The 57,671-nt window shown below is 43.4% G+C and carries 61 protein-coding genes and 1 riboswitch (1 of these 62 running past the window's edge); of the genes, 3 read left to right on the forward strand and 58 right to left on the reverse strand.

Going from position 1 to position 57,671, the window contains the following annotated elements; translation table 11 throughout:
* The 47 genes from DWX57_RS03360 to DWX57_RS03590 all read right to left on the reverse strand — a co-directional run.
* A protein-coding gene (locus tag DWX57_RS03360) for a cell division protein SepF (RefSeq protein WP_015534935.1) crosses the window boundary here: on the reverse strand, positions 1-119 show its 5' portion. 535 nt of this gene lie to the left of the window's left edge; only the first 119 of its 654 coding nucleotides appear in the window; its start codon is at positions 117-119; its stop codon lies beyond the left edge, outside the window.
* Between the two features lie 12 nt (positions 120-131).
* Complete coding sequence (locus DWX57_RS03365; protein WP_015534934.1) at positions 132-827, reverse strand: YggS family pyridoxal phosphate-dependent enzyme; 696 nt, start codon at positions 825-827, stop codon at positions 132-134.
* A gap of 22 nt (positions 828-849) precedes the next feature.
* Positions 850-2,256 (reverse strand): HlyD family efflux transporter periplasmic adaptor subunit, encoded by a 1,407-nt coding sequence (locus tag DWX57_RS14045; RefSeq protein WP_165852753.1) that lies wholly within the window; start codon positions 2,254-2,256, stop codon positions 850-852.
* A gap of 94 nt (positions 2,257-2,350) precedes the next feature.
* A complete protein-coding gene (locus DWX57_RS03375; protein WP_015534931.1) occupies positions 2,351-2,770 on the reverse strand; it encodes a hypothetical protein in 420 nt (139 codons plus the stop codon).
* 73 nt (positions 2,771-2,843) lie between these two features.
* Positions 2,844-3,839, reverse strand: coding sequence for a D-alanyl-D-alanine carboxypeptidase family protein (locus DWX57_RS03380; RefSeq protein ID WP_243106160.1), 996 nt, complete (start codon positions 3,837-3,839; stop codon positions 2,844-2,846).
* A 52-nt stretch (positions 3,840-3,891) separates the two neighbouring features.
* Entirely contained in the window at positions 3,892-4,287 is a 396-nt protein-coding gene (locus DWX57_RS03385) for a methylglyoxal synthase (RefSeq protein ID WP_022216472.1), read from the reverse strand.
* A 10-nt stretch (positions 4,288-4,297) separates the two neighbouring features.
* Positions 4,298-5,461, reverse strand: a complete 1,164-nt coding sequence (locus DWX57_RS03390; protein ID WP_117548965.1) for an FtsW/RodA/SpoVE family cell cycle protein — start codon at positions 5,459-5,461, stop codon at positions 4,298-4,300.
* Positions 5,412-5,741, reverse strand: coding sequence for a cell division topological specificity factor MinE (locus tag DWX57_RS03395; protein WP_117548966.1), 330 nt, complete (start codon positions 5,739-5,741; stop codon positions 5,412-5,414). Before DWX57_RS03395 ends, DWX57_RS03390 begins: the two co-directional genes overlap by 50 nt.
* A 16-nt stretch (positions 5,742-5,757) precedes the next feature.
* Complete coding sequence (minD, locus tag DWX57_RS03400; protein ID WP_022216474.1) at positions 5,758-6,549, reverse strand: septum site-determining protein MinD; 792 nt, start codon at positions 6,547-6,549, stop codon at positions 5,758-5,760.
* A 25-nt stretch (positions 6,550-6,574) separates the two neighbouring features.
* The gene (locus DWX57_RS03405) at positions 6,575-7,279 is read right to left on the reverse strand and encodes a septum site-determining protein MinC (protein WP_055144455.1); all 705 of its coding nucleotides are present in this window, start codon (positions 7,277-7,279) and stop codon (positions 6,575-6,577) included.
* A 46-nt stretch (positions 7,280-7,325) separates the two neighbouring features.
* Complete coding sequence (locus DWX57_RS03410) at positions 7,326-10,163, reverse strand: penicillin-binding transpeptidase domain-containing protein (RefSeq protein ID WP_120123034.1); 2,838 nt, start codon at positions 10,161-10,163, stop codon at positions 7,326-7,328.
* A complete protein-coding gene (gene mreD, locus DWX57_RS03415) occupies positions 10,163-10,672 on the reverse strand; it encodes a rod shape-determining protein MreD (protein ID WP_022216476.1) in 510 nt (169 codons plus the stop codon). Before mreD ends, DWX57_RS03410 begins: the two co-directional genes overlap by 1 nt.
* 22 nt (positions 10,673-10,694) lie before the next feature.
* Complete coding sequence (mreC, locus tag DWX57_RS03420) at positions 10,695-11,561, reverse strand: rod shape-determining protein MreC (protein WP_243002895.1); 867 nt, start codon at positions 11,559-11,561, stop codon at positions 10,695-10,697.
* Complete coding sequence (gene radC, locus DWX57_RS03425) at positions 11,561-12,289, reverse strand: RadC family protein (RefSeq protein ID WP_120123035.1); 729 nt, start codon at positions 12,287-12,289, stop codon at positions 11,561-11,563. Before radC ends, mreC begins: the two co-directional genes overlap by 1 nt.
* Before the next feature lie 59 nt (positions 12,290-12,348).
* Positions 12,349-13,635: a methionine gamma-lyase family protein gene (locus tag DWX57_RS03430; protein WP_117548968.1), complete on the reverse strand. Its 1,287-nt coding sequence runs from the start codon at positions 13,633-13,635 to the stop codon at positions 12,349-12,351.
* The gene (miaA, locus tag DWX57_RS03435) at positions 13,632-14,588 is read right to left on the reverse strand and encodes a tRNA (adenosine(37)-N6)-dimethylallyltransferase MiaA (protein ID WP_243104959.1); all 957 of its coding nucleotides are present in this window, start codon (positions 14,586-14,588) and stop codon (positions 13,632-13,634) included. Before miaA ends, DWX57_RS03430 begins: the two co-directional genes overlap by 4 nt.
* Positions 14,589-14,600: 12 nt before the next feature.
* Positions 14,601-16,766, reverse strand: coding sequence for a DNA mismatch repair endonuclease MutL (mutL, locus tag DWX57_RS03440; RefSeq protein ID WP_120123036.1), 2,166 nt, complete (start codon positions 16,764-16,766; stop codon positions 14,601-14,603).
* Positions 16,767-16,782: 16 nt separating this feature from the next.
* Positions 16,783-19,380: a DNA mismatch repair protein MutS gene (gene mutS, locus DWX57_RS03445; protein ID WP_120123149.1), complete on the reverse strand. Its 2,598-nt coding sequence runs from the start codon at positions 19,378-19,380 to the stop codon at positions 16,783-16,785.
* A 29-nt stretch (positions 19,381-19,409) separates the two neighbouring features.
* Positions 19,410-20,861, reverse strand: coding sequence for a tRNA (N6-isopentenyl adenosine(37)-C2)-methylthiotransferase MiaB (gene miaB / locus DWX57_RS03450; RefSeq protein ID WP_055144470.1), 1,452 nt, complete (start codon positions 20,859-20,861; stop codon positions 19,410-19,412).
* A 53-nt stretch (positions 20,862-20,914) separates the two neighbouring features.
* Complete coding sequence (locus DWX57_RS03455; RefSeq protein ID WP_120123037.1) at positions 20,915-21,946, reverse strand: patatin-like phospholipase family protein; 1,032 nt, start codon at positions 21,944-21,946, stop codon at positions 20,915-20,917.
* A 10-nt stretch (positions 21,947-21,956) separates the two neighbouring features.
* Positions 21,957-22,529 (reverse strand): 5-formyltetrahydrofolate cyclo-ligase, encoded by a 573-nt coding sequence (locus tag DWX57_RS03460; RefSeq protein ID WP_119999622.1) that lies wholly within the window; start codon positions 22,527-22,529, stop codon positions 21,957-21,959.
* Positions 22,530-22,542: 13 nt separating this feature from the next.
* Positions 22,543-22,776 (reverse strand): DUF896 domain-containing protein, encoded by a 234-nt coding sequence (locus DWX57_RS03465; protein WP_015534916.1) that lies wholly within the window; start codon positions 22,774-22,776, stop codon positions 22,543-22,545.
* A gap of 2 nt (positions 22,777-22,778) precedes the next feature.
* A complete protein-coding gene (gene proB, locus DWX57_RS03470; RefSeq protein ID WP_120123038.1) occupies positions 22,779-23,639 on the reverse strand; it encodes a glutamate 5-kinase in 861 nt (286 codons plus the stop codon).
* Positions 23,632-25,275, reverse strand: coding sequence for an NAD(P)/FAD-dependent oxidoreductase (locus DWX57_RS03475; RefSeq protein ID WP_120123039.1), 1,644 nt, complete (start codon positions 25,273-25,275; stop codon positions 23,632-23,634). Before DWX57_RS03475 ends, proB begins: the two co-directional genes overlap by 8 nt.
* Positions 25,262-26,506 carry an aminoacetone oxidase family FAD-binding enzyme gene (locus DWX57_RS03480; protein ID WP_119999627.1) on the reverse strand — a complete coding sequence of 415 codons (1,245 nt, stop codon included), beginning with the start codon at positions 26,504-26,506 and terminating at the stop codon, positions 25,262-25,264. Before DWX57_RS03480 ends, DWX57_RS03475 begins: the two co-directional genes overlap by 14 nt.
* A 37-nt stretch (positions 26,507-26,543) precedes the next feature.
* Positions 26,544-26,951: a hypothetical protein gene (locus tag DWX57_RS03485; RefSeq protein ID WP_117548975.1), complete on the reverse strand. Its 408-nt coding sequence runs from the start codon at positions 26,949-26,951 to the stop codon at positions 26,544-26,546.
* A gap of 90 nt (positions 26,952-27,041) precedes the next feature.
* Positions 27,042-28,139 carry a DUF3048 domain-containing protein gene (locus tag DWX57_RS03490; RefSeq protein WP_015534912.1) on the reverse strand — a complete coding sequence of 366 codons (1,098 nt, stop codon included), beginning with the start codon at positions 28,137-28,139 and terminating at the stop codon, positions 27,042-27,044.
* Positions 28,126-28,638 (reverse strand): rRNA maturation RNase YbeY, encoded by a 513-nt coding sequence (gene ybeY, locus DWX57_RS03495; protein ID WP_015534911.1) that lies wholly within the window; start codon positions 28,636-28,638, stop codon positions 28,126-28,128. The genes DWX57_RS03490 and ybeY overlap by 14 nt, the downstream gene beginning before the upstream one ends.
* 1 nt (position 28,639) lies before the next feature.
* Positions 28,640-29,662: a PhoH family protein gene (locus DWX57_RS03500; RefSeq protein ID WP_022216489.1), complete on the reverse strand. Its 1,023-nt coding sequence runs from the start codon at positions 29,660-29,662 to the stop codon at positions 28,640-28,642.
* 28 nt (positions 29,663-29,690) lie between these two features.
* A complete protein-coding gene (locus DWX57_RS03505; protein ID WP_165852754.1) occupies positions 29,691-30,926 on the reverse strand; it encodes a sporulation protein YqfD in 1,236 nt (411 codons plus the stop codon).
* 40 nt (positions 30,927-30,966) lie between these two features.
* Complete coding sequence (locus DWX57_RS03510) at positions 30,967-31,242, reverse strand: YabP/YqfC family sporulation protein (RefSeq protein WP_015534910.1); 276 nt, start codon at positions 31,240-31,242, stop codon at positions 30,967-30,969.
* Positions 31,243-31,356: 114 nt separating this feature from the next.
* The gene (rpsU, locus tag DWX57_RS03515) at positions 31,357-31,533 is read right to left on the reverse strand and encodes a 30S ribosomal protein S21 (RefSeq protein WP_004851031.1); all 177 of its coding nucleotides are present in this window, start codon (positions 31,531-31,533) and stop codon (positions 31,357-31,359) included.
* Positions 31,534-31,681: 148 nt separating this feature from the next.
* On the reverse strand, positions 31,682-34,345 hold the full coding sequence (gene alaS / locus DWX57_RS03520) for an alanine--tRNA ligase (protein WP_117548978.1): 2,664 nt from the start codon (positions 34,343-34,345) through the stop codon (positions 31,682-31,684).
* A gap of 18 nt (positions 34,346-34,363) precedes the next feature.
* Positions 34,364-35,638 carry a bifunctional phosphoribosyl-AMP cyclohydrolase/phosphoribosyl-ATP diphosphatase HisIE gene (gene hisIE, locus DWX57_RS03525; RefSeq protein ID WP_117548979.1) on the reverse strand — a complete coding sequence of 425 codons (1,275 nt, stop codon included), beginning with the start codon at positions 35,636-35,638 and terminating at the stop codon, positions 34,364-34,366.
* 17 nt (positions 35,639-35,655) lie between these two features.
* Positions 35,656-36,258, reverse strand: a complete 603-nt coding sequence (gene hisB, locus DWX57_RS03530) for an imidazoleglycerol-phosphate dehydratase HisB (protein ID WP_118017597.1) — start codon at positions 36,256-36,258, stop codon at positions 35,656-35,658.
* 37 nt (positions 36,259-36,295) lie between these two features.
* Complete coding sequence (gene hisD / locus DWX57_RS03535) at positions 36,296-37,588, reverse strand: histidinol dehydrogenase (protein WP_117548980.1); 1,293 nt, start codon at positions 37,586-37,588, stop codon at positions 36,296-36,298.
* Between the two features lie 50 nt (positions 37,589-37,638).
* Positions 37,639-38,289: an ATP phosphoribosyltransferase gene (hisG, locus tag DWX57_RS03540; RefSeq protein ID WP_118017595.1), complete on the reverse strand. Its 651-nt coding sequence runs from the start codon at positions 38,287-38,289 to the stop codon at positions 37,639-37,641.
* A gap of 58 nt (positions 38,290-38,347) precedes the next feature.
* Positions 38,348-39,598 (reverse strand): ATP phosphoribosyltransferase regulatory subunit, encoded by a 1,251-nt coding sequence (gene hisZ / locus DWX57_RS03545; RefSeq protein WP_117548981.1) that lies wholly within the window; start codon positions 39,596-39,598, stop codon positions 38,348-38,350.
* A 131-nt stretch (positions 39,599-39,729) separates the two neighbouring features.
* Positions 39,730-40,263, reverse strand: coding sequence for a Holliday junction resolvase RecU (locus DWX57_RS03550; protein WP_118757765.1), 534 nt, complete (start codon positions 40,261-40,263; stop codon positions 39,730-39,732).
* Complete coding sequence (locus DWX57_RS03555) at positions 40,264-41,268, reverse strand: RluA family pseudouridine synthase (protein WP_055273008.1); 1,005 nt, start codon at positions 41,266-41,268, stop codon at positions 40,264-40,266.
* Positions 41,269-41,274: 6 nt separating this feature from the next.
* A complete protein-coding gene (locus tag DWX57_RS03560; RefSeq protein WP_117548984.1) occupies positions 41,275-41,844 on the reverse strand; it encodes a hypothetical protein in 570 nt (189 codons plus the stop codon).
* Between the two features lie 60 nt (positions 41,845-41,904).
* Complete coding sequence (locus DWX57_RS03565) at positions 41,905-42,672, reverse strand: SDR family NAD(P)-dependent oxidoreductase (RefSeq protein WP_243106162.1); 768 nt, start codon at positions 42,670-42,672, stop codon at positions 41,905-41,907.
* Positions 42,669-44,054, reverse strand: coding sequence for an RsmF rRNA methyltransferase first C-terminal domain-containing protein (locus tag DWX57_RS03570; protein ID WP_120123042.1), 1,386 nt, complete (start codon positions 44,052-44,054; stop codon positions 42,669-42,671). The genes DWX57_RS03565 and DWX57_RS03570 overlap by 4 nt, the downstream gene beginning before the upstream one ends.
* An 11-nt stretch (positions 44,055-44,065) precedes the next feature.
* On the reverse strand, positions 44,066-44,869 hold the full coding sequence (locus DWX57_RS03575; RefSeq protein WP_022216499.1) for a GTP pyrophosphokinase: 804 nt from the start codon (positions 44,867-44,869) through the stop codon (positions 44,066-44,068).
* Between the two features lie 27 nt (positions 44,870-44,896).
* On the reverse strand, positions 44,897-45,715 hold the full coding sequence (locus DWX57_RS03580; protein WP_015534900.1) for a tetratricopeptide repeat protein: 819 nt from the start codon (positions 45,713-45,715) through the stop codon (positions 44,897-44,899).
* Positions 45,716-45,901: 186 nt separating this feature from the next.
* On the reverse strand, positions 45,902-47,080 hold the full coding sequence (locus tag DWX57_RS03585; RefSeq protein WP_120123043.1) for a phosphoribosylaminoimidazolecarboxamide formyltransferase: 1,179 nt from the start codon (positions 47,078-47,080) through the stop codon (positions 45,902-45,904).
* Positions 47,081-47,106: 26 nt separating this feature from the next.
* Positions 47,107-47,820, reverse strand: a complete 714-nt coding sequence (locus tag DWX57_RS03590; protein ID WP_120123044.1) for an IMP cyclohydrolase — start codon at positions 47,818-47,820, stop codon at positions 47,107-47,109.
* A gap of 94 nt (positions 47,821-47,914) precedes the next feature.
* A riboswitch (ZMP/ZTP riboswitch) is annotated at positions 47,915-48,011 on the reverse strand.
* 206 nt (positions 48,012-48,217) lie between these two features.
* On the opposite strand from DWX57_RS03590, the gene DWX57_RS03595 reads away from it, so the two are divergent.
* Positions 48,218-48,886, forward strand: a complete 669-nt coding sequence (locus DWX57_RS03595; protein WP_120123045.1) for a PIN domain-containing protein — start codon at positions 48,218-48,220, stop codon at positions 48,884-48,886.
* Here DWX57_RS03595 and DWX57_RS03600 read toward each other — a convergent pair.
* The 3 genes from DWX57_RS03600 to DWX57_RS03610 all read right to left on the reverse strand — a co-directional run bounded on the left by DWX57_RS03600 (position 48,868) and on the right by DWX57_RS03610 (position 50,656).
* Positions 48,868-49,110, reverse strand: coding sequence for a hypothetical protein (locus DWX57_RS03600; protein ID WP_119998338.1), 243 nt, complete (start codon positions 49,108-49,110; stop codon positions 48,868-48,870). The two genes, DWX57_RS03595 and DWX57_RS03600, sit on opposite strands and share 19 nt — an antisense overlap.
* Before the next feature lie 81 nt (positions 49,111-49,191).
* Positions 49,192-50,184: a DNA cytosine methyltransferase gene (locus DWX57_RS03605; protein ID WP_119998336.1), complete on the reverse strand. Its 993-nt coding sequence runs from the start codon at positions 50,182-50,184 to the stop codon at positions 49,192-49,194.
* Positions 50,185-50,206: 22 nt separating this feature from the next.
* Positions 50,207-50,656 (reverse strand): hypothetical protein, encoded by a 450-nt coding sequence (locus DWX57_RS03610; RefSeq protein ID WP_120123046.1) that lies wholly within the window; start codon positions 50,654-50,656, stop codon positions 50,207-50,209.
* A gap of 303 nt (positions 50,657-50,959) precedes the next feature.
* Between DWX57_RS03610 and DWX57_RS03615 the strand changes: the two genes are divergently transcribed.
* Positions 50,960-51,451: a hypothetical protein gene (locus tag DWX57_RS03615; protein WP_133300868.1), complete on the forward strand. Its 492-nt coding sequence runs from the start codon at positions 50,960-50,962 to the stop codon at positions 51,449-51,451.
* Between the two features lie 335 nt (positions 51,452-51,786).
* On the opposite strand, the gene DWX57_RS03620 is transcribed toward DWX57_RS03615, so the two are convergent.
* From DWX57_RS03620 to DWX57_RS03655, 8 genes are all read right to left on the reverse strand, one after another.
* The gene (locus tag DWX57_RS03620) at positions 51,787-51,987 is read right to left on the reverse strand and encodes a hypothetical protein (RefSeq protein WP_120123048.1); all 201 of its coding nucleotides are present in this window, start codon (positions 51,985-51,987) and stop codon (positions 51,787-51,789) included.
* Positions 51,988-52,004: 17 nt separating this feature from the next.
* Positions 52,005-52,637, reverse strand: a complete 633-nt coding sequence (locus DWX57_RS03625) for a hypothetical protein (protein ID WP_120123049.1) — start codon at positions 52,635-52,637, stop codon at positions 52,005-52,007.
* Positions 52,638-52,651: 14 nt separating this feature from the next.
* Entirely contained in the window at positions 52,652-52,894 is a 243-nt protein-coding gene (locus tag DWX57_RS03630) for a hypothetical protein (RefSeq protein WP_119998328.1), read from the reverse strand.
* Positions 52,895-52,906: 12 nt separating this feature from the next.
* Entirely contained in the window at positions 52,907-53,149 is a 243-nt protein-coding gene (locus DWX57_RS03635; RefSeq protein ID WP_119998326.1) for an HPr family phosphocarrier protein, read from the reverse strand.
* A gap of 522 nt (positions 53,150-53,671) precedes the next feature.
* Positions 53,672-53,827, reverse strand: coding sequence for a FeoB-associated Cys-rich membrane protein (locus DWX57_RS03640; RefSeq protein WP_120123050.1), 156 nt, complete (start codon positions 53,825-53,827; stop codon positions 53,672-53,674).
* A 41-nt stretch (positions 53,828-53,868) separates the two neighbouring features.
* Positions 53,869-56,358, reverse strand: coding sequence for a ferrous iron transporter B (gene feoB / locus DWX57_RS03645; protein ID WP_120123051.1), 2,490 nt, complete (start codon positions 56,356-56,358; stop codon positions 53,869-53,871).
* A gap of 131 nt (positions 56,359-56,489) precedes the next feature.
* On the reverse strand, positions 56,490-56,711 hold the full coding sequence (locus DWX57_RS03650; RefSeq protein ID WP_022216503.1) for a FeoA family protein: 222 nt from the start codon (positions 56,709-56,711) through the stop codon (positions 56,490-56,492).
* A 53-nt stretch (positions 56,712-56,764) separates the two neighbouring features.
* Entirely contained in the window at positions 56,765-56,974 is a 210-nt protein-coding gene (locus tag DWX57_RS03655) for a FeoA family protein (RefSeq protein ID WP_004851067.1), read from the reverse strand.
* A 267-nt stretch (positions 56,975-57,241) separates the two neighbouring features.
* Here DWX57_RS03655 and DWX57_RS03660 point away from each other — a divergent pair, with 267 nt between their 5' ends.
* Positions 57,242-57,616: a metal-dependent transcriptional regulator gene (locus DWX57_RS03660; RefSeq protein WP_173794552.1), complete on the forward strand. Its 375-nt coding sequence runs from the start codon at positions 57,242-57,244 to the stop codon at positions 57,614-57,616.
* Positions 57,617-57,671 lie beyond the last annotated feature (55 nt).

Genomic DNA, 57,671 nt, shown 5'->3' on the forward strand with positions numbered 1-57,671 from the left:
TCTTCATCTTCATAGTCATCTTCATCTTCATCAAACAAATCATCATCAAAGTCATCGTCGCTTGAATCACTTAATTTGAAATAATCAAGAAAACTTTTCTTTGTATTTCCCTTTGCCATGATTGTTCTCCTTTAAATATTATAATTTCTGGCACCGAATATTCCCGTGCCAACTCTAACCAACGTTGCACCTTCTTCAACTGCAACTTCATAGTCGTTTGTCATACCCATCGACAAGACGCTCATATCGATATTATCAATGCTTTTAGATTGTATGTCAAGTGATAAATCTTTCAATTTGCGGAAATAGACCCTGTTGTCCTCGGGATCATCCACAAATGGAGCGATAGTCATAAGACCCTTAACCCTGATATGAGGGAAATCTTTTATCTCCTGGATAAGCGGAAGTACCTCGTCGCATGACAGTCCAAACTTTGTTTCTTCCTGTGCAACATTTACCTCAATGAGAATATTGACTGTGACATCATGCTTTGCAGCCTCCTTCTCAATGGTTTTGGCAAGATTTAACGAATCAACGGAGTGTATCATACACACCTTATCTACAATGTATTTTACCTTGTTCGTCTGCAGGTGACCTATCATATGCCAGTTTACAGGTCTTGAGACATTCTCGTATTTGTCCACAAGCTCCTGAACCTTATTCTCACCAAAATCAACGGCATCCGTATCACTGAGCAATTCCTCTATATCTGACAAAGGCTTTGTCTTGCTAACGGCGATCAGAGTGACATCCTCCGGTGATCTGCCGGCCTTTTCACATGCCCTGACTATGTTCTCTTTTACTTTTTCGTAATTTTCTTTAAGCATATTATCATCTCCTGTGTCTGTACTATTGATATATAAGCTCTCCCTCTTTCATGGAATGTCCATCCAGTAATATTCTGTCATATCTGGATATTCCATATGAAAGATCCGGCTTGATGATCGAGTAATCATCGCCCGATACGATAACCTCTATTCTTCTGAATTCCGCAGTTCCTCTTGATACACACAGAACACCATCCATCGTATACTTGGCGGCTGTGGCAACGGAAAATGTATCCTTGGAATTATTCTTCTGCAGTACCGCATCTGAATCTATACTTGACGGATCAACATAACAGAATCTCTTGTCGGTAAAATATATTATCGGTGATATCTGTTTTATTGAAGTGCTTCCCGAATTGCCATATGTTACCTGATTAAAATGAGTCAGATCTGAATCACCACTGCCTCCTGTCAGGTAATCCACAGGTATCATATATACATCCTTTGTTATTACGGATGAAGCCGGTATCTTCAGACCGCTGGATTCCTCAAACATGAAGTTGATGTCCAGAAATCTTTCATTTACATACTGCGCGATATATTTGTTGAATGATACCACTATATAATAATGACCATCTTTTTCGATCTTATCGTATGTCGATCTGATCTTTCTGCTCGAATTATTGATGGTAAATGAAGCGTATTCATTCTGTGTAACCTTGTCAAATTCATCCTTGCTGAGCGATATGGCAATATTCCATTCCTCATCGTTGATAAGCTTACATACAGCGCTGCCCGCAGAAACCTGGCCATCTGACTTGAGTGACTGTTTTGTATACACAGTTTTATCAAAAAGCTCAGGTGTCAGATTCTTCACATCGACGCTCTCATATCCATCCTGATAGTATGTGACAAGTCCACTGAATGGTGCCTTCTGGGCATCAAGTGAAAATGATGAAGAACCATTGCTGACCTGCTCAAGAGCAAGCTCCTCATAGAGCTCTAAAAGCTTGTTGTCGATGCTTGTCTTGAAATTATATACATTACCAAAATTGGATGCCGAAAATCCATTTTTGAACATCTTTATCTGATTGTTCAGACTTGTGTAATCTGCGCTCGTGAGAAGTGCTGAACCATTCTCCTGCATGTCGCTCATTGCTGCCTGCATGGAGCCCGAGCTATCAATGGCATATATATTTGCACCCTTGGATACCTTCTCGCCATCTCTTATATAGTAGCATGGTGTTCCCGTCGCCGAGGCGGTTATGACAGTCTCACTTCTTACCGCAAGCCCTGTAGCCGTGAAATCAGTATCGTACGTACTCTGCTCAACCGTGAATATTATCGGATCAGAATCATTAACATACGCAACGACCCTGATGAGTATATATATGAATACGAATGCAAAAAGGAATGTTCCAAAGCCCGGCATTTTGAGCTTTGGAAGTTCGATCTTTGTCTTTTGTTTTTTTCGTTTTATTGTCGCCATAATATGTCTCCCGTAATTTACTCTGGCACAGAAAATGGCTGGCAACATACATATGCCAACCACATTCTATCTGAAATATAAGGCGGCATCCAGCTTATAATGCCGCAATAACGCAGTCCTTGAAATCCTCTGGTACGTCATTGACATCTGTTGCCAGACAGATCACTATATCAACATTGAACATATCGGATATGTTCTTTATCTCGTCCAATGCCTCAACGATATGTGACTCTCCAACGTATGCAACCGTCTTAAAATTATCTATATAAATCTTCTCAATATCACTGTTCTGGGAGATTATTCCTCGCACGAATCCGGTGAACGAATCCAGCTTGCTAATTCCATAGCTTGTACAGTTGATCATCTTGACTCTGTTGCTGAGCTCATAGAGATGCTTGTTGTTATTATCAAGAAATACTACCGTACCGGAAACAACCTTTACTTCATTGTTGACCTTATCTATCAGTGCCTTTGTCTTTCCCTTACCCTTATCTCCTGCAATAATGTGAATCATTTTTCATGCCTCCTGAATCTTGGTGTAAAATTTATACAAATAATGTCCGTATCATATATGTCAGATACACACATCACTTTGCCTTATTTATAAGTTCAGTCATGGCGCTGTACAGTGCCTCTTTTCCATCTGCTCCGGCTACAAGAGCAATATACTCTTCACCGGTGGAATCGTTCTTAAGCTCCATGATAAGACAGTTGAGTGCCTCCTCTGTGGTTCCGGTCTTCCACGAACCTATCGAGTATCCATCTGGAAAATTTACCTCACCAGTTAAGAATTCATTTGTCGGCTCTATGGTTACCACCTGTTCATTGCCATCTGCATCCGTGTATGTGAAATCATATGTATCAAGTGAATCTATCACATACGCAAGGTCATGCTTTGAAAATTCCTTTATTATAAGATACAGATCATACGCTGTAGTGTAATGGTCATCGTCGTGAAGTCCGTGACAGTTGACAAAGTGGGTATTTGTCGCACCGATCTCCTTCGCCTTTTCATTCATCATGTCACAAAATGCTGATTCGCTGCCGGCTATCAGCTCTGCAAGTATAACACCACAGTCATTGTATGATGTTATCATGAGACCGTACAGCAGGTTCTTGACCGTCAGGCTGCAGCCTCCGACCAGGTCACTGGCCATGGCATCCCAATCGTCAAATGTGACCTTTCTGTTGAGAGTTACCACATCGTCAAGGGATATATCTCCCTTTTCTATGCTCTCCATAACGAGTATACCTGTCATGATCTTGGTCATACTTGCCGGATATATCTTTCCATGTACATTATGAGCCACTATGGTATCCTTGGTCGTCTCATCGACAAGCATAGCGGCATAACATCCGTTGTAGTTTGCGGCATCTATCTCCTCGCCCTGTGCTATCACAGCGTTATCGTATGCCATTCCGAGCTCCCCATACACCGGAAGATCAGGCAACACACCTATATCGAGCTGTTTTCCAGCTTTGTAGGTCTTGCTTCCGCAGCCGGTCAGAAGGACCATCGACAACACAAATATCAAAGAGATAATTCTTCGCATGTATTTTCCTATTCTGCTTTGATTAAACATAATATAACCTCCGAAATATATTCAACAGCCTGATAACGGTGCTGAAATATATTTACTTGTAGAATTCACGCCAGTCAAGATCTCCTCTGTCAAGTGCCAGTATAAGAAGCTCGGCAGTTGCCAGATTAGTCGCAAGCGGAATATTATGTGTATCACACAATGTAAATATGTTATTTATATCAGGTTCATGATTCTTTGGATGAAGCGGATCTCTCAGAAAGATGACCATATCGATGTCATTGTTCTCTATCTGTGATCCGAGCTGCTGCTCACCGCCAAGATGTCCTGCAATATATTTGTGAACTGTAAGATTGGTAACCTCCTCAATAAGTCTTCCGGTAGTTCCTGTTGCGTAAAGCTCATGCTTATTAAGAATTCCTCTATATGCTATACAGAAGTTCTGCATCAGTTTTTTCTTAGCATCATGTGCTATCAAACCAATATTCATGAAAATCCTCCTAATACTTTTTCTTTTGCAAATTTATATTGAGAACCATGCCCATTCCGGCACACAAACTGACGAGTGAACTCAGTCCGTAACTTATGAATGGCAAAGGTAATCCCGTGTTCGGAAGTATGGATGTGGCAACACCAATATTGATAAATGACTGGATGCTGACCAGTGCTGCCATACCTGTTGCTATATACATTCCCTTTTTATCACCGGAACGCCTAGCAACCCTAATACATTGTAACACTATGAGCAGTAAAATTGCAATAATAATAACACTTCCGATGAAACCTAATTCTTCTCCCACTGCCGAGAATATAAAGTCTGTCTGCTGCTCAGATATGAGATTTGTATCTTTTACGGTTGCCACATCAGAGCTGTTGATCCCCTTACCGGTCAACTGTCCCGATCCTATGGCCATGATCGAGTTGTTCTGCTGATCCTGGGTGGATCCGCCTCCATACATATGTCCAAGTATACGCTGTCTCTGATATCCGTTCAGAAACTGAGGCAGGTTGTCCTGCTGGATATACCAGAAGAAACCTCCAAAGAATGGTATGAGTATCAGTACCGCAATACCTATTATCTTGAGTGAGAGCCCCGCTATAAATATGACTATAAACAATGTTGCACATATACATATCGTGGTTGAAAGATCCGGCTCGGCAAATATAAGTCCGATCGGTATTGCAAGGAAAGCTGCAAGCTTCAGCAGCGTCTTTGCCGTGTTCAGATCATCCGCATGTTTTTCAAGAAAAACAGCCGTGCAGATTATCAGTATTATCTTGGCAAACTCCGATGGCTGTATGGTAAATGAATCGGATATCTGGAACCATCTGCTGGCTCCATGGGAATCCGCACCTGATCCTGCCACCAGTACAAGTCCCAACAGCACTATATTTGCAGCGTATAGTACCATGTAGTATTTGCATATGAAATTATAGTCTATGAGTGATACTATTATCATTCCCAGTATACACACCCCGGCACCGATCAACTGCTTTGTGAGTTTTGTCTCATCTACGCTCACTATGATCACAGTACCCATGGCCATGGCTGCTATTATCAGGAAAAACAATTTGAAATTGTAATCCAGTATACTGTATTTTTTTTGATCCTGATCAAGACTGAATTGTTTTAAGTTCAGTTGATCCTTCTTGAATAAGTTCATAATTCACTGATCCTCGTCCTATTGTTCTGTATGTATATTCGTTATCCTTCTTCTCTGTATCCACGCTTAACAATGGAATATATGCCACTAGCATACGCTCCTTGACCTGGATATCGATATCTGATTCCTTTACATTGATGTATCTGTCTATCTCCTGCTTTATGGTATGCTTCATATCGTCCAGGAAATCCGGATTACACCCTATCCTGTCTGAAGCCAGCATGCTTATAAGCCTTTCTTTGGCATAACTTCCTGTGTTATATAAATATATCTTATTCATCCCCATATTCCTCCCTTCAGGCTCTTTTACGTCTGAAAAGCGAACGCAGTGAGCGGTTCTTCCCTGAATAATAATCTTCAACTTCAAGGGAATCATCCACTATCTTTCTGCATATATTCATATATGCATGTCCCGATTTCGTGTTGCTGCACACGACCGGTTCTCCTTTGTTTGTCGATATGACTATGTCCTCATCATCGGCGATTACTCCAAGCAGATCCACTGCAAGTATATCAACCACATCATCGACGGACATCATATTGCCCTTTTTGACCATATCATATCTTATCCTGTTGATTATGAGGTGCTGTTTTTCAATTCCATACGCCTCGAGCAGACCGATTATCCTGTCTGCATCCCTTATGGCCGAGACCTCGGGAGTTGTCACTATGACAGCCCTGTCAGCAGCAGCTATGGCGTTCTTAAAGCCCTGTTCTATACCGGCCGGGCAGTCAATGATTATGTAGTCATACTCGTCTCTTATCTCGTCTATGAGCTTGATGATCTGTTCCGGGCTGACCGCTGTCTTATCCCTGGTCTGCGCGCAAGGCAGCAGGTACAGATTGTTGTAGTTCCTCGCCTTTATAAGAGCCTGCTTATATCTGCAGTTTCCCTCTATTACATCTATCAGATTATAGACTATGCGGTTTTCCAGGCCAAGCACAACATCCAGGTTTCTGAGACCTATATCTGTATCTATCATCACCACTCTGTTCCCGAGGGACGCAAGACCGGTTCCTATATTCGCCGATGTGGTCGTCTTGCCAACTCCGCCTTTTCCTGATGTAACAACAATAACTTCACACATAATAAAAATCCTCCTAAATTTACTATCATATGTAGGTTATATTTATGATTCCTTCATCATTCGTAGCTATCATTGGCATTCTTTTTGCACCCGGAAGTCTGATTCCTGTACTTTTCGCTTTTCCTATCTGCAAAAGCTGTGGGCACATTCTCATCGCTATTATGAAATTGTTTCCAGCCGCCAGCTTACCCGCTATGGCAGCTCCCGCCAGTTCCCCAACGACCACGATATTCTTACCGGATACAACCCTGGCATCCCTGGCAACATCTCCGAGGATAATGACATTTCCCCTGATCTCAAGGGTCTGCTTTCTCCCTATGTCACCGCGGAAGATATATGGTCTTTCATTGTCACTGTGCGTTTTAGTCATATCCGGCAAAGCCATACTGACTTTTGCCTGTTGTGGTTCACGATCCCCATCATCCCGGACACCGGAACCTGTATATTGATCTATGTCAGGTTTAGCTGCAAATCTGACATGAATCTTATCAATGCTGTTTAAAAAACTGATTATCTCCTCCGTGTCTCCACGCTCCAGGGTACATCCCCTGAAAGATATACATACAGTTCCTTTTTTCTGGAAGGCACTTATATTATCGAGGATCCTGCAATACAGATCGCAGCAGATATCATTTACAGACATAGCCGCCGGTACATAGACAACTATGCCTGATCTGTCTGCCTTGATTGATAATCTGTCCATACCATCCATATCATCTGCTCCTGTCATATTATTTCCTACACACAGGTTCTGTGATATATCTTTGGTATCTCAATTAATCTGACATCTGGTTGTTTCCTGTTATGTCAAGCGTATCAAGCTTGTCAGGGTCATACATATATGCGTACACCATTCCGGCAAGCTCCTCTGCGTTACCCGATGTATATCCATGTGGAATAACACATGTTACACTGACCTCAGGGTTCTCATAAGGCGCAAATGACACAAACAATGCGTGATCCGGCCTTGTGGTATCCTCCTCTGCTGTTCCCGTCTTGCCGGCAACATTGACATTTATCTGATTTATAAGAGCCGATGGACTTGTGTGGTCACTTACCATCTGACGCATTCCCCGTTTTATGACCGCCCACTGGCTGTCCGTCAGATCAACTGTATTCTTAGGAACGTTGTCACTCTTATACACTGTTCTTCCATCTATATTTTTTATCTCGTTCACCAGTGTCAGGTCATAACAGTTGCCCTCATTGGCGATGGTTGTCACATATCTGGCAAGCTGGACAGGCGCATAGTTATTTGTACCCTGTCCGATAGAAGAACGTACCGCATCAGTATCTGACACATGCGGATCCATCTCTTCTATCTCCACACCTGACTTCTGGTCAAGTCCAAATAACGAAGCGTACTTCTGTATCTTATCTATACCCTGTGCATCCTGATATACTCCCTTGCTGTCTGTGGCAAGGCGGTATCCAACCTCATAGAAGAAACCGTTACACGATACCTCTATGGCGTCAGCGAGACCAAGCGTTCCGTGTCCGCTTCTGAGCCAGCAGGCCGGTGAAGGAACAACCTTTGAGAATGTACCGTAATCAGTTATCACTGATCCAACGTCTATAACGCCCTCCTGCAGACCCGCTGCAGCAATGAGCATCTTGTATGTGGAACCCGGTGCAGTTCTCTGCATGGTTGCACGATTGTACATAGGGGTCGTCTTATCTTCTGTTATCTTGGCATAATAGTCAGGATCGATCACATTTGTGAGCTTGTTGTTGTCGTAGCTTGGGTAGCTTACCATAGCCCTTACAGCTCCTGTCGCCGGATCGACCACCACGATGGATCCCGAGCATGGGTCAAGAGCAAGCATGGCAGGTGTTATCTCAAGCTTTTTGATCTTTCTGTAAATAAATTCAAAATTGCTGAGGACTCCTGACGTAAATCCCTCGTAATCTTCGTCTGTTGTACTATTAAGGATTCCCTGGTCGTATAACAGGTATATTACCTGGGAACCTGTTATTTCACCTGATAATATCATATATTTGAAGACTCGTTTGTCGAAATCGGAGTCATCCTCAAATTCTTTGAGTACATAATCGACAATAACATTGTATATCTCATCCGTATCATAATAATCACTGCTTGTCTGAATGCCGGTTATGTCTATTACTCCCTGGCTTATGCAGTATTTCAGATACTCATATAATGATATCTTGTCATTTACATAGTTGTTATATGTGTCACTGTCCTTATCCACTGCACTGCTGTCATATATGCCGTTTGAGCTCAGCGTCTCACATATAAACTCCATATAATCCTTGTACTGATCCGAAAGATTATACAGTTCCGTGTGACTGCTCTTCAGAATGTCCGAAAGCGCATTGAGTGTGTACTGCTTGCTTGATACAAATGTGTTGTACACATTCTTTTCATTGTCAGTTGCATTCGCAGCATTAAGGGCCTTTATGTCTATAATGTTGTTGTCAAAGAATGCCGAGTACACATCCGTTATAGGTATATCCTCTTTCTCCTTGGATGTCGTCACGTTCTTGAGATTTGCAAGGAGAATATACGACAATTCCTTTTCAAGTGCGTTGTAGCAGTATTTCTGAAGATCAGAGTCAAGTGTGAGGTAAATATCGTTTCCTGCAACAGAATCAGTTTTTTCTATAATCTCAAGGACTTTTCCCATGTTGTCAACGTACATCTTCTGGGAACCGTCAACACCACGAAGCTGATCCTCGTACGACTGTTCCAAACCAAGCTTTCCAACCATATCATTGGAATCATACTGCTGATCCTCGTCAAGCTTCGCATTGTACTCCTCGAGCTCCTCATTTGAAATGTTGCCGATATATCCGATTATATGCGAAAAATATATGGCATCATTGTATACTCTGTTTGATTCAATACTCACATCCATTCCGAGCAGTGTATCCATATTCTCAGTTATCGCAGCATAGCTCTGCTGACTTATATTGTTGGCGATATCCACTGTCATGTACTGCTGGTATCTGTTGAGCCATACCTCATATCTCACGGCAAGGATCTTGAGCACATAGGCATCCGAATAATCACCCGAGATATTGAAAAGTTCATCACTTCTCATATAGTCAAATACTTCCCTTGCTGTAGCATTCTTCTGTGCATCGGTGAGGGCATCAACTGAGCTTGCACCATAAACATTCATATAAAATGTATTGAGTTGTGAGCCGCTTATCGTGAATTTCATGTTGCCATTTGCATCCAGCTTGATCGGAAGCTCCACGGACAGACTGTCTCCATTCTGCTCAAGTATAAGTATCGTCTTATAAACTATCTCATTTCTTAGCTCATTGACCGACATATTCTTCTTGTCTGCCGCCTCAGTGAGGTCTGCATTGCTGGTGAAACTCAGATTGTATGAAGATTCGTTAGATGCAAGCAGTTTTCCGTTGCAGTCGAAAATCTTTCCTCTGGTGGCCTTGACCGACACCGTCTTAAGTGATTTGTACTGGAAGCTGGACTGATATTTTTCTCCATTTATGATCTGAAGATTAAACAATCTGTACACAAGCACGCCTGACAGGCACAAAAAAAACAGAGTGACATAAAAAATACGGCTCTTTAACTTTTCTACTATAAAATCTTTGATTATCTCTAATATATCTCTGATCACTATGTCTCACTTCCTTTTTCAGCGCGTTTCAGCCTCTTGTTTATAAAGACAAACAGCTTGAATACTATCATCGTAAGTATGGCTGTGTATATCATATCCGGCAAAATAATATCCTTCATGTACAGCCCAAAACTGAGTCTGTTACGCATTACAAAGAATATTATAAATGTTATGAAATTAAATATGAAATCATCAAGTGTTATGATGATGATAGGCAGCAGTACATCCTCCACGAGATACAGTCTGTGGAAAAATCCGTTACAGTATCCAATGAGCATATATATGATCATAAAAGGGCCTATGGCAAAGCCAAAGTACAGATCATATAAAAAGCCACAGAAAAATCCCACCAGCATTCCCTCTTTTCGACCTCTCATAAGTCCAAAGGACACCGTGAGGATGAGCATCAGATTGGGAGTCGCACCCGCAACTGAAATATATGGAAAAAGTGCTGACTGAAGCACAAAACATATTATGATTAATAATCCAAGTGTGATAACTCTTCTCAATGTCTGTTTAACCTCTTTACTTCTACTCCGAAACAGTTTTCTTGGTCTGGAGGACTATGAGTACCTCCTGTATCTTTGAAAAATCACATGCCGGAGTGATATATGCAGTCTTTGTAAGATTGTTGGAATCTTCCTCTATTTTTGTTACATACCCTATGTTAATTCCCGACAGATATTTGCTTGACACATAGGATGTGACGACCTGATCGCCGACTCCAACCTCTGCGTCCTTGTCAATGTTTTCAGCGATAAGATAGCCATTCTCATAATTGCTGACACTTCCCTCAACATTACAAATAGCCTCTGACGGTAATATCATTCCGTTTACATTTGATGTATCGTCTATGATGGCTCTTACCTTGGCATAATCCTTTCCGGCCTCTGTGACTATTCCACACAGGCCGTTGCCATACATGACATTGCAGCCCTCGACAACACCATCATCTGTTCCCTTGTCGACATAGAACACCTGAAACCATCCGCCGGTATCCTTTGATATGACCCTGGCAGCAGTCTTCTTATAATCGGAATACTGGAGATCAAGCTCATAAAGTGCCTGAAGACGTTCGAGCTCATACGAATTCTGCTGGTACTGTGCCACCTGCTTCTGACTCTGTTCAAGCTGATCCTTGAGTGTTTCATTCTCCTTTAACAGTGCGTCATAATTCTGGAATGCCTCAGTTTTGCTCTGAACCCATCTGCCTATGGTATTTACCCCTTTCTGCATGGGTTGGACAAATATGTTGGTAAAATTCCTCACCGGTGCAAATATTCCTCCCGCAAAGAGAGATACAAGCATGAGCACAACGCAAAAGCCTGTGAGTCCAAGCAAAAAATATCTCGGTGTGATCTCTATTCTTTTTCTGTTCCTATTTCGTCTTCGTTTCATTATAAAATACCTCGCTCAGCTAAGCTGACATAGCAGTTATTTCCCAAAATAATATGATCTGAAAGCTCTATCCCTATCAGTTCCCCGGCTCTGTCCATCTCTCTGGTGATATCTATATCCTGACCGCTCGGAGTCGGATCTCCGGATGGGTGGTTATGCACAAGTATGATATAGACAGCATCGTATCTGAGCGCCTCCACAAACACCTCTCTCGGAGATAACATCGAACTGTTCACTGTTCCCTCTGAAATGCGGACATCCTTTATGAGCTTATGCTTCGCATCAAACATGAGGAGATACACGTATTCCTTTTCGAGATATCTTGTGTTCTCCATGAAATAATCCGCAATGCTCTGTGGGGACTGGAACGACAAAAACGGCTTAAATGAAGCCCTGGCCATTCTCCTGGATATCTCAGCCAGACATTTCATCTGTATTGCTTTTACCTTTCCAACTCCGCTTATCTCTTCAAGTTCACTCACAGTCAGGTAATTAAGCCCCACTATACCCTTGTGGACCGGATGGGCATCCAGTATCCTGTAGGCTGTGGACAGCGCATTTGCCTTCCTGCTTCCGGTTCTGAGGATGACTGCCAGAAGTTCAGCATCTGTGAGAACCTCAACTCCATACTTAAAGCTCTTCTCATACGGTCTCTCAGTCTCCGACATTTCTTTCATGGAGACCAAAAGTCCTCCTGCAAAATTCTCTTTGCAATAATTTTTATCCATATTTCCTCCTTCCGCCTCTCCAAGCTCCAGAGAAAATTTTATATGGCCGACTAATTAATCTACCATACTATAAGGTTTTTTTCTACCATTTTCTGTAATGACATTATTATGCCGTACTTGGCATGGGGATATGTAAGTCCCCCCTGAAAATATACCGCATAAGGTGGGCGCATAGGTGCATCCGCTGAGAGCTCAATGGATGAACCAGACACAAATGCTCCAGCGGCCATGATGACCGGTGAATCATAGCCCGGCATGTCCCAAGGCTCAGGTCTTACATAACTGTCAACCGGCGCTGCAGCCTGGATTCCTTCACAGAATGCCACGACCCTCTCAGGAGTCTGAAGCTCAACAGCCTGAATAATATCGTATCTGTCCTCTGTGCTGTCAGGAACAGCCTTAAAGCCCAGTCCCTCGTATACATTTGCTGCAAATATCGCACCCTTAAGCGCACTTGCAGTAACTGTAGGTGCCATGAAAAGTCCCTGAGTGAGAGCCTTTGTATTGCCAAGTGAGGCTCCAACCTCCTTGCCGAGTCCCGGAGTCGTGAGTCTGTATGAAGCATTCTCCACATACTCCTTCTTACCGCATATATAACCTCCTATCGGTGCAAGTCCGCCTCCCGGATTCTTGATAAGAGAGCCGACTACCAGATCAGCCCCAACATCCGACGGCTCTATATCCTGTACAAATTCTCCGTAACAGTTATCTACCATACATATGATATCAGGATTTACACTCTTGACCGCCTTTATGGCCTCACCGATCTGCTGTACAGACAGCGTCTTTCTGACTGCATATCCCTTAGATCTCTGTATCTCCACAAGTCTTGTGCGGCTATTGATCGCATTCTTTATTCCGTCAATGTCAAAGTTTCCATTCGGTAGCAGATCCACCTGGGCATATGTGACACCATACTCTGCAAGTGACCCCCTGGACTCACGGATGCCTATGATCTCATCCAGTGTGTCATACGGTTTTCCCGCTATGGCAAGGATTTCATCTCCCGGGCGCAGATTACCAAACATGGCCGTGCAGAGTGCATGGGTTCCGCACACTATCTGTGTCCTGACAAGAGCATCTTCCGTGTGGAATACATCTGCATATATCCTCTCAAGGGCATCTCTTCCGTCATCTGTATAGCCATAGCCTGAAGAGCCGGCAAAATGCGCCTCGGACAATCTGTTGTCCTGCATGGCCTTCAGGACCTTGAGCTGGTTGATCTCACTCACAGCATCGATGGCTGCGAATCTATCCTTAAGTTTCTCCTCCACACTGTTGCAGTATTCAAACACCTTTTCATCCACATTCAGTGATCTGTAGTAATCCTTTAACATATCTTTCATCTCTGTATAATCTCCTTTTCGCGAAGCCTGTCCAGCATAAATGACAATATTTCAGACTCGCTGTCGTACTCACTTTTATCAACCCAGGTCACATGTTTTTCCCTCTTGAACCATGTGATCTGTCTCTTGGCAAAATGCCTTGTATCTCTCTTTAGCGTATATACTGCCTCATCCAGAGTGCATCTGCCCTGAATATAATCGATTATCTCCTTGTAGCCAAGCCCCTGCATTGACACCAGCTCCCTGCTGTAACCCTCGCTCACAAGCAGTTTTACCTCGTCCAGAAGCCCTGCCTCAAGCATGATATCTATCCGTCTGTCTATTCTATCATATAATTTCTGTCTGTCATCATTTAACACAAAATATTCAAAATTATATGGTGACTTCTTCTGCGACTCAGTCTCGTTATGTTCAGATATCTTCATACCTGTTTTTTTATAAAATTCAAGAGCCCGTATCACTCTTTTTACATTGTTCTCATGTATCTTTTCAGCGGATTCAGGGTCGACCTCCGCTAGCATGTCATGAAGAAATGTCTTGCCGTGGGTATCTGCAAGGTTCTGCAGCTTTTCCCTGTATGACATATCATTGTCATTTTCCTCAAAATCTATATCATACAAAAGCGCCTGGATATAGAAGCCAGTACCACCTACTATGATTGGAATTTTTCCCCGGGAATATATATCCTCCATAGCACGAAGAGCATATTTCTTGAAAAGCACAACGTTGAACTCTTCTGCCGGATCAAGAATATCGATCAGGTGGTGTCTCACTCCCCGCATCTCCTCGGGCCCTATCTTCGCCGTTCCTATATTCATCTTTCTGTATACCTGCATGGAATCAGCGGATATGATCTCGCCGTCCACCGCCTTCGCCAGTCCTATGGACAGTGCCGTCTTGCCGACAGCCGTGGGGCCGGTGAGGATTATCAGTGGTTTCATATTCTTATCCATCATGTTAATCTCCTACACTATTCGTTTAAACTTCTTCTCAATCTCCGCCTCCGTCATGGATATGACAGTCGGACGTCCGTGAGGACATGTGTATGGATTTTCAAGCTTTAATAGCTGATCTATAAGTGCGTCAGCCTCCTTGAAGCTTATCTCCGTGTTACCCTTTATCGCAGCCTTACACGCCATGGTGGAAAGCTTATGTATAAATGTGTCTACGGTCACCTTTTTCGCACTGCTGCTCGCATCAGCTATGAAGTCTATGAAAAGCTCTCTGCCATCAAGACCAAACAAGTTGTCAGGTACAGCGTTCAGCTTAAACTCCCTGCCTCCGAAGTTCTCTATCTGATATCCAAGCGCCTCGAACATCTCCATATTCTCATGAAGGAACTCTATCTCTGCGGCACTGAGTGTAACGACCGCAGGAGGCATAAGATACTGTGAGTATATCTTCTTATTCTTGTAATTCTCCATAAGCTCTTCGTACTTGACCTTCTCATGGGCAGCATGCTGATCCATTATGAAGAACTTGCCATCGTACTCTATGAGCCAGTATGTCTTGAAAAGCTGTCCTATTAGTCTGTGCTTTGCACGGGCTTCCCTTGTCAGGAACTTCTCCTGGAACATATCCTGCTGGACGTACTTTTTTCTGGCTTCTTCATCGTAGTCAGTATCTGAAGCTTCATCTGAAACTGCAGATACTGTTGAGTCTGGTGTCGCCGCTGTGACCGAAGGTCTAGCAGGTGCCGGAGCTGTATATGCCGGACTCTCGTTTACCACATTCCTGTTTTGTACTACAGATCTCCCCAGATCATTCTTTCTATCCGCATATATGTAGTTTCCTGCCGGCTTTTCCGTCTTGTTATTATCTATGACGTCTGATCCTTTATTGTTTGAGCTGCTAGTCTCATCTATGATCTCTATAACCGGGCGGACCGGCTGTGATGATGTCTGTGGTTCGATCGGGCAAAGCTGCTGTGGTGATGTCTGCGTCTCCGCCGAGCTAAGCTGCTCAGGCTGACTCTGCGGTTCTGCCGGACGATGCTGCTCAGGCTGACTCTGCGGTACAGTACGCTCCTCCGCCCTGACTATCGCCTCACGCCTCTTATTCTCGAACGCCTCCGGTGCCTTGCCAACATCCCTCTGCTTGAAGGTCTCAGGCTTTGGATCTTTACCCGGCGCCACATCAGGAATGAGCTCTTTGAATAACAGTGTCTCCCTTATGGCATTGTAGGTGAAGCTGTATATATCCTGACTGTTGGCGAATTTCAACTCCATCTTGGTCGGATGTACATTTACATCGAGGAGATCAGGTCTCACCTGGAAATTGATCTCGGTGAATGGAAACTTGTGTATCATGACAAATGTCCTGAAAGCATCCTCGATCGCCTTGGTGAGCACCGCACTCTTTATATATCTGTGATTTACATAATAGCCCTCAAATGATCTGTTGCCCCTTGATATACAAGGTCTTGCTATATATCCGGAGATCTTCATATAGTCATTTTCCGCATTTATCTCAAGAAGATTTGAGGTGATGTCTCTTCCATAGATATGGTAGATTATGTCTCTGAGTTTGCCATTGCCTGATGTGAACAGCTTGTCTGTTCCATTTGCAATGAACTTAAATGAGATCTCCGGGTGTGACATGCATATACGGCACATCAAGTCGTAGATATAGCTTGTCTCCGTGGCATCAGTCTTCATGAACTTCTTTCTCGCCGGTGTATTGTAGAAAAGATTTCTGACAATTATGGTTGTTCCACCCGGAGCACCTATCTCCTCGCTGGATATCTCCTTACCGCCATGTATCTGGTATCTGAGACCGGTCACATCATCAGCGGTCTTGGTGATCATCTCAACCTGTGCAACCGCCGCTATACTTGCAAGTGCCTCACCACGGAAACCAAGAGAAGAGATACTCAGGAGATCCTCGACTGTCACAAGCTTACTTGTGGCATGTCTGAGGAATGCAAGCTTGACCTCATCCTTCTTTATGCCTGCTCCGTTGTCGGTGACTCTGAGAAATGACAGTCCGCCTCCCTTTACCTCGACGGTTACCGCTGTGGCACCTGAGTCTATGGAATTTTCAACAAGCTCCTTGATGACCGAGCTCGGCTTCTCTATAACCTCACCGGCTGCTATCTTGTTAATCGTATTTTGGTCTAATACTTTTATCATCACTTATCGCTCCTTATTATTTAAGTCGCTCCTGCAATTCATTTAAATAAAGCAACGCCTTCATAGGTGTCATGTTGGACAGATCAACACACTTTATGTCCTCGATCACCTGTGATTCGGCAAGTGAGCCGAACATTGACATCTGGGTGTCTTCTTTCTTCGGCTTGAAATCATTTGTAACCTTTATCTCCTTCAGCTTGGTGGTTATGTCCTTGTCTATAAGCTGATTACATATCTCATTTGCTCTCGCTATAACGACATCCGGCACACCGGCAAGCTTTGCAACCTGTATACCGTAGCTTCTGTCGGCACCGCCCTTGACGATCTTTCTGAGGAACACTATGTCGTCTCCGTCTTCCTTGACCGCTATACAGTAGTTGTTGACTGCCGACAGCTTACCCTCAAGCTCCGTGAGCTCATGGTAATGTGTCGCAAACAGAGTTTTTGCTCCGAGCAGTTCACTGTTGCTTATATACTCAACGACAGCCCAGGCGATCGCCAGACCGTCATATGTGCTTGTTCCTCGACCTATCTCATCAAGGATGAGAAGGCTGTTCTTCGTGGCATTTCTGAGTATATTTGCGACCTCGCTCATCTCCACCATAAATGTGGACTGTCCTGATGCAAGGTCGTCGGAAGCTCCCACTCTTGTAAATATCCTGTCGCATATGCCTATATTGGCAGATGCCGCAGGGACAAAGCTTCCAACCTGAGCCATGAGAACTATGAGCGCAGTCTGTCTCATATATGTGGATTTACCAGCCATGTTAGGACCGGTGATGATAGATATCCTGCTCTCATGGTTGTTCAGATATGTGTCGTTTGTGATGAACATATCGTTGTTCAGCATCTTCTCAACGACCGGATGACGTCCGTCCTTTATGTCGATGACTCCATCTGTATTGATCTCAGGTCTAACATACCCATTTGCAACAGCCACATATGAGAGTGAACACAGAGCGTCGAGCATGGCTATGCTGTGTGCTGTTCTCTGTACCCTTGTGAGCTCTGCAGCAAGGGTGTCCCTGAGTTCAACATATGTGTTGTACTCCAGCGCAACAAGCTTGTCGGATGATCCGAGTATAACTCCAGCCAGTCTGTCAAGCTCCTCGGTTGTGTATCTCTCAGAATTGGCAAGTGTCTGCTTTCTGATGAAATAATCCGGCACAAGACTCTTATATGAATTGGTTACATCAAAATAATATCCGAACACCTTATTAAACTTTATCTTGAGATTCTTGATTCCAGTCTTTTCCTTCTCTCTGGCCTCAAGCTCTGCGATCCAGTTCTTGCCATCAGTTGTGGCATTCTTCAGAGTGTCTATGTCCTCAAGATAGCCATCTTTGAATATTCCGCCCTCTCTGATAAGTATAGGCGGCTCATCAACTATGGCACGGTCAAGAAGGTCATAGAGATCCTGCAGATCATCTATTCCATCCCTGATCTCGGTAAGCTCATCCGAATGGAATTCACCGAGAAGCTGTATTATAAATGGAAGAAGCTGTATGGACGTCTTAAATGCCAGAAGATCTCTTGGATTCGCTGTTCTTAACGATATCCTCGTCATAAGTCTCTCGAGATCGTATATGGTATTCATGTACTCACGGAGTTCGTCTCTGGTTATGACAGAGTCGTTGAGCTCTGTTATCGCGTCAAGTCTGGCTTCTATATCATCTTTATGGATAAGGGGCTGCTCTATCATATTTCTGAGCATTCTCGCTCCCATGGCCGTTTTGGTCTTGTCAAGCACCCAGAGCAGTGAACCCCTCTTCTGCTTATCCCTGAGTGTCTCTGTCAGCTCCAGATTTCTTCTGGATGAGCTGTCTATGATCATGAAGTCCTCTATGGAATATATATCTATCCTGTTGATATGATCCAGTGAGTTCTTCTGTGTCTCATGTAGATACTGGAGAAGTGCACCCGCTGACAGCAGCATATCCTCCTGCTCATCTATGCCGAGACCATCTATTGATCCGACCTTAAACTGTCTCTTGATGAAATCCTCACAGGTGTCATCGTTAAAATAATGAGACGGGGCCTCCGATATCGTTATCTTCATCTTCTCCTTCATGTAATCAAAGTTCAGGCCGCATGACAGAAAAACCTCATTTCCTATGATCTCCGTCGGTGAATATTTGTTGATCTCATCGTACAGCTTGGATGTAGACGAGATATGACATGATCTGAACTCTCCGGTCGTGATATCACACACCGCCACACCATACTCCTCATTACAGCCAAATATACACATGAGATAGTTATTTCTCGTCTCATCAAGAATAGCCTGGGACATATTTGTACCAGGCGTAACTATACGTATAACTTCTCTCTTTACTATACCCTTTGCGAGCTTTGGATCCTCCATCTGCTCACATATGGCTACCTTGTAGCCCTTCTCTATCAGCTTGTTCAGGTATATGTCACAAGCATGATACGGAACACCGCACATCGGTGCGCGCTCCTCCTGACCACAGTCCCTGCCGGTCAGTGTTATCTCAAGTTCCCTGGATGCCGTCAAGGCATCGTCGAAGAACATCTCGTAGAAATCTCCCAGTCTGTAGAAGAGAATACAGTCCTTATACTGATTCTTAACTTCCATATACTGAGCCATCATTGGTGTTAATGCTGCCACTTCAACTACTCCTATTCTGCTAATTCACCCATGTAATAAAATCCCTTACACTCAACAAGCTTTACATTCAGGATCTTTCCAACCATCTCCGCACACCCAGGGAAATGGACAAGTATGTTGTTGGAGAGTCTTCCGGTCAGAAGGCCGTCGCCCTTCTCGTCAAAGCCCTCAACCAGAACCGGCTGTGTCTGTCCCTTTATCGCAATGGTCTTCACATCACTTATCTCCTGCACACGCCTTAAAAGCCTGTTGTATCTATCCTGTATCTCTTCCTTTGTGGAACCATTCTCCATTCCGGCGGCAGGAGTTCCTGTTCTCTTTGAATATATAAATGTAAATGCGGTGTCATACTGTACTTTCTCAACCACGTCCATGGTCTCAAGGAAATCCTCCTCGGTCTCACCAGGGAATCCCACGATTATATCAGTGGTGAGTGATATCTCCGGAACCTTTGCCCTTATGCGGTCAACCAGTGCAAGATATGACTCTTTTGTGTACCGTCTGTTCATCGCATTCAGTATCTTTGTCGAGCCCGACTGTACCGGCAGATGGAGATGTCTGCAGATCTTTTGATTCTCCGCGATGACATCTATCAGTTCATCCGACAGATCCTTTGGATGTGAGGTCATGAATCTTACTCTCTGTATCTTCTCTATGGCACACACACGCCTCAACAGTTCCGCAAATGTGATCGGATGCTCAAGATTCTTGCCATATGAATTGACATTCTGCCCGAGGAGCATGATCTCCACCACTCCGTCGTCAGCAAGCCTCTCACACTCAGCTATGATATCCTCCGGATTTCTGCTTCGCTCCCTTCCTCTTACATATGGAACTATACAGTAGGTACAGAAATTGTTGCATCCAAACATGATATTTACACCTGATTTGAATGGGAATTCCCTCACCGCAGGAAGATCCTCCACGACCTCCTTGGCATCCTTCCAGATATCTATGACCATGCTTCCGGATTCTATCCTGCTCACAAATATCTCAGCAAGCTTATATACATTGTGTGTTCCAAATACCATATCGACAAACCTATAGCTCTTGCTTATGGTTGTCACCACATGCTGCTCCTGCATCATGCATCCGCACAGAGCTATCTTCATCTCAGGATTTTTCTCCTTGAGGTGCTTCATGAGACCAAGGTGACCATAAACCTTTCTGTTGGCATTCTCCCTGACCGTACATGTGTTATATATTATAAAGTCCGCATGTTCGGACTCGGTCCTAACATATCCCATCTGCTCAAGTATTCCGGCAAGCTTCTCAGAATCCCGGACATTCATCTGACAGCCAAATGTCTGTATGGAACAGGTAAGGTCACGTCCCAGCTCTTTGCTTCTTGCTGTGACATACTCCCTGCCCTTTTTTATAAAATAATACTGCCTCTCCGGTTCCTCAAACGGAGCTGGAAGCCCCAGATCTATGCCGTCAATAACTTTTTCCAAATCATTCATAATCTCTATGTATCCTTATCTATTTCTTTAAAGCTGCGTAAATCCGACTGGAGTTATTCCTCTATGCCTAGCTTACCAAGTATCCTGCCTATGTTATCCATAGTATCTTTCACACCAGAATCCGCAGCATCCATCCTCATCTGAGTCTGTATATCTGCAAGATCAATGTCTCTGTAATGATCCAGAGCCGCAATATAATCAGGGTCATGCTCAAAATGAACTTTCAGGGCTCTCATGGCATCCCTGTATCCTAGCATACTTCTAAACTTGATCGAATTTGCTGTGAAATTCAACGTTCCGTCTATCAGATCACCCAGACTAACGCTTGGATATATCTCTATGACATCCGCATCAGGATACGGCGACAGATTCTTCTTCGAATCAGGGTTGAGTCCGCACACAACGATATTCCTGTATCCCACATCATACAGAGGCTTCACCGGAACATTGTCGGCGAGACCGCCATCACAATACTCCTTATCGTTATAAGTCACAGACTCATAGAGCATAGGCAGAGTGGATGATGCCATGACAACTGTCCTGATCTCCTCCGCATCCATTCCTGCAAGGCTTATATACTCAGCCTGTCTTTCGCCCTCCTGCACACACTCAGCTATGGCTGCATACACGGTGACCTGTCCATCAGACAGCTTTCCATAATCCACATAGCTGTCCATGAGCCTTATCATCTCTCTGCGTGACATGAATCCAGGCTTATCATTGAACATCAGATCAGGATCAACGTCAAACACCGTCTCAAAATGTATTTTCTTCCATGCCTCCTCGCTTCTGTCAGGATCATTGCACGCGAAGAGCACGGCATTTATCGCACCTATGGAAGTTCCTGATATGGCTGTAACCTTGTCCATAAGTCCATACTCTGCAAGTGCTCTGTACACCCCGAGCTGGTACGCTCCTTTACCGCCGCCACCGCCAAGGCACAGCGCATAGCTGTCAGCAATAGCACCGGACTGAGTGCGTCCTGTAACTTTTCCGGCATCATCCGCCCCGGCATTTTGCAACTTATCCATCTGTATCTTCTTTTCAAGTTCAGCGATCTTTGCTGTTATCTCGTCTCTGTTCATTGACCCTCCATTATGATATAACTTCCGATTCTGTTACTATGATATGTGGTCTGATATCTGTAGGTTCACTGTCTATCTTATCAACTATCTGGAATTCATACGCCAGTGCCACCGTGACAAGCCCTGCATGCCTCGCCAGATATCTGTCGTAATACCCTCCGCCAAAGCCTATGCGGTTGCGGCTGTGATCAAATGCAATCCCGGGCATGAACATAAGCCCATCTTCGATCTCCTCAAAATCATCAGAAACCGGTTCGAGTATCCCAAAGTTTCCGGATGTAAGTTCCCCGTAGTCTGTGATCTCAATAAACTCCATGTCTTGTCCATAAACCTTTGGAACATATACATGCTTTCCGTCCGACCACGCCTTCTCAACTATGAGCCTTGTATCCACTTCATTCCCTTTGGAGATGTATGCACATATATTGATGGCATTCACATATTCAGGAAGCGCTGACAGCCGTCTGCATATAAGCTCGGATCTCTGCGCACGATCATCCCTGTCCATGGCATTTCTGACCGCTTTTATTCTTTTTCTTATACTGTCCTTGCTGCCGGATTTTACACTGTCTTCGCTATTCATAATACAGCCGTGCCTATGCCTTTCTTGTAGGATCAAGGTCCTGAAGTCTGGTTATGGAGCCGTCCTTCTCCTTGATGTCTATATTGTTGAGCGTGCTCCTGAGATTATTCTTCACCGCAAATATATATTCCTGCCTTAACTGCTGCTGTTCTTTCTTCTCAGCGTCGGTGAGCCCCTCAGCCTTGGACTTGTGATATAACTCATTTATACGTGCGATCTTTGCCGCATCGATTATCGTCTCTTTCATAACTATATAAGATACTCCTTATTCAAAATAAATCTGACAACGTCAAAGTCATGATCTTTATATGCTGTGAACAGAGTTCCTATACTTTCTCCGTTCATTACCTTAACAATATTGTCCATATCCGCTCCGGATACTATGACCATATCCGAGTTGGAGTTGGTTGCTATCCTGGCGGCTGCGATCTTGGTCGTCATTCCGCCGGTTCCGTACTTGGAGCCTGCACCTTTACCCATATCCATTATATGGTCGTCTATACAGTTTACCTCTGGTATAAGCTTTGCATCAGGGTTATTGTGTGGATCATCAGTGTACAGACCGTCTATATCCGTGAGAAGTATCAGGAGATCTGCATGGATCATGGATGCAACTATGGCAGACAGTGTATCATTGTCGCCAAATGCCACGCTGTCATCCAGCTCATCGATGGCAACCGTATCGTTCTCATTGACGATCGGTACGACACCGAGCTGAAGAAGCTCATTGAATGTGTTGATGGCATTCTTTCTCCTCTCATCCGACGATATAACATCAAATGTTAGCAGAACCTGAGCTGCTGTGCTGTGATACTCTTGAAAAAGCTTCTGATATATCATCATTAGCTGTCCCTGTCCCACTGCAGCACACGCCTGTCTGAGCGAGGTCGTCTTAGGTCTTCTGGCAAGTCCCAGCGCCTGTACTCCGACTCCGATGGCTCCCGATGATACGAGGACCACATCCTTGTCCTGATTTCTCAGATCACATATGATGCGCACCAGCTTCTCAAGCTTTGTATAGTCAAGTCCACCCGTCTCCTCGTGAATAAGTGAAGATGAACCAATCTTTATTACTATCTTTTTCTTGTCTTTCAAATACTCTCTATCCATTTATATTCTCCTGTGTACCGTCTGTTATTGCCTCATTGCTGAATCTGGATGCTATGGCCTCGGCCACCTTCATACCATCGACAGCGGCTGAGGTTATTCCCCCTGCATAGCCCGCGCCTTCCCCGCACGGGTATATACATGTCCCCTCACAGCGCAGCTCATCGCCTCGTATCATACGAACAGGTGATGAGGTTCTGGCCTCGATTCCTGAGAGAACTGCATCGTCAGATGAATATCCCGGCATCCTCTTATCAAAGGACACAACTCCTTCTATTATAGCATCCTTTATATACTCTGGCAAACAGCATTTGAGGCTTGTAAGCCTGTACTTACCCTTAATCTGAGGCTTAACACCGCCCAGCTTTTCCGTAGGAATGTCCCTTCTGTAATCTCCGAAGAGCTGCACCGGAACAGCCCCCTGTCCGGCCTCGTATGCGGCCTTCTCCCATCTTCTCTGAAACTTCATTCCCGCAAGAGGATGATCTGACCCGTAATCCTCCGGGGTAACATTTACCACAATGGCGCTGTTGGAATTCTCACCATTCCTGCCGCTGTAGCTCATACCATTCACACACGTCTCACCGTGCTCGGACGATGCATTCACCACGTAACCTCCAGGACACATACAGAATGAATATACAGCCCTGCCATTTGACGCCTGATGCGTCATCTTGTAGTCTGCCGCCGGCAGCAGCTTTGCATACGCCGGATCATCGCCATACTTCATGACATCTATATCTGCTCGCTTGTGTTCGATACGAAGTCCCATGGCAAATGGCTTTGGCTCCATCGGAACACCTTTTTTGTAAAGCATCTCCACAGTATCCCTTGAGCTGTGTCCAAGTGCCAGAACAAGGGCATTTGTCCTGTATTCCTTCTCACTGCCATCTGAAATGTTCTTTATATGTACACACACCTCATCCTGTGTGATCTGTTCATAATCGGTAAAAAGTGAATCAAAATGTACCTCTCCGCCAAGTCTCTTTATATCCTCACGCATATTCCTTACAATACCAGACAGCACATCAGTGCCGACATGTGGCTTATTTATATACATTATGGACGGATCTGCACCATACTCCACAAATGTCCGCATGGCCTCAGTGCGTCTGCCCGAGCCATCCTTTATGACCGTATTCAGCTTGCCGTCCGAAAAGGTTCCTGCGCCGCCCTCTCCAAACTGTACATTACAATTTGAATCAAGTCCTTCCTCACCCTTCCAGAATCTCTCTATATGCTCCATTCTCCTGTCAACATCCATGCCGCGCTCAAAAACAACCGGTCTGTATCCGGCTCTGGCAAGATACAGTGCAGCAAATAAGCCACCCGGTCCTGTTCCTATCACCACAGGCCTATAGGTCATTTTGACATTTCCCGGCACCGGAAATCTATATTGGGTAGCATTTGTTAACATAACATTATTATTGTGAAGTCTTTTCAATATTTTTTCCGGATTCGGAACATCCACATCTATGGATGCAATATATTTCACCTGGTTTCTCCGCCTGTCATCAAGAGACAGCTTGAAAAAAATATACTCAAACTCCTTATCTGTCTTCAGCGTCTTTTTAATAACACTTCTAACATCTGCCTCTGTAAATCCAAGTTGCAGTTTTACATTGTTAATTCTGATCATCTTTTATTCTCTTTCCTGCAGACTCCCCAGCTCTCATGCCGCTTATAACAGCCCACATTATATTATATCCACCACATTTGCCGGTCACATCGACATACTCTCCAGCGGCGTATAAGCCTCTGTGTCCATCAAGTTCCAGGTTATCTGCCCTGAGCTGCAATGTGTCAACTCCACCGCTTGCCGCCTGGCTGTCCTCATAGCTGCCGAATCCATCTATGTTAAATCTCATATGTTTGAGCATATCACATATGGATGTTATATCAGCCGCGTCAAGTCCGGCTGCTTCAGAAGCTTTGATACCAAGACTTTTTATAATATACCCGGCGATCTTCTCGTTGACAATACCATTGAGCATCGCCTCGACTCTCCGTCTGCCATTTACCTCGGCAAATCGTCTCATCCTGTCCGCCAGCATATCATCACTGATGTCCGGAACAAGTTCAAGTTCTATGTATGGCTTTTTGCCAGTCTCCATCAGGTCTATACACTGTATACTCATATTAAAAACCGCTATGCCCGAAAGATATCCCGATGCAAACTGAACCTCGCCTCTCTCGTGGTCATACTCCTCGCCATCACACATTAGGCGGACAACAGCCTTTGCACGTACCCCTGACATATCAGATATATATTCATGGCATTTTAATTTACACAGAGCCGGATGCGGTTTCACAAACCGTACATTCAGATCATCCAGAAGTCTGTATACTCTATCAGATCCGCCAAGCTTTGGCGCAGCCGCACCTCCGGGTGCAAGTATCACCTGGGTCGTCCTATACCCGCCTTTGTCTGTGTCTACAATATATGTACCATCTTTTCCCTGTTTTATACTCAGGACTTCCTCCGATGTGCTGTTTTCTATACCAAGAATTTTGAGCCTGTCCGTCAGTGCCCACACTATGGTAGATGCCTGCAGCGATGCAGGATATATATATCCATTATCATCATAGCTGGAAACACCAAGACTTTCAAAAAAATCCATGACATCATTATGACTGTCCGTTGTTACGAACTGAAATGGGAAAAATTCATTTGCACTGGAATAGCACGACAGATCAAGCTTCGTATTTGCAATGTTACATTTGCCATTTCCCGTCGCATACAGCTTCTTTCCGAGTTTTTTGTTTTTATCTATAAGCTTTACCGAAGCCGATGGTGCTGTCTCTTTTGCTTTTATTGCGGCTGTCATCCCAGCCGGGCCACCGCCGATAACTATAATATCATAAATCATTCCGATACACCTTTCCCATAATCATTTATCATACGTTTTACAGGCTGTCAATAAACCTGTTCATGTCATCTATATCATTGAAATACACGTGCTTGTGGATCAGTTCTCTTATACGTTTGTCCAATGAATCCACTGTACGAGTCGTCTCCCTGCAAAGACTGCCAAATCTGTTGTACACCGCCACATGTCCATTATAAGTGCTCACATAGAAACTGCCATGTGGTGTTCCACCCTCAGCAGCAATCACGAGCCCTCCGTAAAGCTCCGGTTCACTCTCATTTGATATGGGTAATATATGCCCGCTATCCGTACCGTCAAATTCTCTATACACACTTTTACTGTCTCCGGATCTGCACGCCGTGCTCACCACGATCTCTCTAGTTATAAAAGATAACACAAATACCGCTATAATGATAACAAAAAAATATATAATTCTTTTAAACATTACCACACCTTCTCTTCATAACAAAAAACAGAAGACAGGATATTCCATCCCATCTTCTGTCCTTGTTAATATATGTGGTTTATGTCTGTATTATTCCCATACAACTCCGGCCTTATTATCACTCTCAAATACTGTGACATAGGTCTTGCCCGGATTGAGCTGAAGTTCTTTTCCATCTGCTGTTGAATATTTTGTCACGGAGTCATCGGTTGACTTTGTCCATGTGATAGGAACGATCTTTCCATCTGAAACATAGTATCCGTCTCCTGTGCCAACGAGATCGATCATCTGTCTGTCGTGATCATCAATGCTGGTGTAGTGAGCAAACTGTATGATGATATTCTTAAATGTGAGCTGCTTTCCTGTGAGGTCATCGATCTGCTTGTCACCATACTGGAATCTGTTATATACCTTATTCTTTGAATCATATTCAAACCAAGGCTGTGTGTAAACTGACATGTTGAGTGTGAGCTTGTTTACAGACTCGCCCTCAGGAACCGTATCTTCCTCATTGAACTCAAACTTGCTCTTGTATCCCTTGTTGTGGGTAGTTGAGCATCCAAGATAATCAAGACCAGCCTTGATCATATCGCTGTTTGTGTACACATTGTGTGGAGCCTCGCGGTCTGATGATCTGTAGAAAGATACAGATCCTTCTCCACCAAGTCCGCTTATATGATCTATTCCTGTCCTGTCAAGCTCCTCCTGTCCCTGTGGAGACTGACCATAATGCATGTATATAGCGTCAAACTCCATGGCAGTTGTAACATAGTAAGGTCTGCAGCTTCTGATCGAACCGACCTTCTCAAGATTGTCATAGTCGTTGAATATTGCAAGCATTCTTGTTATTCCGCCCTCAACGACAAACTCATATAAAACATCAGCCTGGCCTATGCCTGACTGAGGAATCGCATTCTCAATATTGTTGATCATTATAGCGATCGGTCTTCCGTACTCTTCCTTTCTGTCGGTGTTCCACTCGCCTGTAAGATCATTATATACTCCCTCATGGTAAGTCTCATCAACCGCTGTGGCAGACTTCATCATATCGGCCTGTGATACATCCACCTCTGCCTTAGCCTCCGTTGTAGTGACATTCTCCTCCGTTTTCTTCGAGCCGCATCCAAAAAGTGATAATCCCATCACAAGAGCGGTTGCCAGAACTAATCCCGTCTTAATTCTCCTCATAGTCTCTTGTATATCCTTTCATTGTAAGTATTTTTTCCTGCATCTCTTCCATGACCCTGCGCTCATCGTCCTCCATATGGTCATATCCTGACAAATGGAGCATGCTGTGGGCTACAAGAAAAGCCAGCTCTCTCGTCTTTGAGTGATTGTACTCAGTTGCCTGCTCATACACCTTATCAATAGATATAACGATATCTCCCAATAGCAGTTCATCTGTAGTAAGATCAAAGTAGTCACACCGGCTATCCTCGAGACCATCAAAGTTTCCAGGAATTGTATAATCAATCAGTGGAAATGACAGAACATCTGTCGCCCTGTCTATATTCCTCTGCTGGTTATTGATTTCATGTATGGAGTCATTGTCCGTGAGCAGCACGTTCACCTCGCAGGGATATGGACACCCAACGAATTCCAGCGAAGCCTGGACGATACTTGTTATGACATCCTCATAATTCTTAATATCAATATCTCCATACTCATTCTCAATATTAACTGACATATTATTTTCCTCTGTTTTTCTGAGCAGTTGTGGTTTTTCTAGGCTTTGCCTGTCTGCTCCTCTTATCCTCATATTTCTCATACGCATTTACGATCTTCTGCACCAAAGGATGTCTCACAACATCAAGACTCGTCAGATGGCAAATGCTTATGTCATCAATATCCTTTAACACCTTGAGTGCAACATCAAGACCTGACTGCGCGTCGTGTGGAAGATCCTTCTGTGAAAGGTCTCCTGTTATTATGGCCTTTGAGCCAAATCCTATTCTGGTAAGGAACATCTTCATCTGGGCAGGAGTGGTATTCTGGGCCTCATCCAGCACAATATACGCATTATCAAGAGTTCTTCCTCTCATGTAGGCAAGAGGAGCAACCTCGATCAGTCCCTTTTCCATATTCTTCATAAATGCATCAGCACCCATTATCTCATACAATGCATCATAGAGCGGCCTAAGATAAGGATCAACCTTGCTCTGAAGGTCACCCGGAAGAAATCCCAGTTTCTCACCGGCCTCTATGGCCGGCCTTGTAAGTATGATCCTTCCAACCTCATTATTCTTAAATGCCGTTATGGCTTTTGCCATGGCAAGATAAGTCTTTCCTGTTCCGGCAGGACCCACTCCGAATACTATCATGGACTTTTCTATTGAATTGACATATGTTCTCTGTCCGACAGTCTTCGGTTTGATCGGCTTGCCGCTCATCGTGTGACAGATTATGTCCCTGTCAAGCTCAGCAAGACTCTCCTTAGCCTCCTGCGGGTGTTCATTGACTATCGATATAGTGTAGTCTACCTTCTGTTCATCGATGGACGAGCCACGGTCTGCCATCTGGAAGAGCTGTTCTATAACCTGAATAGACTTCTTCACGCCTTCCTCGGAACCGCTGACCTTAAGCTTGTCATCGCGAAGTATCATTGACACACTGTATTCTTTCTCAATCTTTTTTATATTGGCATCAAACTGTCCAAACACAGTCTGTATATAGTTTGATGCAACAGTTACGGATTCTGAATATTCGCTCAATACTTGTATCCCCTGTCATTATTATTTGTCAGTCAGGCTCCACCTCTTCGCTCCCCGATGTATTGTTTACGTCAATATATCTCGGCACAGCAACCGGAAGTCTGATACTGATATCGCCTTCAGCCGAAGCCTCACCGCGTTCATTAGTAATAATAACATTTTTTCGGACAATTTGCACCCCTTTTTCTTGCATTTTGCCAATATAAACATGCAGATGCTGGTTAAGTCTGTCTTTCTGCTCCTTCTCCGTAAGCTTACGTGTATTTACTTTATAGAATACTTTTCGCTCTATATTCACGGATAACGGAAAATACATATCGCCGATATGCAGCCGTTTTTCCTCGGCGGAAAGGTCGTATGAGCCGTCGGAGGCAGCAGTTTTATACGGAGTAAATACCCGGCGTCCAAGTTTTATATCTACTTTATTTATCTCCCTGTCTGTAGTCTCCTTTTCCTGGAGCTCGCTCTCAACCACATCTCTGTATTCTACATCGCAAATACCATATATCTCTCCGGAAGCAGGTACAAATACCGTATCCACAACCTCACTGTCATCATTGCATATGTTAACTGTTCCTGATATAAGAGTATCCCCTCTTTTCACTTCATCTCCTACTAATGCAACAGGCGTCCCCGCCGATGCAACAATGGAATAGATCGTACAATCCATTGTTGCCACGAGGTCACACGGTCTGTCAACTTCCGGAACTGTAAAGACATCCACGGACTCCTTAAGCGCAACGGTAAGCTTTGTCCCACTGATGCTGCAGGACGCCCAGCATATCTCACCAAGATTATCCGTCAGCATGTCTGTCAGCTCACTCAGATCAATACTCTTTTTCCGATGTCCATAGCACGGATACTCCATCTCAATAAGATTTTCAACTTCCTCACTTGTATAATCCTCACATCCATCAATTTCTATGTACCATACATACCCTGATTCCCAGTATACAAACAGCAAAAACAATAAAACTCCGAGCAATATCGAGATTCTCTTCCTATTGCCCAGCAAAACGGTTCTCAGAGTCTTCTTCTCAGCTATTCGGATATCTATCATACATTTGTCCGCTATCTCTTCAAGTCTTTTTCTGTCATCGGAGTATATGCAGAAGTTTTCCGCCTTGCCATTCCATTTACTGTCATTCTGTTTGCTGCCATTCTTTTTTCTGTTCTTCTTTACATCCCTCTCGCACCATGTACGTATTCCTTTATGGCTGCATATATTCATCAGGCGCAGAGCTGCGCGGCTGTCACTGCTCACATAGCACACACCTCTTATTTCCCTTCTAATATTCATGCAGTCACACTGTCAGCCAATCTACACTATTTATCGAACCGCATATTTTCACTTCATAGGATGCGTAGTAAGCGATCTGTAATCTTTCCCCATATATATTCAATATCCCTTTCCGGGTCTTAACAGACACTCTCTCGTCGTCAGAGTAGATCACATGTCTGAAATTCTCTATCACCAGCTCATCATTGTTGAACATGGTGAGTCTGGAGGTCGTTCCCGCCGAGTCCGGACACCAGCACGGAGGTTCAAATGCTATAACTTTTTTCGCTCTGTCTTTCATGAATACCACCATAACGCTTTTGGAACATTATATGAATACACATAAAAAAAGAGTACCGAATAAACTCGGTACTCTTAGAAATCAATTTAAAATCAAATATATATATACTATGATTTATTTGTACTTGCGCTTTCTAGCTGCCTCTGACTTCTTCTTACGCTTTACACTAGGCTTTTCGTAATGCTCTCTCTTACGAATCTCCTGCTGAATACCAGCCTTCGCACAATTTCTCTTAAATCTGCGAAGAGCGCTATCTAAGTTTTCGTTCTCTTTAACTATTACACTTGACATTCTCTCACCTGACCTCCCTCCAGTTGTAAAATTATGCTACCAAATAACAACTGATTGGGTATTTTTAAGCACAAAATGTATTATATACATAAAATTCCTAATCGTCAACAGGAAAATGACAAATTAATAAAATATCTGTCACGAAACCTTAAGCTATCTGATTCTGAGCCTCTGTAACCGCCTGGGCAAGAGCTGCCTCGATTCCATCAGGATTCTTTCCACCGGCCTGAGCCATGTTAGGACGACCACCGCCGCCACCACCTACAAGGCCAGCCACAGCCTTGATGATATTACCGGCATGGGCTCCCTTAGCAACTGCGCCGTCTGTAGCCATGGCAATGAGATTTACCTTGCCATCCTTTGCAGATGCAAGAACAACAACGCTGTCACCAAGCTTGCTCTTGAAGTCATCTCCGAGGTTTCTCAGTGAATTCATATCTGTATCTGGGATAGCCGCTGTGAGGATCTTGATTCCGTCCTTGTCTATAGCACTTGAAAGAACGTCTCCAGCTGCCTCCTTTGCCATCTTATCCTTGAGCTTCTTATTCTCATTCGTAAGCTCCTTAACCTCTGCAAGAAGCTGTTCTATTCTTGATGCCACACCATGGATATCAGTCTTAGCTGCCTTTGCAGCATCCATGAGCTCCTGCTCTACATTTCTGTAGTAATCAAGTGCTCCGACAGATGTAAGTGCCTCGATACGTCTTGTACCTGCGGCCACACCGGCCTCTGATATGATCTTGAATGTCTTTATGGCTCCTGTGCTGGCAACATGTGTACCACCACAGAGCTCCTTTGAGAAGTCTCCCATTGATACCACACGGACCTTCTCACCATACTTCTCACCAAACAGAGCCATGGCTCCGGTCTTCTTAGCCTCATCTACAGACATTACATCCGTGCATACAGGTATATCGAGCTGGATCTGCTCATTTACAATATCCTCAACCTTCTTGATCTCTTCCTTAGTCATCGCCTGATCATGTGAAAAGTCGAATCTCAGTCTTCCCGGCTCAACGAGTGAACCTGCCTGCTCTATATGATCTCCGAGAACCATCTTGAGTGCTCTCTGAAGAAGATGTGTTGCGGAATGGTTGTTACATATGAGTGCTCTGTTCTCAGCATCAACTGTGAGTTCTGCCTCATCACCAACATTGAGTTCGCCTGACTCAACATAACCGATATGTGCGATCTTGCCGCCTACAACCTTGACAGTATCCTCAACAACGAATGTACCGTTCTCTGTCTTGATGATTCCCTTATCACCGATCTGACCACCCATGGTAGCGTAGAAAGGTGTCTCAGGAACTATAACTGAAGCCTGTGCTCCCTCAGATACAGTATCTGCAAGAACTGACTTCTTATCATCACCCTCACCAACCTCTGTTGTGATGGCTGATATAGTTGACTTGTATGTCAGCTTGTCATATCCGACAAACTCAGATGTCATGTCAACAGGAAGCTGCTCATATACGGTTGCGTCTGCACCCATGTATGTTGTGGTCTTTCTGGCCTTTCTTGCAGTCTCCTTCTGGATATTCATGCACTCGGTGAATCTGTCCTCATCAACCTCGATCCCCTCCTCCTCGAGGATCTCCTTTGTGAGATCAAGAGGGAATCCATAGGTGTCATAGAGCTTGAATGCCTTGTCACCTGAGAGAACCTTCTCACCTGCAGCCTTAGTCTCGTCTATATAATCCTTGAGGATCGCAAGACCTGTATCTATGGTCTTATTGAAGCTCTCCTCTTCCTTGTCTATCTTATTGAAGATATATTCCTTCTTCTCACTGAGTTCAGGATATGCATCCTCTGACACCTCGATAACTGTCTTTGCAAGCTCTGACAGGAACTTGCCATTGATGCCGAGAAGTCTTCCGTGTCTTGCAGCACGTCTGAGAAGACGTCTAAGAACATAACCACGGCCCTCGTTCGATGGAACGATACCATCTGATGTCATGAATGTAACTGAACGGATATGATCAGTTATAAGTCTGATCGATACATCCTTCTCATGATCTGTCTCATATTCCACGCCTGCCATCTCACATACCTTGTCGCGGAGAGCCTTGATCGTATCAACATCAAATATAGAATCAACATCCTGAACAATAACTGCGAGTCTCTCAAGACCCATACCTGTATCTATGTTCTTCTGCTCAAGCTCTGTGTAGTTGTTGTGTCCGTCATTGTTGAACTGTGTAAATACATTGTTCCAAACCTCCATGTATCTGTCACAGTCACAGCCTACAGTACAGCCGGGCTTACCGCAGCCATACTTCTCACCTCTGTCATAGTAAACCTCTGAACAAGGACCACAAGGACCAGCTCCGTGCTCCCAGAAGTTGTCCTCCTTGCCGAATCTGAATATACGGTCAGCATCGACACCGATCTCCTTATTCCATATATCAAATGCCTCATCGTCATCCTGGTAAACCGATGGATAGAGTCTGTTCTTGTCAAGTCCTACAACCTCTGTGAGGAACTCCCATGTCCATGATATAGCCTCATGCTTGAAATAATCGCCAAATGAGAAATTACCCAGCATCTCAAAGAATGTACCATGACGGGCTGTCTTACCTACATTCTCGATATCTCCTGTTCTGATACACTTCTGACATGTTGTCACACGTCTTCTAGGTGGTACCTCCTGACCTGTAAAGTAAGGCTTAAGTGGTGCCATACCTGAATTGATCAGCAGTAAGCTGTTGTCATTGTGTGGAATAAGTGAAAAGCTCTTCATTCTAAGATGACCCTTGCTCTCCATGAATTCCAGGAACATTTTTCTCAGTTCGTTCACGCCATAATTTTGCATTGTCTAATATCCTCCACTCTATCTTCTGTCAGCCAGTTCTTCTGTAATATCTTTCCAGCTGATTCCTCTCTCTACCATCAGACACATGAGATGATAAAGGAAGTCAGATATTTCATATTTTATATCCTCTGAATCAGGATTCTTGGCAGCTATGACTATCTCCGTAGCTCCCTCACCGACCTTCTTCAGGATCTTGTCAATACCCTTGCCGAACAGATAATTGGTATAAGAATCATCTCCTGGCTGATCCTTTCTGTCGCGTATGGTATTGTATACCTCCTCGAATACCTTCATAGGATTGGTATCATTGTACTCCTTTCTCACCAGATCTGTAAAGAAACAAGTACGGCTGCCTGTATGACACGCAGCTCCTATTTGTGACACCTTGGCAAGTATGGTGTCCTTGTCACAGTCTATCGTAAGAGATTTGACAAACTGATAATGACCGGATGTATCACCCTTGGTCCACAGCTCATTGCGGCTGCGGCTCCAGTATGTCATGCGTCCTGTTCTGATAGTCTTCTCATACGACTCCTTGTTCATATAAGCGACCATGAGCACTTCACCGGTCTTATAGTGCTGTGTAACACATGGAATAAGTCCATCCGAATTGAGTTTGAACGCCTCAAAAGGCATGGACGATTCAAACAGATCCACATCTATATTTGCCTCACGGCAACGCTGTTTAATCTCCATTATATCCATCTTCTGGAGATTGTACAGAGAAATTGATTCAGCATTTGTCTCATTGAGCATCTCTGCCACAGCTTCCCCGTTAGTGGAATATGTAGAAACTATAACAGGAAGTGCAACATTTTCTCTTATGGATTTTACTATATCCAGATATTCCGGCACCATGTTGTTGTGAAGCAGCAGAAGTTCTCCCGCTCCAAGCGCCTTCAGTTTTCTGGCATATCCGACAGGATCATCACACTCACTCAGATCTATAGTACAGATTATTCGCTCTGAACCAAATCTGTCAGAAGCCTCAGTGACAAGCTCCGGCGTGTTCAGTGCCGCAGATTTCATACATACCTTGGATGCACCTGCATACAGAAGCTTCTTGACATCTTCAAGCTCCCTCACACCGCCACAGGCAATAAGTGGAATATCAACACTGTCACATATCTGTCTTATAATGGCAACATTGGGTTCTCTGCCATCTTTTGTTGCCTTGCTGTCAAAATAAGCTATCTCATCAGCTCCGGCATCATTGTAATATTTTGCCATCTCGACCGCATTGTTCAGATCCAGACATGGAATTATCTTTTTGCAGATCATATCATTATCCATAGTGAACCAGCACCTCCTTAAAGTGTGCCCTTGGTAGAAAGCACCTTTCCGTTTAATCTTCTGTCATAAGTTGTCGCCTCATCAAGAGCCTTCGCAAATGCCTTGAATGCGGCCTCTATGATGTGGTGATCGTTCTCCCCTGAGAACTGCTTAATATTGAGATTCATCTCAGCAGCGTATGATACTGCATAGAAGAATTCCTTGACCATCTGTGTGTCGAAGTATCCAACCCTCTCTGTGCGGAGGTTCAGATCATAGACAAGATATGGTCTTCCCGACAGATCTATGGCACACATTACGAGAGTCTCGTCCATCGGCAGGAAGAAATTGCCAAATCTCTTGATGGCCTTCTTGTCTCCAAGAGCCTCCTTGATGGCCTTGCCCAGCACAATTCCCACATCCTCAATGGTGTGGTGACAATCCACATACAGATCTCCCTTGACTGTAACGTTGAGATCAAAGAAACCATGCCTCGCAAAACTTGTGAGCATGTGGTCAAAGAAACCGATTCCTGTGTCGATCTTTGACTGTCCTTTTCCATCTATATTAAACTCGAGGGTTATGTCTGTCTCGTTTGTTGTTCTTGTACATTTGGCGATTCTAGCTGCTTTCTCTGCCATATCCCTGTCTCCTTCCCATATTCTATATCATTATGTCTTATTTTTCAAATCTTACTGCTATTGAATTGGCATGTGCTGTGAGCTGCTCAGCCTTGGCAAATGCTTCAATGTCAGTGTGAACTGCCTCAAGTGCCTCTCTTGAATAGTAGATTATGCTGGATTTCTTGATGAAATCGTCTACTGAAAGCGGTGAGAAGAACTTTGCTGTACCGTTTGTTGGAAGTACATGGTTAGGGCCTGCAAAGTAATCTCCAAGAGGCTCTGATGAGTATTCTCCGATAAATATAGCTCCAGCATTCTTCACTCTTGTCATCACGTCAAATGGATTGGCTGTGACGATCTCGAGATGCTCTGATGCAATGTCGTTGACAGCATCTATGGCATCGCTCATGTTGTCTGCAAGAAGAATATACCCGTAATTGTCTATAGACTTTCTCATTATCTCTTTTCTTGAAAGCTCATCGATGAACTTGTCAACCTGAACTGATACCTTCTCGGCAAGCTCCTCTGATGTGGTCACAAGTATGGCTGATGCCATCTCGTCATGCTCTGCCTGTGACAGCAGATCTGCAGCCACGTATCTAGAATTGGCAGTCTCATCGGCAAGTACCATTACCTCTGATGGGCCGGCTATGGAATCTATGCTGACATGTCCGTATACGGCACGCTTTGCAAGAGCGACAAATATGTTTCCAGGGCCAACTATCTTGTCAACCTTAGGTACTGACTCTGTTCCGTATGCAAGGGCAGCTATGGCCTGCGCGCCGCCTGCCTTGTATATCTCATCCACTCCTGCTTCCTTTGCTGCAACGAGTGTTGTGGCGTACACCTCACCCTCAGCATTACATGGAGTTGTCATGACTATCTTCTCAACACCTGCAACCTTTGCCGGCATAACATTCATCAGAACTGATGAAGGGTAAACAGCCTTTCCACCCGGAACATAGACACCTACAGATGCAAGTGCTGTAACCTTCTGTCCGAGAAGAGTTCCATTTGGCTTGGAGTCAAACCAGCTATACTGCTTCTGCTTCTCATGGTACTCCCAAATGTTCTTCTTGGCTTTTCTGATAACGTCCAGGAGCTCAGGGCTGACCTGTGTATATGCGTAGTCTATCTCCTCCTGTGTAACCTTCACGTTATCTGCTGTTATTTCTGCCTTGTCGAACTTCTTTGTGTATGAGAAGAGTGCGGCATCACCGTTATCCCTCACATCGTCAACTATTCCCTGTACAGTCTCTGCATAATTACCGAAATTACTTGGACTTCTCTTCAGAAGATTCTTCAGAAGATCCTTCTTTGTCTCTGCATTAAGCTTTACGATTCTCATCTCTGTTATGCCTCCGTGTGATTATCAATTTGTTATATTATCTATATATGTTACTTGTTCTCTTCCTTTATAAGTCTGTTGAGATCTTCCAACAGCTTGTGTATCCTCTCATTCTCCATCTTGAGACTTACCTGGTTCACAACCATGCGGGCTGAGAGTGGACAAACTTCCTCAAGCACCTCAAGTCCATTCTCCCTGAGTGTGCTTCCTGTCTCAACTATATCTACGATCACCTCTGAAAGTCCAACTATAGGAGCGAGCTCCACTGAACCATTAAGCTTGATTATCTCAACTGTCTGGTGCTTACGGTTGTTGAAGTAATCCTTTGCGATCACCGGATACTTACTTGCAACTCTTATGATCTCATTCTTCTTGAGAAGCTCTCTGGCAGATGCCGGTCCGCATACACACATGTGGCACTTTCCAAAGCCAAGATCCATGACCTCATACAGGTTTCTTCCCTCCTCAAGTATTGTGTCCTTACCTACAACGCCTATATCGGCCGCACCATATTCTACATAAGTAGGAACATCTGTGGCCTTTGACAGGAAGAACTTCATCTTAAGCTCCTCGTTCACAAATATAAGCTTTCTTGTGTCGGGATCCTTCATCTCCTCACATGTTATACCTATCTGTTCAAGCAGCGCAAGTGTCTTTTTTGCAAGTCGCCCCTTAGCAAGGGCAAATGTTAAATATCTCATCTCTCCATAACCTTTCATCTAATTCAATCTATTCTCAATCAAGCCGTAAAAGTTTCTTCTATAAATTGCCATCCCACTTGGAGTGTGATCGGCTTATCAGATCGTATGCCACCGCATCGCCTGACTGTTCAAAATATATAAGGCCTGAGAAATGTTCTCTTCCCGCATACTCAATATAGTCGTCAACAGATTTCTTCTGTGACTTTCTTATGAGTTCTATCTTCCGTCCCTCACTTCTGAGCTTCATGCCGGCCTTGATCGCCTTGCCCTGATTCTCTATATCATAGAGGATGATCGTATTGGAATAATCCACATCTATGTCTATATTCTGTCTGTTCATGGCCATTATGAGCTCCTCAACAGTGAAGGCAAAACCGATAGACGGTGCATCCTTTCCAAACTGTTTAAGGAGGTTATTGTAACGGCCGCCCTTGACAACAGCGTCACCGGTTCCGTAAGTATATCCGCGGAATATGATTCCTGTATAGTAGTTGTATCCGTCAAGCATACCGAGATCAAAGCTTATGTGATCCTGATATCCATAGCACTCAAGAGCTGCATATACTCTTCTGAGTCTCTTCACAGCTTCAAGTGATGTCTCATTTGACACATATCCCTCTGCCTTGTCAAGCATGGATATTCCGCCGAACAGAGAGTCAAATGCAACAAATGCTTTCTTAAGAGATTCACTTATATCAAGCGCATCCACATATTCCTCAAGTCCGAAGAAGTTCTTGATGTGGATATACTCCTTTATCTGATTCTCCTCGTCCTCACTGATTCCCGACTCAGCCACAAGCCCCTTGAAGTAGTCGATCTGGCCTATCTCGATCTGGAAATCACTGATCCCGATCTCGTTGAAGCAGTCTATCACAGTTGCGATTATCTCAGCGTCAGCAGCGGATGAATCATCATTTACAAGCTCGGCACCGATCTGTGTAACTTCCTTAAGCTTACCCTGAAGCTTAAGTGTATTGGTATATGTGTTACCCGTATAGCAGAGTCTGACCGGAAGCTCCTCATCTGCATAATACTTTGCAACACATCTTGCTATCGAAGGTGTTATATCAGGTCTGAGCACCAGAGTATTGTTGTCCCTGTCAAAGAACTTGTACATCTCATTGGAAGGTGCTGAGCCCTTGTCTCTGTTAAATATATCAAAAAACTCGAATGTAGGTGTCTCTATATCATGATAGCTGTATAACTCCAGAATATGGTGGAGTTCATGCATAACCTTTCTCTTCTTCTTACATTCTACATCGTAGGTGTCCCTCACTCCATCCGGGGTCTGTAACAGTTTGTCCTGCATAATCATATCTCCTTGTCAATTAAACTTTGCCATGCTTCACGTTCTTTATTTTACTTCATCACATTAAAGTGATAATTTGCTACTTTGGTAGCATGACAACGTGCACATTATATTAAAGCGCATTGTATTTGTCAACCTCTATCATCAAGATCCCTGCTTAGAGGTTCAAGATAATGTACCAATGCACCGCCCTTGGCTCTTATAAAGAAATTGGGATCAAGTTCATTGTACTTGAAGTTGTTGGCATGCCCATTCTGAACTCTCTCAAGATACCCCTTAAGCTCCTCGAATCTCATATAATACAGTTCATTTCGTCCCGAGAACATTATGATAAGGAAGCTTACACCGTTCTGTCTCTCGAAATCCTCCATGAACCTTATCTGATGCTCATGAATGTTGCGCATTGTAAATGTGTCAGTGGCACATTCCTTCGCATCGAAACATACCGGAACTCCCTGGACAACACCTATATAGTCGACGGTTGAATCCTTCTCGAAATACGCCAGAGTGATCTGGCTGCTGTCCTTGTCAATCTTTATCGGCGTGATAGGTGTCGGGATCTTCTGGACCAGCGCAAGGTTCTTCTGTCTGTAATATTCATTTGTGTGGTTTATCATATCCTCCAGTGTGGAGCCACGAAGTCCTCGCGAATTCCATGTAGCCATCTATTCAAACAAATCCTTTTCTATTCTTTTATACATATCAGGCTTGAATGCTGAGAAGCTCTTGCCCGTCAGATAGTCCAGTCCACCGACAACATCGGTAAACTCCACCTCGCCGCAGTGCAGAATCTGGTTTCTAAGCTTGTATGTCTGTCTGAAATGTATGTTTGTCTCCCTGTCACCATACTTCTGGTCACCGATCACCGGATACCCCATATGCTGGAGCTGTGCCCTTATCTGGTGGGTCTTACCCGTTATGAGCTTTACCTTAAGCTCTGTATATTTTCCATTTGTTCTGACCGGCTGGAATATAGTATGGATCTTATCATAGCCCAAGTCCCCGGCAGCCCTGCGTATCTCCTCCACGCTGTCACGTATTGTCACAGTGTTCTTCTTATCATCCTTCACGAGATATGCCGTAATATCCTGCGTCTCCGTCATATTACCCTTGACTATGGTGTAGTAATATTTGTCTATGCGTCTCTCCCTTATGATCCTCGAAAGCTCCTGGCTTCCCATAAGTGACACTCCACACAGAACAAGGCCGGAGGTATTCCTGTCCAGCCTGTTGCATACAGAAGGCTTGAAGGTTCTGAGCTGAGTCTCAGTTATATACTCATTGTCAAGCAGATAATCGATGACACTCTCATTGATCGAGTAATCGTCCTTCGATGCCTTCTGTGACAATACACCCGCCGGTTTATTGACTATAAGTATGTTGTGGTCGTGATATATGATCTCCGGTTTAAACCTGTTTCCACCTGTGGAAGCACCGGCTCTCACGCTGTCATCCCTGAATGATTCTATGGTCTCATCCGACAGATAGAGCTGTATCACATCCCCAACATACACGATCTCATTTCCAACCGCCTTGCCATTATTAAGTTTTATGTTTTTCTTTCTTATCATCCTGTAGACGAAGCTTGAAGGAGCCTTGTTAAGGTACTTCATGACCAGCTTGTTAAGCCTCTGGCCGGCTTCGTTCTTTGAAATAACTATCTCTCTCATTTTTTTCTATATTCCCAGCTCATATAATCTGTTTCTGATCTTCTCATCGGCACCGACAAATTCATCTGAAGGTGCTTTGATCTTCTCGGCCTTTGCCACAAAACCATCAATGTCTGTGGCTATGATCACAACATATTTTTTCTGGTCTGCCAGAGCCTCTGTAATGATCTTCTTAAGCGCTGCCTCATCAGGTATCTTTTTGCCATATCCACCATTGTAGTAAAACAACATTCTGCCATCTCTTATGACCGCAGCAGGGAAATACAATATTCCCTCGTACCTGCTTATCGACACATCATATACAAGTGACGGATCCCCAAAGTATGATAACTTCTCAATTTTAGCGTACTCATTCTTCGTGAGTTCCTTGAACCCCGCACACATTATGTATGCCACAAGCTGTTTTGCGAGCGGCAGGGCGACGAGTATCGGTATGACTATAAATACAGTCTTTCTTGTGTCAAACATAGCCACAGTAAAGAATACTCCGGCTATAACAAACAATCCAAGTACAATGATACTTATAAGAACATTTCTCTTATGCCTGTTCATGTATCCGTGTTGTCCTTTTTCCATATCATCCTCCATTTATCTCTGGTCTGGCTGTAGAGCTATGTCCGCCTGCAGCCCATATATCTACTTCATAAATCTGATCAGCAAATTGTGAGGCAGGTATTTGCTCACAAGTCTGAACGCCTTCATGAGCGGTGAATAAACTGATATATCACTCATGTAATATGCGTCAAATAATGCTCTTTTTACGACCTTGACAGGATTTGCTCTGAGCACCATCTTGTAAGGCTTTGACTTGGTATACTTCTGGGCAACGTCAAAGAACTCTGTCTTGACAGGTCCCGGACATACAGCCGTAACTGTGATTCCCCTGCCTGCAAGCTCTCTGTTAAGTGCCCTTGAAAAGCTTAAAACCATCGACTTTGATGCCGCATATATTGCAAATGATGGCTGAGGCAGGAACGCCGCTGACGAAGCAAGATTGATTATATTTGATGGGCCTGCCATATATGGCAATGAAATATGAGTTATGGCTGCCAGCGCCTTGCAGTTGAGGTCAAGCATTCCCGTGACATCGTCCACTGTCATATTCTCAAAATGTCCCGCTATTCCATATCCGGCCGCATTGACCAGGACTCTTATTGACGGATCCTGTCTCTCGAGAAGATTTCTGTAGAATTTGATATCTGCTTCCTTTGTGAGGTCAAGCGCAAGTATCCTGACAAGCTTTCCGCTGACCGCATTTATCTCAGCCTTTACCTCTGCAAGCCTGTCCTTTCTTCTGGCGATAAGCCATATCTCGTCGACAGTTCTGTATTTCTGTGATATCTGAATTGCAAATTCTCTTCCAATCCCTGAAGATGCTCCTGTGATTATAGCTACCTTTCTCATGACATCATCCTCCATCCCGATAAATATTTGTTTTTTAATACTCCTCTGTTGTTCTTGGCCCACCCGAGCGGATATCCATCCACGCAGACAAGCACATACCCATTCTCTATATCCTGATCATCTTCCAGCTCGACGGTCTCTCCCTTTAAATACTTTATGACCCTTATGTCATCCGCCGAAAAACTCACAACATTGTCAAACTGATCTGACTTGAGATACATCGCAAGTGACTGACTCGGTTCAAATCTGTTCTTCTTGACCTCACCGAGGAACAGTCCATGCCTCAAAAGCCTGAGTCCCTTAACATCAGGCATTCCCTCTGATATATAATAAAGTCTTCCCTTATTTTCCTCTATCCTGTCTGTCTTTATACCCGCAGACTCAGATACATGCTTTATAAATGCGATGAAATCCTCATCCGGCCTGTACGACTTGAACGAGTATGTTAAGTTTCCTCTATATGAGTCATCCTGATCCTTTTCAAACAGAGCTATGAAATGACCTTCGCCCTTCACGTGATGAGGCCACAGTCTTGAACACTTCACAAGCTCAGGATTGCCGGTCTCTCCCCAGGCCGGATTGCCGTCATCAAATTTCTCATATTTAGGAAAATCCACAAGATGCATACTGTCATCTATCGACAGCAGATACTCCACCGACCTCTCATCCTCCTCGGGGGAAAATGTACATGTGGAATAAAGCAGCTTTCCGCCCGGTTTCAGCATCTTGCACGCTTCATTTAATATTCCTCTCTGCAGTCCGGCAAAAAGTTCAGTTCCGTTGTTCTCCCATGCAGTCATCATCGATGAGGATTTTCTGAACATGCCCTCTCCGGAACACGGTGCATCTATAAGTATCTTATCGAATGTATCCTCAAATGCCTTTGACAGATTATTTGGAGGTTCACTTACCACACACATGTTTCCTATTCCGAAAAGTTCCAGGTTCTTCAGAAGCGCCTTGGCTCTTGAATTGCTTATATCATTGGATATAAGTATTCCTGTGCCATTAAGCTTCGCCGCAAGCTCGGTGGATTTGCCTCCCGGTGCCGCGCATATATCTAGTACCACATCTCCATCCTCTATATCCAGAACGCTGGCAGGTGTCATGGCACTTGGCTCCTGTATATAATAGAGCCCCGCATAATAGTATGGATGCTTGGACGGCGTATACTTCCTGTGATCATAGTAAAAACCATTCTTAGTCCACGGCACAGGCTCCAGCTCGAAAGGACTTATCTTCAGAAAGTCCTCCACGGATATCTTGGATGTATTCACCCTGATTCCATGATACATATCACTGTCAAAACACTTTATATAATCTTCGTATTCATCGCCAAGCTGTATTCTGATCCTCTCGTCAAACGCCTTTGGTAAAGTCATAACAAACTCCTTTATCTTACGCTCTGGGCCTTGTAACCCTCAGCTATTATGTCAAGCTGCTTTGCAAAATTCTCAAGCAGCTCCATATCATCCTTCTTATATATAGAATAAAACTCATCCTGAATCTTCTGGATCTCTCTTGGATTTCCCACCTTGTACAGATTCTGGATATTCACAATGATCTCCGAAACTATATTCGCCTTGATATTGAACGAATTCTGTGCATCCATGATCTCTCCGCGGACATATGACATCTCCCTGTCAAGTGCAACGGTGGCATCCGCAGCGTTCTTGAGCTTCGCCCTTATGTCCTCTGGAATTCCCTTCCTGTACTTGTACTGCAATGAATGTTCTATGGTTGCCCAGAAGTTCATCGCCATTGTCCTTATCTGGATCTCCGCCTGTATGGTGGTGCATCCATTTACCGTATATACATCGTAATCAAGTATGATGTGATAGCTCTGATAGCCGCTGGCCTTGGCATTTGCTATATAATCCTTCTCCTCACGTATCCTCATGTCCTGTCTGCCACGTATAATCTCAACCACCTTGCTGATATCCTCGGTGAACTGGCACATGATCCTGATTCCGGCTATGTCATCCATCTCCTCAACGATCCGGTCCATAGGAATATTCTTCTTCTGAAGCTTATCGATAATACTGGAGACCGTTTTCACCCTTCCGGTCACACTCTCTATAGGTGAGTACTTTCCCATACTCTTGTACTGCATTATTATGTGGTTGAACTTCACGAGAAGCTCATCAACCGCCTGCTCGTAAGGAGACAGTATCTCCTTCCAAAGCTGAATCTCCATATAAAATAACTCCTCCCAATACAAATACTACTGTGACACTCTTGTGCTCAGGAATGTATACTCCTTCTGTCCTTTCTCATAATCCGGATACTCAGACACAAGCTGTCCCGCTATCTCATAAGCCTTATCGTAATCCTCGTTCTTCTCATAATATGTTATCTCAAGCATCAGGAGCTCTTTTCTGTATATCTTGTCTCCACTGTCAAGTCCATTTGTAATATATGCGATCGCAGACTCCATATCACCGTTATTCAGATAATATGAACCGTACATGGCATATACATACGAGTTGAATCCAAATGTCTGGACATATTTTTCATAGCTCTCAAACATCTTATCGGATTCATCAGTAACTGCGTAGCATGTTCCTATGTACATATAAAGCTCCGGATATGTCTCCGCCTGCTTCAGAAGCACATCGAGAGCACCGCCATAATTTCCCTGTGAGAAATCACTGAGTGCAGTTGCCAGTTCCTTCAGATCTTTTACATTTGATCCGGTAAATGAATCCTGTATCAATTCGTTGTATGTATTTGCGGCCTCTGTGTACTGCGCGCTCTTGAGATACGCATCAGCCAGATACAGCTTTATATTCTGATCCTTTTTCTTTGAGAACAACTGATTCTCTGCCAAGGCATTGTCAAATGAATCTATTGCCTCCTGATACGAACCTGACTTGTAATATTTTACGCCCTGATCGTAAAGTTCATCCTTCTGTGACACTATTGCCGATATAGCGTATGAGATCAGCAATACAGCCACACACGCAAGTATCACCAATGCAAAAATTAGTTTATAGTTGATCTTTCTTCTCTCTTTAAATATGCTGCGTTTACGTCTAGACATATGTTATCTCCTTTGAATCACAGTATTTTTATTACACGGCATAACTACCGCAGTTTATACATCATTTTATATTAGCACAATCCAACAATAATATAAAGTAAAAAAGCGGCTTTGCTGATTTTCATCAGCAAAACCGCCCTCAATTCTTCTATAAATACAATATCTGACGCCGACAGGCCTGGCAGATTAGTGATGGAATAATCTGATTCCTGTAAATACCATGACCATATCGTACTTGTCAGCACACTCGATAACAAGATCGTCACGAACTGATCCGCCAGGCTGTGCAATGTACTTGACACCGCTCTTGTGAGCTCTCTCTATATTGTCTGAGAATGGGAAGAATGCATCTGATCCAAGGACAACATCTGTGTTCTGCGCAAGCCATGCCTTCTTCTGCTCTGCTGTGAACACCTCAGGCTTAACCTTGAATCTCTTCTGCCACTCGCCTTCCTTAAGAACGTCCTCATACTCATCACCCATGTATACGTCGATGGCATTGTCTCTGTCGGCTCTTCCAAGTCCGTCAACAAACTGAAGTCCCATAACCTGTGGTGACTGACGAAGGAACCAGTTGTCTGCCTTCTGTCCTGCAAGTCTTGTACAGTGGATTCTTGACTGCTGTCCGGCTCCGATACCTATAGCCTGTCCGTCCTTTACATAGCATACTGAGTTGGACTGTGTATACTTGAGTGTGATGAGCGCGATCTTCATATCGATCTCAGCCTGCTCTGGAAGATCCTTGTTCTTTGTAACAAAGTTTGACAGAAGATCCTTGTCGATCTTGAGCTCGTTTCTTCCCTGCTCAAATGTAACACCGTATACCTGCTTTCTCTCGATCTCAGCAGGAACATAGTTCTCATCTATCTGGATGATGTTGTAATTTCCCTTCTTCTTTGCAAGAAGAAGTTCCATAGCCTCATCTGTGTATCCAGGAGCGATAACACCATCTGATACCTCTCTCTTGATAAGGCGTGCTGTGTCTGCGTCACATACATCTGAAAGTGCGATGAAATCGCCAAATGATGACATTCTGTCAGCACCTCTTGCTCTTGCATATGCGCATGCAAGTGGTGAGAGCTCTCCGAGATCATCTACCCAGTAGATCTTTGCAAGTGTATCGTTAAGTGGAAGTCCAACTGCAGCACCTGCTGGTGAAACATGCTTGAATGATGTTGCTGCTGGAAGCCCTGTTGCCGCCTTGAGTTCCTTTACAAGCTGCCATCCGTTGAATGCATCAAGGAAGTTGATGTATCCTGGCTTGCCATTTAAAACCTTGACAGGAAGATCACTGCCATCCTCCATATATATTCTTGAAGGCTTCTGATTTGGGTTACAACCATACTTTAACTGAATCTCGTTCATGATCAAATATCTCCTTTATTCTTTAATTACTTATTCTTGTTCACGATCTTTGTCTCATACTCACCTGTTGCGATGTCAATATATCTGACGAACAGTGACACCTTGTTGTCCTCATTGAGGCTGTTCCATACCTTGTCTGTGAACTCATCGATATCACCGGATATCTTAACCCACTTTGGCTCACCCTCAAAGCTTGGGAGCGGATTGCCATCGTGCATATATGTGTGAATGAAATGTCCCTCACCAGCTACAGGGTTCTCGTATGAGAATGTGTATCTGTTATTTGCTTCAGGGTTGCCATTGTTGCTCTTAAGTATGGACATTGAATAGTCGAACACACCATTCTTTATGTGCATAACACCAGAGATTCTAGGTGTGTAGTTAGGGCCATCCGGCTCAAACTGTCTGCTTCTGAGCGACTGCTCAAATGTGAGCTCATCGTCAAGTCCGTCATATATAGTGTCTGTCTGATCGCCATTTGTAACGATAGTCTTGTTGCCAAGAACTCTTACAGGTGCATAGATGATAAGGCTTGGATCCTCAAGCTTTGAAGGATCAAATGCCTCTGTTCTGATGCCCTCACCCTCTGTCACAAATACTCTGTTACGGCTGTTTGAGCTTCTTCCCATGATGAAGTAGGCTGTAACTGCCTTCTTGCCATCCTCTGACACACCGATCACGATTCCACGTCCCGGATATGCATTTTCGCTAAGTTCTTTCTCAAGTGATAACATTTCCATTTTCTGTTGTACCTCCATGTGTTTTCTCGTACCTGTGAGCTGATGCCATAAAGAAAGCCGGCCACCTGCGCACACAAATACATATCTTGATATATTTGCTTGCCCAGGCGGTCGGCTTGTCTTAACAGTACACTCCCTGTAGGTAATTCCTACCAGCCCATCGGCTGTCTCCGCCAGTCGTGCACCAACATGTTTTTATAATATAGTAAATCTTTTGTTATTTCAAGTACAATATACAACTTCTAAATTGATGAATCTGTACAAAATTTCCTCCATCTTACCCGTTTTTATTCAAATATAGCATGTGGCATTATCTATATGCAAATTTTGCAATTAAATTGATAATTATTATATCTTTGATGATATAATATATAAGTTCTGGCTTAACGAGGTGGATATGAAAAACATATTTTTTGTGGATAGTGAAAATGTCGGTGATTCATGGATAGAATTATTCGATTATCTAAAAGGCGAAGATATTATCCTTGTATTTTACACAGACAAATCACCCAATATGTCATACGCAAACCTGATCACATTGAAACAATCACCATTTTTCCCTGAATTTATCATGTGTGAAAATGGGACTGAGAACTCTCTGGATTTTCAACTTGTAACCTACCTTGGTTCATATACAGTAAAAAATCCAGAAGACAATCTCATAATTGTTTCAAGAGATAAAGGATTTGACAGTGTAGTTCATTTTTGGTCTGACCGTGGATATAATATATGTCGCAAAGCACCATCAATATTCTACACATTATCTAATGAACATGTGACAGAAGTATTTGACAGCTCTGACCAGTGCTCTGACAGTCATCCAATTACTGATACTTCAGAGAATACTGAGGTTACTGATGCAAATGATAATTCATCCATATCTGACCCAATATCACAGATTGAATATGATAAAGAACAAGTTGACACTTTACTTTCATGCGTAGGCAAGAGTAATCTGTCCGCTATTCACAACATACTCATATCGATATATGGGCAGACCATTGGTGGTTATATATATGGCAAAGCCAAAAACTCTTCATATCATATTCAATCAGTTTGTGGATAATATTTACTGCAAAGCAAATCCCATTCCTTAAAAGAAATTACATCTGGTACAAGCAGTTTCGATTGAATTTCTATGTTATCACAAATCTCATAAAATGCCATATCCATATCGTTTTTTTCGGCTTCTTCTGCCTCAACGATGAGTTCTTTTACTGAATCACTCAATTTATCATAAAATGTGGAAATGTCGATTTCTTTATCAATCCAATTGTTTTCTTTTTTCATAGTTTCAACCTCCGCAAGCTTTGTTTGAGTACAAAAGTTCTTACATTATTATATCATAGCATGTTGATTTTTGAAAGTAATTCAAGAGCCGACTTCAATGATACCCTGTTCAAACATTGCCTTGAACATTGCTTCAAATATCACAACTGGAATGGAATTGCCTGCCTGATGATATAGGGTTCTGTTCATCTTCTCACGCTCAACCTGACAGGTTGATTCTGCTGCATAGAAATCGTCATCTGAATAGCCCTGTAACCGCCAACACTCCAGTTCTGTCAGGTATCTGTATTTTCCACCGCCAAGGTCAATGACCTGTGCTGGGGTTCTGTCCTGTCTTGTGGTGATAGTGTTTGCATATTCATCAATGACAGTTGCTCGCCTGATTCCTTTTTTACCAATGGCATTGTATACACTTGGTTGTGTAACCATATAGCAATCAGGAACATCACCACTTTCAAGGAATGTTTTGATGTTCACCATTGGTTTAGTCTGCATCAGGTCAAAATTGAATTGTTCATCGCCAAGCACTGACACAGTAAAAACCCTTCCCCTTGCCTGTGGCAGTCCGTAATTCCTTGCATCTAGTATTTTGTGATTGTTGGTATATCCCAACTTCTCCATATAGGAAAGGTATCGGTTGAAGTTATGAACCATGTGTTTTGACAGAACATTCTTCACGTTTTCCCAAATCACAACCTTTGGTTTCCATTCGCCCATCTGTTCAATAATATGAACCGTTTCCCACATCAAGCTCGACCTTGTCCCTGAACCTTCATTTGCACCTTTCCCTTTGTTGATTCTTCCACCTTCTGCGGTTGCCTTGCCCTGATGTCCGGCAATGGAAAAGTCCTGACAAGGTGAACCATGAACTAAAATGTCAGGTTTCAAATTCCAACCCACAACCGTCTGCGGTGAATATTCATGTTCAGCAGCAAACATTGCATTGTATGACCTGACTGCTTTTTCATCTATTTCCACATAATCAATGGACTTTACAGGAACACCAATGTTCCGCAACGCACACCTCGGTGAACCTATGCCACCAAACAATTCAAGAAGTTGTATTTTTTCCATTTCCATCACCACCTTGCATATTTTACGACCAGAGCAGGTCACAATTTGTGTCGATACACTCTTTTATCAGTTCCACAAAGTCTTGAAAACCAAGTTCCTGCCTTATCAGGTTTCCGAAGCTGTCTTTCACAATCCGAAACCCATAGGCGATGTTATTGTCATAGTTGTGTATTCGCTCATACAATGCCATACAAGCACTTCTGGAGATATTCCCAGCACAATCTGACTGGAACAGGAAGTCTTTTACACCTGATGGCATTTCGCTGGCTTGCAGGATTCTGTCCATGTCTGTGTCCCACTTCTCCAGAGCCTGTTTACGGTCATCTCCATACGGAATCTCCATGATTTTCATGTACTGCTGCCAAACATTCTTGTCGAACAGTTCAGCTACTTTTGCTCTGAGAAAAAAGAAATTGCCATAGCCGATTTCCATTTCAGATTTCGTCTTTCTGCATTCCAATGTAATTGACATCGTTATCTCTCCGTTCCCTGTAAAAAACAAAGGACGTGGTGCTTTTCGCATACGTCCTCGGAAACTCCTTCTACTCATGGCAGACGAGCGATATATTTCAGCGGACTTCCGCTGACCTTATCATTATAGCAAATCTTACAGCAGATATATTGCTGTTTGTTTTGCGGACTTGTAAATGTTTTATAAAGTCTGCATTCGTCACTGAATTTTCCGGATTTCCTTCACATAAGTGTTGATATGTTCTATTGCATGGGAATCCGGAATCACATTCAGGTGTCTATCCTTGATGTAAAGGAAAAGAAGTTGGGGTACGACCGTTCCAAAACAGTCAAAGTGTTCCGAAGTGATGCTCCAGAAGTTGTGCTGTGCTATATTACCGCAGAAACGACAGTGTGCGATGTTCCGAAGAAGCAGGCAAACAGTACAGGAAAAGGATTGCAGATTACAGGTATCACAGTCAGCAAGCCTAATACGCCTCTTCTGAGCCTGCTCTCAGAAGCTGGAATGGATAAGGCTGTGATATTTGACTGGGTAAAGAGAACACGGCTTACAGAGCTGCGTAAGTGTGTTGACATCGCAATGAATGTACTGGTAGATGCTGACGATGACAGCATCAGTGAAAGTTGCCGTGTAGCAACAGAGTTTTCTGAAAAGGTGCAGAGCCATATCCCCCAGAATGGATTCCAGTTCGTGTGCAATCGAATGATATTTCACACTCTTACACTGCTCTGTGAGGAAATAGGCTGTTCCAATCAATCCGATTTCATCTGCAATGTTTTCTATCGTTGTTTCTGACAGCATCTTCTTTGCTGTTTCGTAATCTCTGATGCTTGTCCACTTATCAAACAGAGAAGAACCTTTGCCTCTGCACGAATAGCCCAGTTGATTTATCAGCTTTTGATTGCATTCCATGCTTTTTACAAATTCTCTCATTTCACACCATACCTTTTCGATAGATTCTATCAATATCATATCATATCTTACAGCAGATATAATCTGTTTTATATGGGCATACTGTAAATTTTTCTGGACAACAACTTCAAAAATGCTTGCATATAAAAACTACTTAGCCCACTTATGCAGGCTGAGTAGTGATTCTTTTATTCAATTATTATATGGCAACTTCTCTTTTAGGAGATACTATACTTTCCCGATTCCTGAATTTTTCTGAAAGCTTTCTTAGCTTCTTCTACAGTTTCATATCTCTTAGAGAATAATGTTTTTCCACGTTTTGAAACCACAATCATTATCATTTTACTGGCTTCATAAATTTCCACTGTTACGTTTTCATTATCAGCGACTTTGGGCGTTTTCTTAGTCCTTGCCTTCATTTTAATTTCCTTTCTGGTTATGCAGGAATGGTGTCCGCATGAGGATTGCTGTGACATTCCCATTGATGCCTGCATTTCTTGTTTTCCTTCCAGTTGTTTTCTGACTTATAAAACTTCGGGTCAAGCTGATATGTACAGAAAAATCCAGCGGAATACTTTGCTCTGAGCATTCCTTTGGAATCCAGTATCAGTTTATTCCGGATTCCTTTGTGCCAGTGATAATTCCAGCCTTTTTTGTGTCGCTTGCCTTGCTTTTTCTTACGGCAGTATCTCAGACGTTCTTCCGCAAAGCATACTGCATGAGCGAGAATTGCTTCGTGGTAGTTTCGCAGGTCAAGCACTCGGAGATTTTCTCTCTCAAAACTGCACAGTTGCTTCTTTCTCACGAAGTAAACAGCATCATCATCGTCTGAATCCGGATATGCCGGAGAATACAAGCCAAGGTCAGCCCCTGACATATTCTGTTCTGCTTCCATGCGTTTTAATCGCATATCATAGTCATTTGCGGTAAGATGTGTTCCGTAGTGTCCTCGGAGATAACGTGACATATTCCGGATAAACTCCTGCTCTGTTTCGCCATAAACAATGCTGTTTCTCTCCAGCAATGTTCCAACTTTATCAAAGGTCAAGCTACACCAGTAATATGCCATATTTCCACACTCCTTTATGTCAGGCTTGCTGCATAAGCAAAACACAGCTGTTGATTCTTAAAGATATGCTCGTATGGCACATCGACAATATTGTCCTTTTCGTCATGCACCACAAATGTTGCGGATTCCTTGCCTGTCTGGATTTTGAGAATTGCCCCAATCAGGCAGCTTGGCAAGCTGGGACAACACCCTTTCTTGTAGTAATATACTCTGTCACCAACAGAGAATCCCTTATACGTTGTCTTCTCTTCGCTCATGTCCTTTCTCCTTTACGATTCGATGAACTGCTTGATGTCCTGTTCCAGCTTTTCAATGTCATCTTCATCGCCGCATACTCGCATCTCCACAGGTTCAGAGATGTTCAGGGAGAAAATGCCCATGATAGACTTTGCATCGACCACGAATCTGCCGGAACGCAGTTCGGTATCTGCGTTGTGAGCCGATACCAGACGAACAAATTCCTTTACCTTACTGATTGTGTCAATGCGAACTGTGAACTTCTTTTCATTCATGATAATCACTCCTAGTTCAATTTATATCCAGCCGGATAATCCAGCATGAATTACTTATCTTCTTTTTGCTTTAACTGCTTGATGTCCTTTTTCAACACATAACTTGTGATTTCAAAAGAAACACACTGTATGATTCCTAATGCAATCAAGATGTAAAGCAACATACCAGTTTCACCCACTGCTATGATACCGATGTAATACCAACAGTTAATTGGCAGAAAAAGACCAAATACAAAAAATTTCTGAATATTGTTTATCAAAATTCAGGTATAGTATTAAATGATGATTTTTATAAGAGTTTATATCCGATGAAAGCAAATTTACAAAAGATATACAAACTATATATTGAAAAGTTTGGTCAGGCTAAAGGTGCTGAATATTATAGGATTTATAAACCTTATGCAGAATTTCTTCAAACAACATTCTAGTATTTAACAAAGCAAATAAAAAGAAGCCAGAACAAAAAATGTGCGCCGTAATTTTTTACGACGCACATTCATTTTATACTACAACTATTATTTTTTAGAGCTTGTGACTACATCCGCCATGACAGCTCGAGCAGTCGCCACCACATATGTGTTTGCCCTTTTTTCTATCCTTAACCATACCTCTGACAATGAAGAACACCATCAGAACGATTATGACTGCCACAATGATTGTACCAAGATACTCTGACATAAGTCACCTCTCCTTTTATATAATTCTTTCAAACACTTATATTAAGCGTTGAGGAACTCCTTGCTAGTCTTTACCTTCTTGTTTGGATCCGGACGCAGCAGCATGAAGAAGAACAGAACAACAAGTGCAATTGCTACTACCGACCATACACCGAATGTACAAGCTCCTGTGAAGAGACCTGCGATTCTGTATACAACAAGTGCTACAAGGTAAGCAAATCCACACTGATATCCGATTGCGAACCAGAACCACTTAGCACTGTTCATCTCTCTCTTGATAGCACCCATAGCTGCGAAACATGGTGCGCAGAGAAGGTTGAATACAAGGAATGAGAATCCGCTTGCTGTTGTGAATGCGCCTGCAAGTGCCTGGTAAACTGTACCATCTCCACCACCGTAGAGGATACCCATTGTACCAACGATGTTCTCCTTTGCAACAAGACCTGTGATAGATGCTACAGTTGCCTGCCAGTTACCCCATCCCTGTGGAACAAAGATCCAAGCGATCGCATTACCGATCTTTGCAAGGATACTGTAATCGATCTGGCTCTCATCAAGCATCTGGAATGAACCATCAACAAATCCAAAGTATGTTGTGAACCATACAGCGATTGTTGAAAGTGTGATTATTGTACCAGCCTTCTTGATGAATGACCAGCCACGCTCCCACATGCTTCTGAGTACAGAACCTACTGTTGGGATATGATAAGGTGGAAGCTCCATAACGAATGGTGATGGATCTCCGGCGAACATCTTTGTCTTTTTAAGTATTATACCAGAACATATAATTGCTGCAATACCGATGAAGTAAGCACTTGTTGCAACTATTGATGAACCACCGAATATAGCACCGGCGATCATGGCGATAAATGGAACCTTAGCACCACATGGTATAAATGTTGTTGTCATGACTGTCATACGACGGTCTTTCTCATTCTCAATTGTACGTGAAGCCATGATACCTGGCACACCACAACCTGTACCTACAAGGATAGGTATGAATGACTTTCCTGAGAGACCGAACTTTCTGAAGATACGATCCATGATGAAGGCGATACGTGCCATATATCCACAGTACTCAAGGATTGCAAGTAAGATGAACAGTACGAGCATCTGAGGTACGAAACCAAGTACAGCACCAACACCGGCTACAATACCATCGATGATAAGTCCATGTAACCAGTCTGCACATCCAATCTTGTCAAGTCCTGCAGAGATGAGATCTGGGATTGAAGGAACAAATACGCCATAATCAGCAGGATCGATCTCTGCCATCTGTGTCTCGTTGAAGTAATCAACTGCATCAAGATATGACATTGCGTTTGTTGTCTTTTTATTAGCATTTGCAGGAACCTCTGAGTAGTAAACATCGATATCGTATGTATCGAGTGTCTCCTCATCTTCCATCTCATACTTAACGCTTGCCTCTGTGTTTGTATTTGCCTCGATAGCTGCCTTTGTGGCATCTACATCAACTGCATCCTCGTCATCTGTTACGAGTACGCCATATGCATCGAGTGCTGTTGTTGCTGCATCATAGTCACCTGATGCATCTTCATAAGCTGAGCTTCCAATTCCGAAGAGATGGAAACCATCGCCGAACAGGTTATCATTTGTCCAGTCTGTGCACCATGCACCTACTGTTGACATTGCTATATAATATACGAGCCACATGATGAGCACGAATATAGGAAGTGCAAGGATACGGTTTGTTACAACACGGTCGATCTTATCTGATATTGTAAGCTTCTGTCCCTTTGCAGCCTTCTTTACACACTTGTCAATGATCGATGAAATATATGAATATCTCTCACTTGTGATGATACTCTCTGTGTCATCATCGAAGTCATCCTCAAGCTTCTTGATCTCTGCTGAGCAGTCTGGAGCATTCTTCATCTGCTCTATGATCTTGCTATCCTTCTCGATGAGCTTGATCGCGAAGAATCTCTTTCTGTTCTCCTCCATGTCAAGCTTAGTGCTTACGCTCTCGATTGCAGTCTCAACAGCCTCATCAAAGCTGTGGACTCTTGCATTTGCTGACTTTGACTTTGCTGCAGCGATAGCTTTCTCTTTAACCTCATCGATACCTGTACCCTTGAGAGCTGAGATCTCAACGACCTCACATCCAAGAGCTTCCTTCAGGTTCTTGATGTTGATGGAATCACCGTTCTTCTTTACAAGATCCATCATGTTGACAGCCATGACAACAGGGATTCCGAGCTCAATAAGCTGTGTTGAGAGATAAAGGTTTCTCTCTATGTTAGTACCATCGATAATGTTGATGATGGCATCAGGATATTCCTGAATAAGATAATTTCTGGCAACAACTTCCTCAAGAGTGTATGGAGAAAGTGAATAGATACCAGGAAGGTCAGTTATGATAACATCCTTGTTACCCTTAAGCTTACCCTCTTTCTTCTCAACTGTAACACCTGGCCAGTTACCTACGTACTGGTTAGCGCCAGTTAAAGCATTGAATAATGTTGTTTTACCGCAGTTAGGATTTCCTGCAAGTGCAATCTTTACTGACATTGTTTACCCTCTTTCCTATTGTATTGTGCAGACGCATTTAAAGGTGCTTACGCACGGCGTCTGCGTACTTCATATTAGTCTTTTCTATCATATGTTAGCATATACTAACGTATGAACAAAAAAATAAGCTGTTACTCTACCTCTATGATCTCAGCATCAGCTTTACGTATTGATAACTCATAGCCTCTTACAGTAACCTCTACAGGATCACCGAGAGGGGCAACCTTACGAACATAAACCTGTACACCCTTTGTGATGCCCATGTCCATGATACGTCTCTTTACAGGACCCTCGCCTGCAATCTTCTTGACAGTGACAGTACTGCCAACCTTGACATCTTTTAATGTGCTCATGATCTTACTCCTTTTACATACTTTTGTCGTCAGTCAGATACATGTAATCGTACCTATACAAGTATCTTGCTGGCCATATCTTTATCAATGGCAACACGGGAATCTTTGATATTAACTATAAGATTTCCTGCATTCTCTGCCACGACAGTTACAACACTACCTTCAACAAAGCCCAGCTTTTCAAGAAACAATCGTGTTTTCTCTCTCCCGCCAACCTTTTTGATCACATTGGCTTCTCCCGGTTTTGCAAATGTTAATGGCATAATTGCACCTCCTTAACTAGCAACTTAAACCACTGATTTTCATATCGTGGTTAGTATATACTAACATTAATTAGATGTCAATAATATTAATCATTTTGGACTAATTGAACAAAACACGGCTCTTTTATTGACAAAAAGTGCCTATTTGTCGAAATTCGTATTTCAATTATCAAATTGAATAAAAAATTCATTTATGATATATTATTTATAATTGCTACATTGATACAGATACATTTATAATGTTAAATATAAGGGGGATATATAATAATGTTGACCACGAATGAATCAGTAGAGAATTATCTTGAAACCATTCTCGTCCTCAGCCAGAAGCTTCCGGTCGTCCGAAGCGTTGATGTTGCCAACGAGACTGGCTATAAGAAATCAAGTGTAAGCGTTGCTATGAAGAATCTCAGGGAGATGTGTTATATAGAAGTAAGCGACTCAGGATACATAACTCTCACTACAGCCGGTAAAAAAATTGCAGAGATGATATATGAGAGGCACCAGCTTCTGTCTTCATGGTTCACAAGTCTCGGCGTTGCAAAAGAGACCGCAGCCGAGGATGCCTGCAAGATCGAACACGTTATAAGCCAGGAGACTTTTGAGGCCATCAAGAGGCATGTGAATTCTATAAATGAATAATATAGAATATAAGTTCTGACACAGACTGGATAAACAACAAAACAGGAACAGCGTA

The sequence above is a fragment of the Coprococcus sp. AF19-8AC genome, from assembly GCF_003603115.1.
Lineage (GTDB): Bacteria > Bacillota > Clostridia > Lachnospirales > Lachnospiraceae > Coprococcus > Coprococcus aceti.

Coding starts and splice junctions, on each gene's coding strand:
- rpsU (WP_004851031.1), bottom strand. CDS start 31,533: ATGTCAAGTGTAATAGTTAAAGAGAACGAAAACTTAGATAGCGCTCTT.
- DWX57_RS03485 (WP_117548975.1), bottom strand. CDS start 26,951: ATGTTTAAAAGAATTATATATTTTTTTGTTATCATTATAGCGGTATTT.
- DWX57_RS03655 (WP_004851067.1), bottom strand. CDS start 56,974: ATGCCATTAACATTTGCAAAACCGGGAGAAGCCAATGTGATCAAAAAG.
- DWX57_RS03570 (WP_120123042.1), bottom strand. CDS start 44,054: ATGACTTTACCAAAGGCGTTTGACGAGAGGATCAGAATACAGCTTGGC.
- DWX57_RS03555 (WP_055273008.1), bottom strand. CDS start 41,268: ATGAGAGAGATAGTTATTTCAAAGAACGAAGCCGGCCAGAGGCTTAAC.
- DWX57_RS03430 (WP_117548968.1), bottom strand. CDS start 13,635: ATGAAAGATATGTTAAAGGATTACTACAGATCACTGAATGTGGATGAA.
- hisIE (WP_117548979.1), bottom strand. CDS start 35,638: ATGGATAATGATATGATCTGCAAAAAGATAATTCCATGTCTGGATCTG.
- miaA (WP_243104959.1), bottom strand. CDS start 14,588: ATGGATAAGAATATGAAACCACTGATAATCCTCACCGGCCCCACGGCT.
- DWX57_RS03405 (WP_055144455.1), bottom strand. CDS start 7,279: ATGACAGGAGCAGATGATATGGATGGTATGGACAGATTATCAATCAAG.
- hisB (WP_118017597.1), bottom strand. CDS start 36,258: ATGGCAGAGAAAGCAGCTAGAATCGCCAAATGTACAAGAACAACAAAC.
- minD (WP_022216474.1), bottom strand. CDS start 6,549: ATGTGTGAAGTTATTGTTGTTACATCAGGAAAAGGCGGAGTTGGCAAG.
- DWX57_RS03565 (WP_243106162.1), bottom strand. CDS start 42,672: ATGAGAAAGGTAGCTATAATCACAGGAGCATCTTCAGGGATTGGAAGA.
- DWX57_RS03385 (WP_022216472.1), bottom strand. CDS start 4,287: ATGAATATTGGTTTGATAGCACATGATGCTAAGAAAAAACTGATGCAG.
- DWX57_RS03635 (WP_119998326.1), bottom strand. CDS start 53,149: ATGAATGAAAAGAAGTTCACAGTTCGCATTGACACAATCAGTAAGGTA.
- DWX57_RS03600 (WP_119998338.1), bottom strand. CDS start 49,110: ATGAAAAAAGAAAACAATTGGATTGATAAAGAAATCGACATTTCCACA.
- DWX57_RS03575 (WP_022216499.1), bottom strand. CDS start 44,869: ATGGAGATTCAGCTTTGGAAGGAGATACTGTCTCCTTACGAGCAGGCG.
- radC (WP_120123035.1), bottom strand. CDS start 12,289: ATGGATAAAAATTATTGCAAAGAGAATTTTGCAGGAGGACTTTTGGTC.
- DWX57_RS03650 (WP_022216503.1), bottom strand. CDS start 56,711: ATGAGCACATTAAAAGATGTCAAGGTTGGCAGTACTGTCACTGTCAAG.
- DWX57_RS03455 (WP_120123037.1), bottom strand. CDS start 21,946: ATGAACAGAGACGAGATAACAGCAAAGATCGCTGAACTTGAAAAGAAG.
- DWX57_RS03590 (WP_120123044.1), bottom strand. CDS start 47,820: ATGGAAATGTTATCACTTGAGAAAGAACTTAGCGAAAATGCATATCCG.
- mutS (WP_120123149.1), bottom strand. CDS start 19,380: ATGATGGCTCAGTATATGGAAGTTAAGAATCAGTATAAGGACTGTATT.
- hisZ (WP_117548981.1), bottom strand. CDS start 39,598: ATGCAGGACAAACTGTTACAGACCCCGGATGGAGTGAGGGACACCTAC.
- DWX57_RS03640 (WP_120123050.1), bottom strand. CDS start 53,827: ATGTCAGAGTATCTTGGTACAATCATTGTGGCAGTCATAATCGTTCTG.
- mreC (WP_243002895.1), bottom strand. CDS start 11,561: ATGAAACGAAGACGAAATAGGAACAGAAAAAGAATAGAGATCACACCG.
- DWX57_RS03375 (WP_015534931.1), bottom strand. CDS start 2,770: ATGATTCACATTATTGCAGGAGATAAGGGTAAGGGAAAGACAAAGGCA.
- DWX57_RS03460 (WP_119999622.1), bottom strand. CDS start 22,529: ATGAATAGCGAAGACAGTGTAAAATCCGGCAGCAAGGACAGTATAAGA.
- DWX57_RS03550 (WP_118757765.1), bottom strand. CDS start 40,263: ATGGCTACATGGAATTCGCGAGGACTTCGTGGCTCCACACTGGAGGAT.
- DWX57_RS03395 (WP_117548966.1), bottom strand. CDS start 5,741: ATGAATAAGATATATTTATATAACACAGGAAGTTATGCCAAAGAAAGG.
- DWX57_RS03580 (WP_015534900.1), bottom strand. CDS start 45,715: ATGTCTAGACGTAAACGCAGCATATTTAAAGAGAGAAGAAAGATCAAC.
- DWX57_RS03365 (WP_015534934.1), bottom strand. CDS start 827: ATGCTTAAAGAAAATTACGAAAAAGTAAAAGAGAACATAGTCAGGGCA.
- DWX57_RS03625 (WP_120123049.1), bottom strand. CDS start 52,637: ATGGCATATTACTGGTGTAGCTTGACCTTTGATAAAGTTGGAACATTG.
- alaS (WP_117548978.1), bottom strand. CDS start 34,345: ATGCAAAATTATGGCGTGAACGAACTGAGAAAAATGTTCCTGGAATTC.
- proB (WP_120123038.1), bottom strand. CDS start 23,639: ATGGATAGAGAGTATTTGAAAGACAAGAAAAAGATAGTAATAAAGATT.
- DWX57_RS03620 (WP_120123048.1), bottom strand. CDS start 51,987: ATGAAGGCAAGGACTAAGAAAACGCCCAAAGTCGCTGATAATGAAAAC.
- miaB (WP_055144470.1), bottom strand. CDS start 20,861: ATGAATGATTTGGAAAAAGTTATTGACGGCATAGATCTGGGGCTTCCA.
- DWX57_RS03380 (WP_243106160.1), bottom strand. CDS start 3,839: ATGTTTAATCAAAGCAGAATAGGAAAATACATGCGAAGAATTATCTCT.
- DWX57_RS03465 (WP_015534916.1), bottom strand. CDS start 22,776: ATGAAAGAGACGATAATCGATGCGGCAAAGATCGCACGTATAAATGAG.
- DWX57_RS03610 (WP_120123046.1), bottom strand. CDS start 50,656: ATGTCAATTACATTGGAATGCAGAAAGACGAAATCTGAAATGGAAATC.
- hisG (WP_118017595.1), bottom strand. CDS start 38,289: ATGAGATATTTAACATTTGCCCTTGCTAAGGGGCGACTTGCAAAAAAG.
- DWX57_RS03475 (WP_120123039.1), bottom strand. CDS start 25,275: ATGATCAGAATTAACAATGTAAAACTGCAACTTGGATTTACAGAGGCA.
- ybeY (WP_015534911.1), bottom strand. CDS start 28,638: ATGTCAGTTAATATTGAGAATGAGTATGGAGATATTGATATTAAGAAT.
- mutL (WP_120123036.1), bottom strand. CDS start 16,766: ATGATAAAAGTATTAGACCAAAATACGATTAACAAGATAGCAGCCGGT.
- DWX57_RS03585 (WP_120123043.1), bottom strand. CDS start 47,080: ATGAACGAGATTCAGTTAAAGTATGGTTGTAACCCAAATCAGAAGCCT.
- DWX57_RS03490 (WP_015534912.1), bottom strand. CDS start 28,139: ATGAGGAGAATTAAGACGGGATTAGTTCTGGCAACCGCTCTTGTGATG.
- DWX57_RS03560 (WP_117548984.1), bottom strand. CDS start 41,844: ATGGAAAAAGGACAACACGGATACATGAACAGGCATAAGAGAAATGTT.
- DWX57_RS03390 (WP_117548965.1), bottom strand. CDS start 5,461: ATGAACTTATTCAAGAAGGATCAACTGAACTTAAAACAATTCAGTCTT.
- hisD (WP_117548980.1), bottom strand. CDS start 37,588: ATGAGAATCGTAAAGCTTAATGCAGAGACAAAGAAGGATCTTCTGAAG.
- DWX57_RS03630 (WP_119998328.1), bottom strand. CDS start 52,894: ATGAGCGAAGAGAAGACAACGTATAAGGGATTCTCTGTTGGTGACAGA.
- DWX57_RS03595 (WP_120123045.1), top strand. CDS start 48,218: ATGAAAAACATATTTTTTGTGGATAGTGAAAATGTCGGTGATTCATGG.
- feoB (WP_120123051.1), bottom strand. CDS start 56,358: ATGTCAGTAAAGATTGCACTTGCAGGAAATCCTAACTGCGGTAAAACA.
- DWX57_RS03605 (WP_119998336.1), bottom strand. CDS start 50,184: ATGGAAAAAATACAACTTCTTGAATTGTTTGGTGGCATAGGTTCACCG.
- DWX57_RS03660 (WP_173794552.1), top strand. CDS start 57,242: ATGTTGACCACGAATGAATCAGTAGAGAATTATCTTGAAACCATTCTC.
- DWX57_RS03480 (WP_119999627.1), bottom strand. CDS start 26,506: ATGATTTATGATATTATAGTTATCGGCGGTGGCCCGGCTGGGATGACA.
- DWX57_RS03510 (WP_015534910.1), bottom strand. CDS start 31,242: ATGAAAGACAGAGCGAAAAAAGTTATAGCATTTGAACCTCCGTGCTGG.
- DWX57_RS14045 (WP_165852753.1), bottom strand. CDS start 2,256: ATGGCGACAATAAAACGAAAAAAACAAAAGACAAAGATCGAACTTCCA.